General features: G+C 34.5%; 47 protein-coding genes and 1 other RNA gene (2 of these 48 only partly in view). 32 read left to right on the top strand and 16 right to left on the bottom strand.

The window, feature by feature from the left end:
• From IPM56_02825 to IPM56_02865, 9 genes are all read right to left on the bottom strand, one after another.
• Window positions 1-860, bottom strand: the 5' portion of a protein-coding gene (locus IPM56_02825) for a T9SS type A sorting domain-containing protein (protein ID QQS36905.1). 295 nt of this gene lie to the left of the window's left edge; only the first 860 of its 1,155 coding nucleotides appear in the window; its start codon is at window positions 858-860; the stop codon falls past the left edge of the window.
• A 224-nt stretch (window positions 861-1,084) separates the two neighbouring features.
• A complete protein-coding gene (locus IPM56_02830; protein QQS36906.1) occupies window positions 1,085-1,915 on the bottom strand; it encodes a Bro-N domain-containing protein in 831 nt (276 codons plus the stop codon).
• A gap of 478 nt (window positions 1,916-2,393) precedes the next feature.
• Window positions 2,394-3,833 carry a trypsin-like peptidase domain-containing protein gene (locus tag IPM56_02835; GenBank protein ID QQS36907.1) on the bottom strand — a complete coding sequence of 480 codons (1,440 nt, stop codon included), beginning with the start codon at window positions 3,831-3,833 and terminating at the stop codon, window positions 2,394-2,396.
• Between the two features lie 117 nt (window positions 3,834-3,950).
• Window positions 3,951-4,751 carry a hypothetical protein gene (locus tag IPM56_02840; protein QQS36908.1) on the bottom strand — a complete coding sequence of 267 codons (801 nt, stop codon included), beginning with the start codon at window positions 4,749-4,751 and terminating at the stop codon, window positions 3,951-3,953.
• A 75-nt stretch (window positions 4,752-4,826) separates the two neighbouring features.
• The gene (locus tag IPM56_02845) at window positions 4,827-6,017 is read right to left on the bottom strand and encodes a phosphoglycerate dehydrogenase (GenBank protein ID QQS36909.1); all 1,191 of its coding nucleotides are present in this window, start codon (window positions 6,015-6,017) and stop codon (window positions 4,827-4,829) included.
• Between the two features lie 140 nt (window positions 6,018-6,157).
• Window positions 6,158-6,487 (bottom strand): hypothetical protein, encoded by a 330-nt coding sequence (locus IPM56_02850; protein QQS36910.1) that lies wholly within the window; start codon window positions 6,485-6,487, stop codon window positions 6,158-6,160.
• Window position 6,488: 1 nt separating this feature from the next.
• The gene (gene hutU, locus IPM56_02855; protein ID QQS38212.1) at window positions 6,489-8,153 is read right to left on the bottom strand and encodes a urocanate hydratase; all 1,665 of its coding nucleotides are present in this window, start codon (window positions 8,151-8,153) and stop codon (window positions 6,489-6,491) included.
• 2 nt (window positions 8,154-8,155) lie between these two features.
• Window positions 8,156-8,491 carry a hypothetical protein gene (locus tag IPM56_02860; GenBank protein ID QQS36911.1) on the bottom strand — a complete coding sequence of 112 codons (336 nt, stop codon included), beginning with the start codon at window positions 8,489-8,491 and terminating at the stop codon, window positions 8,156-8,158.
• Window positions 8,466-9,590, bottom strand: coding sequence for an adenosine deaminase (locus IPM56_02865; GenBank protein ID QQS36912.1), 1,125 nt, complete (start codon window positions 9,588-9,590; stop codon window positions 8,466-8,468). The genes IPM56_02860 and IPM56_02865 overlap by 26 nt, the downstream gene beginning before the upstream one ends.
• Before the next feature lie 225 nt (window positions 9,591-9,815).
• Between IPM56_02865 and IPM56_02870 the strand changes: the two genes are divergently transcribed.
• The 4 genes from IPM56_02870 (at window position 9,816) to IPM56_02885 (ending at window position 14,519) form a co-directional block, all read left to right on the top strand.
• A complete protein-coding gene (locus tag IPM56_02870) occupies window positions 9,816-10,982 on the top strand; it encodes a tetratricopeptide repeat protein (protein ID QQS36913.1) in 1,167 nt (388 codons plus the stop codon).
• 9 nt (window positions 10,983-10,991) lie between these two features.
• Window positions 10,992-11,318, top strand: a complete 327-nt coding sequence (locus tag IPM56_02875) for a DUF3467 domain-containing protein (protein QQS36914.1) — start codon at window positions 10,992-10,994, stop codon at window positions 11,316-11,318.
• A 165-nt stretch (window positions 11,319-11,483) separates the two neighbouring features.
• On the top strand, window positions 11,484-13,061 hold the full coding sequence (locus tag IPM56_02880) for a hypothetical protein (protein QQS36915.1): 1,578 nt from the start codon (window positions 11,484-11,486) through the stop codon (window positions 13,059-13,061).
• Between the two features lie 24 nt (window positions 13,062-13,085).
• The gene (locus IPM56_02885) at window positions 13,086-14,519 is read left to right on the top strand and encodes a hypothetical protein (protein QQS36916.1); all 1,434 of its coding nucleotides are present in this window, start codon (window positions 13,086-13,088) and stop codon (window positions 14,517-14,519) included.
• A 2-nt stretch (window positions 14,520-14,521) separates the two neighbouring features.
• Here the strand turns inward: IPM56_02885 and IPM56_02890 are convergent, their stop codons facing one another.
• Window positions 14,522-15,604 (bottom strand): LptF/LptG family permease, encoded by a 1,083-nt coding sequence (locus tag IPM56_02890; GenBank protein ID QQS36917.1) that lies wholly within the window; start codon window positions 15,602-15,604, stop codon window positions 14,522-14,524.
• On the bottom strand, window positions 15,588-16,973 hold the full coding sequence (locus IPM56_02895; GenBank protein ID QQS36918.1) for an LptF/LptG family permease: 1,386 nt from the start codon (window positions 16,971-16,973) through the stop codon (window positions 15,588-15,590). Before IPM56_02895 ends, IPM56_02890 begins: the two co-directional genes overlap by 17 nt.
• A gap of 208 nt (window positions 16,974-17,181) precedes the next feature.
• On the opposite strand from IPM56_02895, the gene IPM56_02900 reads away from it, so the two are divergent.
• From IPM56_02900 to IPM56_02940, 9 genes are all read left to right on the top strand, one after another.
• Window positions 17,182-18,207 (top strand): hypothetical protein, encoded by a 1,026-nt coding sequence (locus IPM56_02900; GenBank protein QQS36919.1) that lies wholly within the window; start codon window positions 17,182-17,184, stop codon window positions 18,205-18,207.
• Window positions 18,208-18,218: 11 nt separating this feature from the next.
• On the top strand, window positions 18,219-19,583 hold the full coding sequence (locus tag IPM56_02905) for a dipeptidase (protein ID QQS36920.1): 1,365 nt from the start codon (window positions 18,219-18,221) through the stop codon (window positions 19,581-19,583).
• A 59-nt stretch (window positions 19,584-19,642) separates the two neighbouring features.
• Complete coding sequence (locus IPM56_02910) at window positions 19,643-20,497, top strand: hypothetical protein (GenBank protein ID QQS36921.1); 855 nt, start codon at window positions 19,643-19,645, stop codon at window positions 20,495-20,497.
• A 132-nt stretch (window positions 20,498-20,629) separates the two neighbouring features.
• Window positions 20,630-21,733 carry an aminomethyl transferase family protein gene (locus IPM56_02915; GenBank protein ID QQS36922.1) on the top strand — a complete coding sequence of 368 codons (1,104 nt, stop codon included), beginning with the start codon at window positions 20,630-20,632 and terminating at the stop codon, window positions 21,731-21,733.
• Complete coding sequence (locus IPM56_02920) at window positions 21,730-22,284, top strand: cob(I)yrinic acid a,c-diamide adenosyltransferase (GenBank protein QQS36923.1); 555 nt, start codon at window positions 21,730-21,732, stop codon at window positions 22,282-22,284. The genes IPM56_02915 and IPM56_02920 overlap by 4 nt, the downstream gene beginning before the upstream one ends.
• A 36-nt stretch (window positions 22,285-22,320) precedes the next feature.
• Window positions 22,321-22,681, top strand: a transfer-messenger RNA (tmRNA) gene (gene ssrA / locus IPM56_02925).
• A gap of 493 nt (window positions 22,682-23,174) precedes the next feature.
• On the top strand, window positions 23,175-24,158 hold the full coding sequence (locus IPM56_02930) for a phage integrase SAM-like domain-containing protein (protein QQS36924.1): 984 nt from the start codon (window positions 23,175-23,177) through the stop codon (window positions 24,156-24,158).
• A complete protein-coding gene (locus IPM56_02935; protein QQS36925.1) occupies window positions 24,158-24,364 on the top strand; it encodes a hypothetical protein in 207 nt (68 codons plus the stop codon). The genes IPM56_02930 and IPM56_02935 overlap by 1 nt, the downstream gene beginning before the upstream one ends.
• Before the next feature lie 178 nt (window positions 24,365-24,542).
• Window positions 24,543-26,828 (top strand): TonB-dependent receptor, encoded by a 2,286-nt coding sequence (locus tag IPM56_02940; GenBank protein QQS36926.1) that lies wholly within the window; start codon window positions 24,543-24,545, stop codon window positions 26,826-26,828.
• Here the strand turns inward: IPM56_02940 and IPM56_02945 are convergent.
• Window positions 26,825-27,967 (bottom strand): AraC family transcriptional regulator, encoded by a 1,143-nt coding sequence (locus IPM56_02945; GenBank protein ID QQS36927.1) that lies wholly within the window; start codon window positions 27,965-27,967, stop codon window positions 26,825-26,827. The genes IPM56_02940 and IPM56_02945 overlap by 4 nt on opposite strands.
• A 378-nt stretch (window positions 27,968-28,345) precedes the next feature.
• Between IPM56_02945 and IPM56_02950 the strand changes: the two genes are divergently transcribed.
• The 12 genes from IPM56_02950 to IPM56_03005 all read left to right on the top strand — a co-directional run bounded on the left by IPM56_02950 (window position 28,346) and on the right by IPM56_03005 (window position 46,616).
• Window positions 28,346-31,222 (top strand): DEAD/DEAH box helicase family protein, encoded by a 2,877-nt coding sequence (locus tag IPM56_02950; GenBank protein QQS36928.1) that lies wholly within the window; start codon window positions 28,346-28,348, stop codon window positions 31,220-31,222.
• Window positions 31,223-32,635: a toll/interleukin-1 receptor domain-containing protein gene (locus IPM56_02955; protein ID QQS36929.1), complete on the top strand. Its 1,413-nt coding sequence runs from the start codon at window positions 31,223-31,225 to the stop codon at window positions 32,633-32,635.
• On the top strand, window positions 32,632-34,176 hold the full coding sequence (locus IPM56_02960; protein ID QQS36930.1) for a hypothetical protein: 1,545 nt from the start codon (window positions 32,632-32,634) through the stop codon (window positions 34,174-34,176). Before IPM56_02955 ends, IPM56_02960 begins: the two co-directional genes overlap by 4 nt.
• Window positions 34,176-35,483 (top strand): restriction endonuclease subunit S, encoded by a 1,308-nt coding sequence (locus tag IPM56_02965; protein QQS36931.1) that lies wholly within the window; start codon window positions 34,176-34,178, stop codon window positions 35,481-35,483. The genes IPM56_02960 and IPM56_02965 overlap by 1 nt, the downstream gene beginning before the upstream one ends.
• 65 nt (window positions 35,484-35,548) lie before the next feature.
• Window positions 35,549-36,727 carry a hypothetical protein gene (locus IPM56_02970; GenBank protein ID QQS36932.1) on the top strand — a complete coding sequence of 393 codons (1,179 nt, stop codon included), beginning with the start codon at window positions 35,549-35,551 and terminating at the stop codon, window positions 36,725-36,727.
• A gap of 66 nt (window positions 36,728-36,793) precedes the next feature.
• Window positions 36,794-38,662: a hypothetical protein gene (locus tag IPM56_02975; GenBank protein ID QQS36933.1), complete on the top strand. Its 1,869-nt coding sequence runs from the start codon at window positions 36,794-36,796 to the stop codon at window positions 38,660-38,662.
• Window positions 38,659-40,131: an SAM-dependent DNA methyltransferase gene (locus IPM56_02980; GenBank protein ID QQS36934.1), complete on the top strand. Its 1,473-nt coding sequence runs from the start codon at window positions 38,659-38,661 to the stop codon at window positions 40,129-40,131. Before IPM56_02975 ends, IPM56_02980 begins: the two co-directional genes overlap by 4 nt.
• A gap of 1,298 nt (window positions 40,132-41,429) precedes the next feature.
• Entirely contained in the window at window positions 41,430-41,702 is a 273-nt protein-coding gene (locus IPM56_02985) for a helix-turn-helix domain-containing protein (GenBank protein QQS36935.1), read from the top strand.
• 13 nt (window positions 41,703-41,715) lie between these two features.
• Window positions 41,716-42,879 (top strand): toprim domain-containing protein, encoded by a 1,164-nt coding sequence (locus IPM56_02990; protein ID QQS36936.1) that lies wholly within the window; start codon window positions 41,716-41,718, stop codon window positions 42,877-42,879.
• Window positions 42,849-43,865, top strand: coding sequence for an AAA family ATPase (locus IPM56_02995; GenBank protein QQS36937.1), 1,017 nt, complete (start codon window positions 42,849-42,851; stop codon window positions 43,863-43,865). The genes IPM56_02990 and IPM56_02995 overlap by 31 nt, the downstream gene beginning before the upstream one ends.
• Before the next feature lie 113 nt (window positions 43,866-43,978).
• Window positions 43,979-44,707, top strand: coding sequence for a hypothetical protein (locus tag IPM56_03000; protein ID QQS36938.1), 729 nt, complete (start codon window positions 43,979-43,981; stop codon window positions 44,705-44,707).
• Window positions 44,589-46,616: a hypothetical protein gene (locus IPM56_03005; protein QQS36939.1), complete on the top strand. Its 2,028-nt coding sequence runs from the start codon at window positions 44,589-44,591 to the stop codon at window positions 46,614-46,616. Before IPM56_03000 ends, IPM56_03005 begins: the two co-directional genes overlap by 119 nt.
• A 565-nt stretch (window positions 46,617-47,181) precedes the next feature.
• Here IPM56_03005 and IPM56_03010 read toward each other — a convergent pair.
• Complete coding sequence (locus IPM56_03010) at window positions 47,182-47,403, bottom strand: hypothetical protein (protein ID QQS36940.1); 222 nt, start codon at window positions 47,401-47,403, stop codon at window positions 47,182-47,184.
• 223 nt (window positions 47,404-47,626) lie between these two features.
• A complete protein-coding gene (locus IPM56_03015; protein QQS36941.1) occupies window positions 47,627-47,830 on the bottom strand; it encodes a hypothetical protein in 204 nt (67 codons plus the stop codon).
• Between the two features lie 579 nt (window positions 47,831-48,409).
• Here IPM56_03015 and IPM56_03020 point away from each other — a divergent pair.
• The 5 genes from IPM56_03020 to IPM56_03040 all read left to right on the top strand — a co-directional run bounded on the left by IPM56_03020 (window position 48,410) and on the right by IPM56_03040 (window position 52,162).
• Window positions 48,410-48,556, top strand: a complete 147-nt coding sequence (locus tag IPM56_03020) for a hypothetical protein (protein QQS36942.1) — start codon at window positions 48,410-48,412, stop codon at window positions 48,554-48,556.
• A gap of 192 nt (window positions 48,557-48,748) precedes the next feature.
• Complete coding sequence (locus IPM56_03025) at window positions 48,749-48,955, top strand: hypothetical protein (protein ID QQS36943.1); 207 nt, start codon at window positions 48,749-48,751, stop codon at window positions 48,953-48,955.
• Between the two features lie 715 nt (window positions 48,956-49,670).
• Complete coding sequence (locus tag IPM56_03030) at window positions 49,671-50,720, top strand: T9SS type A sorting domain-containing protein (protein ID QQS36944.1); 1,050 nt, start codon at window positions 49,671-49,673, stop codon at window positions 50,718-50,720.
• 607 nt (window positions 50,721-51,327) lie between these two features.
• Entirely contained in the window at window positions 51,328-51,624 is a 297-nt protein-coding gene (locus IPM56_03035; protein ID QQS36945.1) for a hypothetical protein, read from the top strand.
• A gap of 241 nt (window positions 51,625-51,865) precedes the next feature.
• Complete coding sequence (locus IPM56_03040) at window positions 51,866-52,162, top strand: hypothetical protein (protein QQS36946.1); 297 nt, start codon at window positions 51,866-51,868, stop codon at window positions 52,160-52,162.
• A gap of 823 nt (window positions 52,163-52,985) precedes the next feature.
• Here the strand turns inward: IPM56_03040 and IPM56_03045 are convergent.
• Window positions 52,986-53,318 (bottom strand): hypothetical protein, encoded by a 333-nt coding sequence (locus IPM56_03045; GenBank protein ID QQS36947.1) that lies wholly within the window; start codon window positions 53,316-53,318, stop codon window positions 52,986-52,988.
• 96 nt (window positions 53,319-53,414) lie between these two features.
• Window positions 53,415-53,708, bottom strand: a complete 294-nt coding sequence (locus tag IPM56_03050) for a hypothetical protein (GenBank protein QQS36948.1) — start codon at window positions 53,706-53,708, stop codon at window positions 53,415-53,417.
• Window positions 53,709-54,150: 442 nt separating this feature from the next.
• Here IPM56_03050 and IPM56_03055 point away from each other — a divergent pair, with 442 nt between their 5' ends.
• Together IPM56_03055 and IPM56_03060 are read left to right on the top strand one after the other, a co-directional pair.
• Complete coding sequence (locus tag IPM56_03055; protein QQS36949.1) at window positions 54,151-56,523, top strand: Cache 3/Cache 2 fusion domain-containing protein; 2,373 nt, start codon at window positions 54,151-54,153, stop codon at window positions 56,521-56,523.
• A gap of 391 nt (window positions 56,524-56,914) precedes the next feature.
• Window positions 56,915-57,671 carry the 5' portion of a hypothetical protein gene (locus tag IPM56_03060; GenBank protein ID QQS36950.1) on the top strand. It continues 233 nt past the right edge of the window, so only the first 757 of its 990 coding nucleotides appear in the window; the start codon lies at window positions 56,915-56,917; the stop codon falls past the right edge of the window.

Consider the following 57,671-nt stretch of genomic DNA (forward strand, 5'->3'; position numbering starts at 1 on the left):
TCAACATTGCTGACAGGATTCCATCCGGCAAGTCTTGTCCACAACCACCACGCAGCATAGGCTTTTAAATTACCGTTAAGAGGCTGGCTGTGTGCTGCTGAACACTGATACCAGTCAACATTAAGAGTGTGAGTGTTCTGCCAATCAGTTGCCCAGTTCTTATCAAGACTTCCGTTGTTATCACTGTCGTAATCACAATTATCATTTGCATCTCTATCCAGAAAATAATTTCCGTCAGGGTCGTATGATTCAATATCATTGAAGTCATAAAGTATTTTATTATTGGTAATACAATAATTTCTTATCTGCTGGTTTCGCTGATGAAGGTTTCCTGTTAATCCTGAACCATCAAGGTGTCCGGTCATATAAACAAATTTTACATTTGGAAAATCATTCTCCAAGCCTGTCATAAGATTTAAATAAGTGTTTATGTCAGTCTCAGTTGCGCTGCTTACCTGTCCGCACCACGACCATATAACAACATTAACATCGCTGTTTGCGGAATTGTTAAGATAATTTCTTGTCGCTGTTGCCCAGGCAGTTCTGTCAGGATTACCCAGATCTGAAGCACCAGGAAAAGCATTGTCATCTATATCTAACGCGCCGTTTGTTCCGCCTTCATTGAATGCAAACTTGACACCTTTCCAGTTTTCCAATCCATCCATTCCCGTGATTATCTGGCTGCCGTGAGATGTATGCCCGTAAGCAATGTGCAGTTTTGCTTTTGCTGAATCTATCCATGCATCTTGTAGTAGCGAAAGTTTTGCAGTTGAATGATCCGCAATTATTGATTGTTGAGCTGAATTTTTAACGATGAATGTGAAGCAGATCAAAACAACTAAAAGTATTAATCGTTTCATTTTGTAATCCTGTTTGATGTTAATGAGATATAAAATCAAACAGGATGCCGTGTTAATAAATATCAGTTAATTGTATAGAAGGAGGAAGAGAATAGAAATTCAAAGTGATATTGCTGTTAAGATTTGATGTTTGGCAAGTGTGTTCAAATGTTATGTATTATTTACTAAAGTAAAAATAGGGAAATTGCATTTTTTAAGTGGATAATGATTTTACCAAAATATTATTATTTCAATCTTCTTTTTTTCTTTTCCGATAGCTGCTGATAATTTTCTTTTGAGACAACTTTTTTCCCTGTTTCTTTTTCGAGAGCTTCTCTTGCATCACCGGCAATTTTCCCGCCTTTGTTTGCCGCCGATTTATTTTCAGGAAATCCCTGTGCATTTATATTTCTTGCTATTTCAGTTGTTGACGCTTCACCGAGCATGGTAAAAATCAATTCAAGATCGTTCATATGATCACGTAGATTCTCACCTTTACCCGGCAGACTTTTAACAACTTTATATTCTGAAGGGGTTAATCCGAATGTTGCCTTGCTGATTTCCGCAGTAAGAATAGCGAATTCAATTTTTTCTTTTACTCCTCTTTTTTTCCATTCTTCGGTGAGCTCATCTCTTATTGCAATGCCACGAATTCGTTTTTCAATCCATTCATCACTGTAACCTTTCGCTTTGTAAATCTGCCGCATCCTTTTAGAAGCAAGTTCAGGGTTTTCTATCTCTTCAAGTCGTTCATATCCCACTCTTGCAAGCCATCTTTTGAATGGTTCAGCTTTGGGGGAGGGGATAGACTGAATAATTCTCAGTAATCCCTCAACATCTGAACAATTAACCTTTTGCCTTCCTCCCGTCGTTTCTAATTCAAGGGGGGTGACAATTTGTCCCCACCCTTTGGATAATTCTTCGTCCCGTTTTCTCATCTTTTTAATATAGTCTGTCGGATTTGATGTATCCGTTAATGCCTCAACAACATCTGCGACAGAGAAATACCATTTTTGATCTTCTTCATTCCAGACCGAACGAATTTTTTTTGATTCAAAAAGTTTTATGTTGCTCATGGTTTACCTGAATTAGTGTTAATCCTGCACATGCATATTTTAAGTGAAGTGCGAATTTGATTTCGGTTGCTTATTTAATGTGATTATAATTTAATAAAAGTAAGTAACTATTTCTTAAATAATAGCAGTATCATAAATAAAAGTACGTTGTGAGAATGGGGGTATTAACACACGAAAAGTATTAATCGTTTCATTTTGTAATCCTGTTTGATGTTAATGAGATATAAAATCAAACAGGATGCCGTGTTAATAAATATCAGTTAATTGTATAGAAGGAGGAAGAGATTAGAAATTCAAAGTAATATTGCTGTTAAGATTTGGTTTTTAGCAAGTATGTTGAATTATCATGTATTTATTACAATTGTAAAAAGTGAATCGATTTTACTTTTTAAGAATCTGTAATTGTCTAGATAACAAAAATGAAGTTTATTGAAAATCTCGATTTATACCTGCCGTGTTGAATAATGAAACTTTAATTCTAGTAGCAAAGTTGGTTTAACAATTCATCGGCAGTACTATTCCTTAGCTCTTTCGCTTTTGTTAAATCTAAACACCCCTTCATTTTATTTCCTAAACTATATTGAGCAAGTCCACGTTTCAAATATGCTTCAGAACAATTTGTGTCAATTTCAATTGCTTTTGTGAAATCCTCCAAGGCACCATTATAGTCAGCCATATTAAATTTGCATCCGCCTCTAGATAGATATATAGCTGGATTAGTTTTGTCTAGTTCCAGTGCCAAATTAAAATCTTCTAATGCTGCATGATATTTTTCAAGCCTCAATTTTGCTATTCCTCGATTTTGGTAAATTCTTGATTCTTTCGGATTAATAGATATTGCTTTACTATAATCATTAATCGCACCTATAAAATCATTTCTATCAGCTTTTGCCATTGCTCTTGTTTCATAAGCTAGAAAAACGTTTGGATTCAAATCTATTGCTTTGTTCAAATCTTGAATTGTGCCTAAATTATCGTTAAGAGCGAATTTACACGCAGCTCGTTTTAAAAATGTATCATAGTCATTTGGATTTAATCTTATAGAGACATTAAAATCTAGTATTGCTCCTTCATAATCTTTAACCATAGATTTTAAATAACCACTTTTCGTATAGATTTCCCAATCATTATGGTGATTGCTCAAGAACATAGTTACATACTCAATTGCTTCATAAAATTTTTCATTTAATATTAAATTTTCAACTTTAAGTAAAAAATCTAAACCTTTGTTTTTTCTCTTCACCCATTCCTTATACAGGTCTAGTACTATATTTATTGGAATTGCAAAATTTAGATTTTGACCACCACTTGCACTACTTGAACTAATACCTAAGAGTTCGCCCGATTGATTAACAATTGCACCCCCACTGCTTCCGTGCGAGATACTAGCAGTAATTTGTAAATGATTTATTCCCGTCCCTTCAAATTCTCGAAAGCCACTGACAATTCCTTCAGATATTGTATTTTCAAATCCTAACGGACTGCCAATAGCATATATTCGCTGACCAATCTGTATTCTTTTTGCGGAGCCTATTTTTATTTTAGGAGAGTTTTTTATACTTGTCTCAAGAACTGCTATGTCCTTTTTTACATCAATGCCCAAGATACCTTTCAGGGGATAGAAAATATCTTTATGTTTAAGCTCAATTCGATAACAGCCATTAACAAGATGATAATTTGTTATTATATGACATTTATCATTTAAAATAACTCCGCTACCTTGTTTAATAATAGTGTTATCATAATCATATCCATATAAAACTACTAATGAACCTACAACTCCATCAAAAACTTTTGATGCGTCAGAAGATTGACCGAACAGACGTTGTATAAACAAAAAAAATAATAAAATGACAATCAGGGGCCCTCTTACAAAAACGAAATCCAAAGAAAAAAAATTTAGTCGACTGTATACCATAGTTACCTCATTTAAGTGTATTATTCAACTGCTGCTTAGTTAGTGGGTTGACTATATATTTCAAATAAATTCTTTTTCTAAAAGACAATATTTACTTAATAATTGATTTGAAAAGCGTTAAAAAAAATCAGGTAAATTCTTTCGCCTCAATAATAATTCATCTTGTGTTATCAATTTCATCATATACAATACATCGTTACCAAGGCTTGTCCAATAGTATGAGTATTCCACTTGCTTACGACCATTATTATCTCGGGAAATAGTATTTAATCCTAATAACCCAGCATTACATAGATTTTTGATTCCCAAAACATCTTTTTCAAATGAACTATTCTGTTCTTCGTTCTCTGATTCTATTGTAAAATGACTAACACTATATTGTTTAATGACTACTTCAAAATCGTAAGGCCCAAGTGACATTCTTGCTTTTTTAATTACCTTTTCTAAATCAATATTATACATTTTAATTGCTTCAACTATCCATTTTGCCAACTCAATACTTGAAGCTTTAAGATTTTCTTTATTGTATTTAAAAAATATTAAGTCTTTTGTGTCAAATGTTGGGTTGTAATCTTTGTCAGCTATCAAAATTTGTCTTTGAATGGGTTGCGTCGCGTGTGCAATCCCCATTTCGTAAAATACATTTGGATTTTGATCGGTTAATACCCCCATATTAATTTGTGCTGTCATTAAATGTTGAAGTACGTTAATCCATCCACAGGTAGTTGCCCGATCTTCTTTTGTTCTAAAAGCAAAAAGTTTTTCATGATCTTCTGAAAATTTTAAGATTTCATTAGCATGTTCAACTGAAGTATTAATTAAGTCATTAAAAATAAAGTCATATTTAACTGCAAATGGCATAATCACAAAAATTTTTTTATGGTCAATACCGGGACTTTTAAAATTATACGGGTACATTTAGCACCAAATGTTTTGTTTATTTTTAAAAGTAATTATGGCGATCCATTAGAATCGCCATAATTATTTTAATATCTAAATCTCCACGTGACTAACACTAATCACATTCGGATTTTCACTCATCTTTTTCAGCATATCTGCAGTTGCAGCGTTTTGTAATTTCATTGTACAGCAGGCTGCAATGCCGCCTTCAAAGATTATGTTCTCAATCTCTTCAATATTAATATTTCCTTCACGGAGAACATCAAGAATTCCTGCAAGCACGCCGGGTTTATCAAAATGTTTAACTACAAGCTGGAAGTGTGCATCGGTTATCTTTGCCCTGTTAACCCAGTGATCAATAACACCGCTGTGTACATAGTGTTTAATGATGTTCACTGTTTCTTCTGCAACTGCATCCTGTGCCTGTTCTGTTGATGCGCCGATATGATGCGTTACATAAATGTTCGGGTTGTTCTGAAGTTTAGATGAGACTTCTCCTGATTTTCCTTCCGGTTCACCTTTAAATACATCCACAGCAACTCTAATATTTTTTTCTTTTATTGCTTCAAGCAGATCGTCTTCAACAATAATATCCTGTCGTGATGTGTTAATAAGGTAAGCACCGTTCTTCATATAACTGAACATCTGTTTGTTGAACAAACCTTTTGTCTGCGGAGTAGCAGGGAGGTGAATAGTAACAATATCACAGAGAGGTAAAAGCTGATCCATCTCGCTGAAATCTTTTATCTGAACTCCTTCAATGCGGGTAATGTCTTTTCCATAAACGTTCATCTCAAAAGCGAGTGCGCGTTTTGCAACTTCTTTACCGATGTTGCCGACACCTATTAGTCCGAGTGTTTTTCCTTTAAGTCCTTTACCTTTTGAAAATTTATCTTTGTTCCAAACACTTTTGTTAAAGTCACTAACGTTGTCAGGAATAAACCTGTCAAGTGAAAGCATAAGTCCGATAGCTAACTCAGCTACTGCGACTGCATTCATACCGGGACAATTAGTTACGTAAATTCCTTTTTTGTTTGCAGCAGAAATAGCAATGTTATTTACTCCTGAACCTGCCCTGATGATCAGGTTCAGTTTATTACTTGAGTTGATTGTTTCTTCATTTACGATTGTTGAGCGTACAATAAGTATATCAACTTCTTTCGCAGCGGCAGGAAGATCTTTTTCTCCGAGCTTTGGTTCGTAGGCAACTTCAAGATCAAGGTCTTTCATCTGCTGGATATATTTTTCGGGAAATTTATCTGCTACTAATACTTTTAGTTTCATAACATCCTCTGATTTTATTATTAGTAATATATTTCTTGTTTAAGAAATAACTTAAATACATCTGATCGCTGGTAGCCGCAGGCTTTAGCCTGCGAATACTCGGCTTGCGCAACCTGAAGGTTGCGGCTACCAATTTAATATTACGGTTTACCGGGAAACGATTCCACGAATTTTATTTTGATATCTGGAAACGAATCAACGAACTGGATTTTTACATCCGGAAACGAATCAACAAATTTCCATTTGCCGCATTCATCAGGGAATGATTCAACGATTTTAACTTTCAGGTCAGGAAAAGATTCCACTATCTGAACCTTAATATCTGGGAATGAATCAACAACTTTTATTTTCCCGTAAAGTGGAAACCCATTGAATGTGCAATCTTCAAAATTAATTTTCTTATCCTGTGCATTAATTGAAATGCATGTCAGTAAAAGAAAAATCAATTGAAGTAATAAAAACTTTTTCATTCTATTTCATCATTGGAATTTTAACACCGAACTGTTTTGCATTGTTAGTTGCTCGCTCATAACCTGCATCAGTATGGCGGACAATCCCCATTCCAGGATCGTAAGTAAGAACTCTTTCTAATCTTTCAGCGGCTTCTTTTGTTCCGTCAGCAACTACGACCATACCAGCGTGGATTGAATTTCCGATTCCAACACCACCGCCATGATGCACTGATACCCAGCTTGCACCACCGATTGAGTTAAGCATTGCGTTGAGTATTGGCCAGTCAGCAATTGCGTCGCTTCCATCCATCATTGCTTCTGTTTCGCGGTTTGGTGATGCAACTGATCCGCAATCAAGATGATCTCTTCCGATTACAATCGGAGCTTTTACTTTTTTATCAGCAACAAGTTGATTGAATATCAATCCCATCTTTGCGCGTTCACCATAACCAAGCCAGCATATACGCGCGGGCAATCCCTGGAAGTGAACTTTCTTTTGCGCCATATCAATCCAGTTGGCGAGTAATTTATTTTCAGGGAATGCTTCTTTAACAGCTTTATCGGTTACATAAATATCTTCAGGATCACCGGAAAGTGCTGCCCATCTGAATGGACCTTTACCATCGCAGAACAACGGACGGATAAATTCAGGAACGAATCCCGGAATATCAAAAGCATTTGAAACGCCGTTAGCCTGTGCTTCTCCGCGAATGTTATTTCCGTAATCAAAAACTATTGAGCCGAGTTTTTGAAATTCAAGCATTGCCTGTAAATGTTTAACAATAGTTTTCTTTGAAAGCTTTATGTACTCATCGGGATTTGATTTACGAAGATTCAATGCTTCATCAAATGACATTCCCATTGGTACATATCCATTTAAAGTATCGTGTGCAGATGTTTGATCAGTAACTACATCAGGAATTATTTTTCGGTCAATTATCTGTGGAAGTATTTCTCCCGCGTTACCAATTATCGCAACTGATAAAGCTTTTTTATTTTTCTTCGCATCAAGAACTAAAGATAAAGCTTCATCAAGGTTATCTGTGATAACATCAAGGTAACCGGTTTCAATTCTTTTTTGAGCGCGTGAACGATCAACTTCAACACCAAGAAAAGCAGCGCCGTTCATAGTAGCTGATAGTGGTTGAGCACCGCCCATTCCACCAAGTCCGGCAGTAAGAACAAATTTACCTGCTAATGTTCCGCCAAAATATTTTCGTGCGCATTCTGCAAAAGTTTCATAAGTGCCTTGAAGTATTCCCTGGGTACCGATGTAAATCCAGCTTCCTGCTGTCATCTGTCCGTACATAGTTAGACCGAGTGCTTCAAGTCTGCGAAACTCTTCCCACGTTCCCCATCTTGGAACGAGCATTGAATTAGAAATTATAACTCTCGGTGCGTTTGTATGTGTTTTAAATATTGCAACAGGTTTACCTGATTGTACAAGAAGTGTTTCATCGCCTTCAAGATTTTTTAATGATGAAATGATAGCTTCATACGCTTCCCAGTTGCGTGCTGCTTTTCCGCTTCCGCCGTAAACAATTAGATCAGATGGATTTTCCGCGACATCCGGATCGAGATTGTTCATCAGCATTCTCATTGCTGCTTCCTGTATCCATCCTTTGCAGGAAAGTGTATTACCTGTTGGTGCTTTAATTATTTTTGTATCTGTTGTTGTGAGCATCATTATCCTTCAAAATGATTTGCTAATAAATTTTCATATTGTTTTTGCAGTGATTTGTACAACCATCTTTTAAAGAACCAGCTCTTTTTAATTTCCTTATTCATAAAGTCAACATTTTGTTTAAGCTGAAACTTTAGCCGTGTTCTTTCATCTTTTGTAAGTTTTATAACATCATCTGAACCGCTTAGTTTGGAAATTATGGAGTTGAGAGATTTTGATTCTGCGAAGTACTTACCATCCCCATCAATTTGTTTTAATGACTGTCTGCAAAAACTAAGCAGAAGTTTTTTTTCATTTTTGTTTAGTTCAAGATTATAGTTTGTGAATAGTTTTTTCATGTTCTCCTGTGTGGGTATTAAATGATAACAATTGTTCCCTGATCTTCTGGTAACCCGGTTTAATAACATTGTAGATGTAATGAAGTCTTTCCTTGTAAGGAATAAAAGCAGACTTCATTGAGTTGATTGAAATTTTTTCCACATCTTCAAGATTCAATCCGAAGTATTCTATTGCTGTTAAAAATTCTTTTGTTAGAGTTGTATCGCTCATCAAACGGTCATCTGTATTAATTGTGACACGGAATTTTTCTTTAAAGAAAATTCCGAACGGATGATTTTCAATCCTATCAACTGCACCGGTGTGAACGTTACTTAATAGACATATTTCAAGTGGAATTCTTTTATCAAGAACGTACTGGGCAAGATCGCCGAAGCTTAAAACATTCTTCTTCCCATCGATAACAATATCCTCAATAAGATGAGTTGCGTGTCCGATACGATGTGCACCGCACCATTGTATAGCCTGCCAAATCGATTCTTTACCGAAAGCTTCACCGGCATGAATAGTAATGTTAAAATTTGCTCTTTGAATAAACTGGAAAGCTTCGATATGTTTTTTAGGCGGATAGCCGCCTTCTTCACCGGCGAGATCAAAACCAACAACACCCTCATTTTTAAGGTTTACCGCAAGCTCTGCAATTTCAAGAGTGTTTTTCATATTTCGCATTCCACAAAGTATGAGTCCATAACCAACACCGAAATCCTGTTTCCCTTTTTCTAATCCATTCAATACTGCAGTGACTGTGTCTTCCTGGTATAATCCTTTTGAAAGATGAAATACAGGTGCGAATCTAGTTTCTACATAACAAACATTATCGTTCTTCATGTCTTCCATCATTTCGTATGCAACGCGTTCAAGACTTTCTTTTGTCTGCATAACAGCACAGGTATGCTCAAATCCTTGTAAGTATTCAACAAGGTTTCCCTTGTTAGCCCCGCGATGGAACCATTGTGCTAATTCACCGGAATCATTCGTTGGTAGTTTGTTGTATTTAAGTTCTTTTGCGAGATCAATAATTGTTTGAGGTCTTAGTCCGCCATCGAGGTGATCGTGCAGAAGGACTTTGGGAACAGCTTTTATTACATCTTGAGTCGTCAAATCAACCTCATTTTTGCTTGTAAAAATATCCTTTTTGGGCTGGAAAATCAATTTAAATGGTAACGACAATTGCTATTAATAGCAGAATAGTTCATAAATAATTTTAATTAGATTGAAATAGTCGAGGACAAGAATATGAATTACTAGCAATGAGTTTATTCTTGACTCTGCATAGCCAATATGGTAATTTTGATCCCATAATTATTGACTAAAAGCGGAGTTGAAATGCAAATCTCAAAAAGAATAATCGTGTTAATATTGTTTACCGGGCTCGCCTTTATGGGCTTCCAATGTTCATCAACAGAGTTAACCAGTGCTAAATTGTATATACAGCAAAAGAATTATGATAAAGCATTGGAATCATTGAAATCTGAAGTATCAAAAAACCCCAAAAGTGACGAAGGTTATTACTGGCTTGGTGTAGTTTATAGTGAGAAAGAGAATTATGATGAAATGCTCAAAGCATTCGATGCCTCACTTGCTATAAGCAAAAAGTTTGAAACACATATAGAAGATTCAAAAAAATATGCCTGGGCAAATTTGTTTAACAAGGGTGTAAGTTCTTTCCAAAGGGGAAATAACACTGATAATGAAGACAGCATCAAAATTTATTATGAGCGTTCAATATATCAATTTGAAAATGCTGTATTAATGCAGCCGGACTCTTCTGATACCTATAAAAACCTTGCATTTGTTTATATCAATGCCGAGAGACCAGATGATGCAATTAAACCACTTCAAAAAATAATTGATCTGGAAAAAGAATTGGATGGGTACAGGTTGCTTGGAAAGATTTATTACGATAAAGGTTCAGATAAAATGAGTGAGTTTAAAAGTTCAAAAAATTTAGCTGATAGCTCAGAAGCAATAAATCAATTTAATAAAGCCATACAGGTTTTGGAAGATGGAAGAAAAACTTATCCGAATGATCAGCAAATCTTATTGTATCTTTCAAACTCTTATATAGGCGCGAATAAAATCGATGTAGCAATTGACGCTTTTAAAACCGGTGTTGAACAAGAGCCCGAAAATAAATATTACAGGTACAACTACGGCGTTTTATTACTTGGAGCTGATAGATTTGATGAAGCTGTTGTACAGTTTACGAAGGCAGTTGATATTGACCCCGAATATCAAAATGCAATCTACAATCTTGGTGTAACATATGTTAAGTGGGGTACCCATCTTAATAAATTAGCTGAAGACAAAGGCGAAACATCGTCAGAGTATAAAAGTAAATATGAAATGGCATTACCTCATCTTGAAAAAGTTGTTGATATGAAAAGTGATGATGCAGCAACCTGGGAACTGCTTGGCAGAGTGTATGGAGTTCTGGGTATGACGGAAAAAGCTGAAGATGCATTTGATAAAGCAGACAAATTGAACAAATAAAAGATTAAAATGAACCAGAATAATCAACCGCAAGGTCAACAGATAAATATTGAACTGGGTGAAAAAGAGGCGGAAGGAATCTATTCAAACCTCGCCATAATAACACATTCACCGGCAGAGTTCATTATTGATTTTACCAGGATTGTACCGGGAGTTCCAAAGGCAAAAGTACATGCTAGAATAATCACTACACCGCAGCATGCAAAGATGTTGATGAAAGCTCTTAAAGATAACATCGACAAATTTGAAGCAAGATTTGGTGAAATAAGAACGGACGCACCTCCAAATCAACACTTTGGATTTGTGGCTGCACCAAAAGATGAGAAAATAAATTAGTACAATTTTAATCTCCAATTGTATTTTGGATTCCCTTCGCTGAAAAGAGAAGGGAATTTTTTTATATGGTTCTCTGCTAGATTATTCTCAATTCTTCGCTAATATTTTCGATAATGTTAATAGTAATAAAAATTCTGACAGTAACATATTTTATTGGAATGTTAAATGCATAGAGTGGTTTTTTTAAAAGCAGCAATTATTGTGATGATTCTGTCTTCTGCATTCATTTCATGCTTTGATTTGCCTGATGAAGTGCTGTTACCCACATGGCAGGTAAATCTTAATGTTCCGTTGATTAATAAAAGTTTTACACTTAGTGAAATAATTAATGAGAATCCTTATATAAGTGTTGATTCTTCCTCCGGCGATTTAATATACTTATTTCAGTCAGATAATTATTTGCATTATTCCGATATATCTGAATTTATGAGTCTCGACTTTGAAACCTCAATTCAAAATATTCCAATGCCTGCATCTGATAATGACAGTGCAATTGTATATGTAGAATTTCCCGATAGTGTTGAACTTGAAAATGCATTATTCAGTAATGGGAATTTAGCTCTATCGTTTTATAACCCCAGTAGCCACAGGGCGAATATTAATATCAGGTTTCCCGCAATCTTAACACCCAACGGAGAGAATCTGTCATTTGATTTTCAGTTGGCTCCTGCAATGTTTGATTCAGTTTCATATAGCCTGGCAAATCATAGATATCAGTTACCCCCGGGAGGCGTAAATAGCAATAAATTGCAAATTGTCTCCAGGGTTAGCTCTGCCGTTCCTATGCAAACTTATGTTATCGGAAATTTATATATATCCAACTTTTCTTTCATCAGTGCAGCCGGTTTACTTCCGCCAAAGTCACTTGGGTATAGTGAGGATGTATTTGAACTTGATGTTGACAGTATTGAGAACTTCAGGGATAAACTGATATTGGCAGAAGCTTTATTAGAAATCACGGCTGGTTATATATCTCCATTACAGCACCCGGTTGATGTGGAAGTAAGGAATCTAAACATTATAGGAATCCGTAATGATGGGACAGAATTTTTTATGAGAGATTCTACCGGCAACATTTTCCATACATTGAGATTAAGTGGAGCATCCGTTAAAAAAAATTATACAGAACAAAATAGTAACATTAACGAGTTTGTAGCTTTTCTTCCTGACTCAATTATAGTTCGTGCCGAATATATTATGAATCCTGACCACAAAAGAGTTACAGCTTCAATTGAAGATTCAATTAAAATTGAAACTGAATTTTCAACAAGAAGTATTCTTTCTCTTCATAACGCAAAAATTCAGGATGTAACTTCATTGGAAATCGGGCAAAAAGACAGAGACCTGATTGAGGATGGAAGAAGCGCAGACTTTATTATCGAAGTGGAAACTGCTATTCCCGTTGGTATGTGGCTCCGATTAGATCTGAATGATAGTAACGGAAATTATTTATTTACAATAACAAAAGACATCACCGGCTCCGATTCGGTTTATTTTGAACCGGCAGAAGTGAGTCCCGGCGGAGAAGTAACCGCATCAATTCAGAGTCAGCCGATACGAATTGTGCTTGATTCAGCCCAGGTAGAAATGCTGTCACGCTCTTACTCCGCGGATTTTTATGTAACAGTGTCGACGAAACATTCGGGTAACACCCCGCCTGTTTATGTTGCCGTTAGACCATCAGCCTGGTTAAAAATAAAAGCGTACTGTACAACAAATTATAATATTGACATTAACGATTAATAATATAGTCGAGTAGGTTTAATAGTGACTATCGAAATTTTAAATACAAGGATTTTATCAGTACTGAGTATAGTACTGCTGGTTTCACAGTTTTCTATCTTTGCACAGTACGGATCAACAGGCACCATTGATACAAGGAGTATTGGTCTGGCAAGAACCTCAAATGCTATATCACAAGGAGTGTATTCAATCGGTATCAATCCTGCAAATCTTTCCATAGATCAAAAAAGTTTTATTGACTTTACTACCATATTGCCGTTACCTGCTGTTTCCTTAAACAGCGGAACAAACTTTTTAACACTTAATCAATTCAACTATTTTTTTGGCGGGGTAAACGGCGAACCGAGGATCCTCACTCAGGCAGATAAAGATAAATTCAATACCTTAATTGAAGATGGGGGATTAGTCTTTATGAATGCTTCAGTAAGCATCTTATCATTCAGTATTAATGTTAATGATGAAGTTGGCGCGTTTGCTTTTGCCATACAGGATATTGCCGGGGCTAAACTGTATTTACCATCTGGTGTTACTGACGTGGCGTTTAATGGAAATCCGGTCGGAAAAAGATTTAATCTAGATGATTCAAATGCAAAAGCATGGTGGATCAGAAACTATTCACTTTCTTATTCAAGGAATGTTGTTCATCCGATAACATCCACATTTGACAGGTTCACTGTCGGTACTTCAATAAAACTAATTCACGGCTATTCATATATCGGTACAGAAAGATTTGGTGCTAATTTTACTACCGGTTCCTCTCACGAAATATCGGGGTCTACTAATATTTTAGGCTATTCGGCTTTTTCTGATGATTTCGGAGTTAAGTATGATTTTGACTCAGTAAGCAGGAAAAGTTCATTTAGCCTGTTCCCATCACCTGCTGGTATTGGGTATGGATTCGATTTTGGTTTAGCCGCAACCAAGGATAATTGGCAATTCGCATTTGCGCTGACTGATCTCGGTCAAATTGTTTGGAATGAAAATACCGCTTCATTTACAACGTTTGGTGAAGTTTATTTCGATGATTTAAGTAATGATGCGCAGATGGATACTCTTGAAAATAGATTAACCGGAGAAAGTAATAAAATAAATGAATTTACAACGTCACTACCTTCGGCATTAAGACTAGGAGTTTCGTACAAATTTGAAAAAGATGCAGTGCCTGGTCAATTATTATTAGGCTTCGACTTTAACCAGGGATTTAATAATTTTCCCGGTAATACAAAATACCCACGGTTTGCGATAGGTGCTGAATGGAAGCCGATAGATTGGGTCCCATATATTCGTGCCGGTTTTTCCTACAGCTATGAATTTGGATTTAATATGGGAATGGGGATTGGAGTGGATATTAAAATTGTCGAGTTACATTTAGCAACATCGGAAGTGCAGACTTTAGTAACGCCTAACCATTCAAAACAGTTATCACTTTCTTTCGGATCACGCTGGAAAATTAATTAATTCTATCCTTTTGCTCTTACTATATTATAAATCGCTCCAGCTAAAAAAATAAAATTCGCAACCCATGCAGTTATGAACGGATCAAGTGCACCATTCTTTCCAAATGCCTGACTGATTTTCATAAATACAAGATATATAAACGTAACAAGAATATTTATTCCAACCTGTACAGCAATTCCGCCTTTCCGTTTGTTTGCAGAAATAGGTAATCCGAAAAGCACTACAACCAAACTGGCTGCCGGGAAAGCAAATCTTGAATGATATTCAATTAGCGTGCTGGTAGGATCATTACCTGCCCGCTTCTGATTGTTTACAAGTTCATTAAGCTCACTCAAATTCATCTCTTCAGGCTTTTGCTGTTTTTTAAGAAGATCATCTGGAGTGAAGTTTAAATCCTTAAGTGCAAGCGAATCAAAGTAAATATCTTTTTGTCCTGTTGAAATAAAATTTCGTTTAACACCTCTTACAGCAATCCATTCTACCTTTACTGAATCATAGATCATGCTCGTTGCGTCAATTCTGCTTTTCATTTTTGTAAGATCATCAGGTGAAAATTCCTGGATTGTTACCCGGGTTGCCTGGTTTGCATTATTGTCAAAGTACGAAATACCTATAATCCTTGTTCTGATATCCTGGAAAAAAATATTACTTCCGGCAAAAGTGAATCCGCGTTTCAGGTAATTACGTTCAATATTTATTTTTGTCTGATTTGCCATCGGAACAAGATAACCCGCAAAGTAAACTGAAATACAGCTAACGAGAATTGTTGCTGCAATAAACGGAGCCATAAATCGGTACAGACTTACTCCGCTTGCTTTTATTGCGGTCAGCTCACTCAGGTTTGCAGTTTTACCCGCTGTAAATAGTGCTGCAAACAGCACGCTTACAGGTGTTATAAGTTTTATTATTTCAGGAGTAAATACAAAATAATAATGTAGTATGACGGAACCGGGCACGCCCTGATCAATAAAGTCATCAAGATTTTCAATCGCATCGATGACGACAAATATTAGAGTGAATGCTAGTATTCCGAATAATATTGTCTGAACAAACTGACGGATGAGATACTTATCTAAAATTTTCATCTTGTTTTTCGGAATCAGGCATTCGCCAGGTTTTGGGAATCAATTTTTTAAAGAAGGTAAAGTTGATTGTAACTGTTTCTTTGTTTGTTTTATATGTTAGGATAATTCCGGCAATTCCGATAAGGATATTTGCGGACCACATACCCCAGAATGGTGAAAAGAAACCCCGCTCAGATAATTTTTCACCTCCGATTAAAAATGCCCAGTAAACAAGAAAGAAAAAAAGACTTATACTAGCGGCGACACCGAACCCGCCTTTTCGTACCATAATTCCAAGTGGTGCGCCAATCAAAACGAAAACAACACAAGCAACCGGTAATGCATATTTCTTATGAACTTCCACCATGTACTTATCCATCTCTGCCTGATTATACTCAACACGTTTTGCCTGTGATAGAATAAAATTCTTTGCCGTTCGTACTTTTTCAATCGCACGCAGATAAGTAAGATCAGTTTTATTTTTGTGCAGAACTGGAAAAGGATTGTTCATAATAGTACTGTCAGCAAAAAGATATTTTTGAACTTCTTTTGTCATGGAGCTGAGATACGATTGATGCAAAACGTCCAGACTGTCAACTATCGCAAGCATATGAGCTGAACTCAGTTCACGTTCACCTCTTGGACCACCGGGTGAGGATTGCTGAAATGAAAACTGGTCCGCATTCATAGTAATTCTATGTTTTTCAAATTCAAGTCTTCTGTACAGATGCGCCTGCTGTACATCACTTTCGTGTATTTCTCCGTTCTTCAGATCCATTATCAGTTTTGTCTGATCTTTGGAAAAAAATATTTTTCCCTGTTCCGCTGTAACAACTTTTAATTTCAGAGGCTCGGTGTAATCATAAATCGTAAGGTCACTAAGAATGTTTGTCTGCTCATCAATTTTTCTTGCAAGCATTGCATAATTGGAAACTTCCTGTGAAAAAAATCCCGGCTGAAGTGAGAGAGTCGGTTTTTTGTTTGAAATATCCTGCATAAGATATTTTAATCTGTGGTTCGCATCTGGAAGAACATCATTATTGAATAACAATAACAGGTAACCAAGTACTATACTTGCTGCAAAGGGAGGTATCATCATCCGGTAAAGTGATGTACCCGATGATTTCATTATTGTCACCTCGTTGTTTTGCGACATAGAACCAAACGCCATGAGCGATGCTACAAGCGCTGCCATTGGAATTACAAGTGCTACCATCCAGGCAAGACTGAATACTATCAATTGAATTACAACCCATGTGTCAAGTCCTTTCCCAACTAGCCTGTCTGCAAACTTCATTAAAAATTGCAAAAGGAAAATCAGGATGATTGTCACAGCGGAAAAAGTGAATGGAGCTATATGGGTTCTTAGAATGTACTTGTATAAAATCATGGATGAAATATAACCAAGGTATAAAAGTTTAACAAGGAACAGTTATTTCCGGTAATGTCCATAATTATTTTTGAAATTTATATACTACAATTCAGGATAGAGAATTAGAATTCAGACTTCTATACTCAAATAAAAATGAAAAAAGTAAATCTCTTATTTTCCGTATGTATTTATTATATTTGAACAAATGAAAAATAATAGTTGAATTATGATCCGATCCAAGGCGCTTCTGTTCTTCTTCACTTTTTTTATCTGCTTTGGCTGTAACTTTTTAAGCAGTTCAGACAAATTAAATTTCAAAAGAGATGCACACTTCCCCCGCTGGTTAAGTAACGACAGCTACAGAACAGATCAAACATCAGGAATTACATTTATCGGGTACAGTATGGATAAGTATCCTTCATTCCTGATTTGTGATGATATTGGTAAAATCAACAGGCTGGAAATAAAAGAAGACACGATATTCAACTTCTATCCTGTTCACTTCGACTCAAAACTCGATTCAATGTTTGCTATGTATCCCAAAATAGATTTTGAAGAAATTTTTATTGACAGGCATACAGGAAATATTTATTTATCGGTAGAAGGAAATGGTCCTGAGCCTGTTAAATACACATCAATATTTAAGCTGAATTTTAAAGACCAAAATGTATTTTCAGATTCCATTATTTCCATTGAAAAGCTTGATATTAAACCTTCAACAGATTTTTATCGATATGTAAAAAACAATCTTGGTTTTGAAGGTGCTGCTGCTGATGAAAAATATTTCTATTTTGGATTTGAAGGCTTTTATGAAAATGGAATATTTACTGACAGTACAGTTATTTATATTGTTGATAAAAATGATCTGAGCATTGTTAAGGAAATAAGTACACGTCCGTTAGGTATTCATACCATCTGCGGTCTGTATTCAGATGAAAATTATTCTTTGTATGGAGTTGACCGGAACAATAAAAATATTTTTCATATAAGTTTTGATGAGGAACTGGAAATCAGTAATTCGGTTTTAAGAACGGTAACCACAAATATTCCATCACATCCGGAATTTGATTATGTGGTTTCACTTGAATCAATCACCATCGATGATAAAGGCAATATTTTTCTTGTTGACGATCCGTGGAGAAATTTTTTCATACCGCCCGGCGAAGTACTTCAGAAAATTGATGAACGATCGGTTAAAAATTTTAAAGATTTCATTCCCGTTATTTATAAATTCAATCTCAATAATAATTAAGGAGAAAAAAATTGGAAGAAGTGATATCCTATATCAGGAACAATAAAGATTTATACATCGAGGAATTAAAAGATTTCCTAAGAATCCCCAGTATAAGTACACTTCCTGAAAATAAAACAGATATCAATAACGCAGCACAATTTGTTGCTGATAAACTTACATCGGCAGGAATGAACAGGGTAGAAGTTTTTCAAACGGAAGGACATCCGTTGGTTTACGGTGAATGGTTGGGTGCACCTGGTAAACCCACAGTATTAATTTACGGACATTATGATGTGCAGCCTGTTGACCCGATTGAGTTATGGGACAGCCCACCATTTGAACCCGTGATAAAAGATGGGAAAATTTTTGCTCGAGGCGCTACCGATGATAAGGGACAAATGTACATGCACATAAAAAGTGTCGAAGCATTTTTCAAAACTGCAGGTAGTCTTCCTCTCAACGTAAAATTTTTAATTGAAGGGGAAGAAGAAATCGGAAGCGGTAATCTTGAATCGTTCATTAATCTTAAAACTGATTTATTAAAATGTGATGCAGTACTCGTTTCAGATACATCGCTTTATGGACCAGGCATACCGACTTTAACTTATGGCTTACGCGGTTTAAGCTATATGGAAGTTGAAGTCACCGGACCAAATCGTGATCTTCACTCAGGTACATTTGGCGGGGCGGTAGCTAACCCGATTAATATTCTGGCTTCAATGATTACAAAACTTCAGGACAAAGATGGAAAAATTACCATCCCAGGTTTTTATAATGATGTTTTGAAACTGACGAAAAAAGAACGAGAGAATTTTAAAGCGCTGAAATTCTCTGAAAAGAAATTCGCAAAAGAACTTGGTGTCGCAGAACTAAAAGGTGAAAAAGGATTTACAACACTCGAGAGGATCTGGGCAAGACCAACGCTTGACTGTAATGGAATATTTGGAGGGTTCACCGGCAAAGGAGCTAAAACTGTACTGCCTGGAAAAGCCACAGCTAAAATCAGTATGCGTTTAGTCCCTAATCAAGAACCGAAAAAAATTGCAAAATTATTTACCAAGTATATACATCAGATCGCACCCAAATCCGTAAAGGTGAAGGTATCTGATTTACACGGTGGTTTACCCGCAATGACACCACTTGAAGACCCTGCAATTCTGGCTGCTTCAAAAGCTATATCAAAAGCATTCGGCAAGAAAACAGTTTTTATGCGTGAGGGAGGTTCTATCCCGATCATAACTGTATTCCAGAGGAAACTAAAAGCACCGGCAGTATTAATGGGACTTGGTTTGAATACCGAGAATCTTCACTCACCAAATGAGCACTTTGATCTTAATCATTACCAGCTTGGTATAATGAGCTCTGCTTATTTTCTGAAGGAATATTCTTTATAAACTAAAATTTATGGAGACAGCATTTTGTGCTGTCTCTACTATTTTAAATAACATTGAAAATGTTTAAAAGACTTAATTCTATTGTTAGGATAGGTTGCATAGCTTTACTGATTATTATTCAGTCATGCGGAAATGAAAATTCTGATAGTGGAAATCATGACGGGAATTTAAATGTCGCAAACCTACCTGATAAAGATGCTCAAATTCAAAGATATAATCTCAGCATAAAAAAAGAACAAGCACTTTCCAGGACTGTATGTGATACCATTGCACTCACCGAATATATCCTTGATACTTATCCACCAGGTACCTACCTGGTTGATTTGGACAAAACACTTACATACAACATTCCTTCATCTGCCGTTATTTACTCGGATAAATATATCTTTGCAGTTATTGCAAGTTCAAAACCGGGTGAACGCCTGATCGATACAAAAAATATTGTTGGATTTGATCAGAGTTATATTGATCTGGATAGTACAAAACTCGGTACTGCTTTTTTTTATTTGGTTTTATTTGAATGTGATAATGGAAAATTCAAAACAATCTGGGAAGCACCGGTACCATCTCACGGAGGGTTTAACACGCTCTCAATGGAAAAATGGAATTATCAAAATACACCATATATCCGGTTAAATTTTCATTATGCCCAGGGTGTCGGACACATTGATTACAATTATTTTCTTGTTAATGGTATTACATCAATGCCGCACCTGTTAATGACCTACAAAGGATTAAGATTTCAACGAACTATTACTAATGCGAATAATGATATCTATCCCGATTACTATGAATATGTGTTTTACGAATCAGACAAAAAAATCGCTGTGCATGACTCTGTTGTTTTTCTATGGAATATGAAAGATAGCCTTTACTTCAACCCGCGAAATCCGCATCAAACGCGGTCATATTAATTTTTTTTTGTATCTTTGCACATCAAAAATCTTCCGGTGAGTTTATTTCAGTTTAATTGTTGTATAGGTTCGTCGGGTAAAATTTATTTAATCAGAAGGAGTTATAATTGGTATTAAAAGTATGGAGATGGGATGACTGGTGTTGATGTAAATGTTAATCCACTTGTTGAGTATATAAATTCACTTGGATATAGTATTGAAAAACATAACGGTAACGGTACTGTAAAGACGTATACCTCTTTAGAATCTGAACTTGATTCGATTTATAACGGAGTCGGGCTGAGAAATATTTCCCATACAGGAATAATTGAACTCAAAGGCGCAGACACACTTGACTTTATACACAGGATAAGTACAAATGCTGTAAAAGATTTACCCAAAGAAGGTTTAACCAATACCGTTTTTGTAACTGAAAAGGGAAGGATAATTGATTTAGCCACAATTATGAATTTTGAAGGTCACCAGCTTCTGATATGTAGTGATACTTATAAGCTGAAGGTGTTAAGCTGGATTAATAAATACATCATAACAGATGATGTTAAAGCCAACGATGCGAATGGAAAATATACTTTGCTTGAATTGATAGGTCCACAGGCAGATTCAATTGTAACTCTCGTTTGCGGAAGTATAGTAAATAGTATTCCACCGGACTCATTCAAAATAATTAATACTGAAGGGATGTTGTTCTTTCTCCTTAAGATTAAAGAGAAAAATGGCTCTATAAAGTTCTGGATTATTGCCGATGCAAATAACGCACATAAGTTCACAAGGTATGTGTTTGAGAATAAAGGACCGTTTAATCTGAATCTTGTTGGTGAAGAATCTTATAATATTTATAGAATCGAACAAGGATTGCTTTCCGCTCCCGAAGAATTAAATGATAACTATAATCCATTGGAATCAGGGTTAAAGGAATATATCAGTTTTACAAAAGGATGTTTTATTGGTCAGGAAGTTATTGCACGTTTAGATACATACGATAAAGTTCAAAAGAATCTTTGTGGAATTGAGCTTGAAGAATTTCCCGGGATGACATCCGGAATCCTGCTTTATAATAATGAGGATAACGAAGCCGGAATAATTACGTCAGTCGTGGAATCAACCAGACTGAGAAAAATTATCGGACTGGCTTATATACATAAGTCTTTTTTAAGTGATGAGACAGAATTGTTCTGTAAAATGAATGCAGGCAAAAAAATAAAAATTAAATTAGCTTCTGTTCCATTTAAAAAATGAAAATTTATACCAAGACGGGAGATAATGGGGAAACAGGATTATTCGGCGGGGAAAGGGTTTCGAAAAATTCATCAAGAATAGAAGCGTATGGCACTGTTGATGAATTGAATTCGTTTATCGGTTTGGCAATAATTGAATGTAACTCTGCTGAAGTAAAAATTCTTTTACAAAAAATTCAGAATAAATTATTTGTATTGGGGTCGGATCTAGCTACACCTGATACAGAAAAAAATAAAAAACTTAACATAACAAGAGTAACACCTGAATTTGCCGCTGAAATTGAAAACGCAATTGATTATTATACAGCGCAACTTGACGAACTTAAAAATTTTATTCTACCTGGAGGCTCAAAAGGATCTTCATTACTTCAGGTTTGCAGGACAATTTGCAGAAGAGCTGAACGAAAAGTAGTTGCGATTAATGATGGTGTAAAAATCAGCTCTGAAGTAATAATTTATCTTAACAGGTTATCGGATTTATTTTTTGTTCTTTCACGTTTTGAAAACAAAGTCTCAAACATCCCTGATGTAATCTGGAATCCAAAGTTATAGATGAAATTTGGATTACGAGATTTTCAATTTCACCCTGGGGGTGAATTTTGGTTTCGACGGGGTTAAAGAGGCATTGAACTGCATACCGTGTTCTCCGTGTACACGTTAACAAAGCGGTACAAAACAATAACTGGCGAATATAACTACGCCTTAGCTGCTTAATTAAACATTAACAGCCGTTCTGTATAATTTCTCATACCGGGTTATATAAGAACGACGTTTAGGTATGATAGCAGATTCCATCGCTCTTATGGATGAAGCAAAATCTTTAATGAGCAGGCTTAAAGTGATCCTTGTCTGTCAGGTAGCTTTAAGTTAAAACAATAACAGACTAAGTATGTAGGCGTTCTTTGGATCTTAACTTCGGACCGGGGTTCGACTCCCCGCACCTCCACCCAGTATTTATCTTCCTTAACCGAGCTTTACTTTATTTTATAAAAACATTAGAAAATGCCTCGAAAGAGGCTTTTTTTGTTTATGTGATAGGCAAGTAAAGTAAAGCAAAATAAAGCAATTGTGTGTGAAATGTGTGTGAAATGTGTGTGAAATTTATTTTTGATTTATTATATTTCAGTAGTCGAACCCATGAAATAAATAAGGAGTAAGTTATGAACATACATTTTTACCTCGAACGGAAGAATCTTAAATCACAAGAGAAAACGATCTATGCTTATGTAAGATCACTCCATAAAACCAAAACTCTAATCCTTAACACAGGTCAGAAAATCAATCCTCTGAATTGGGATAAAGCATTTGAACGTGCGATAGAAAAAGGAAAAAACAAAAGCCCCGATTCAAGCGAACTGAATGATTTCTTAGATAGTTATAAAGAAGATGTTAAAAGATCAATTCGGGAGATTTTAAGAGAGAATCCATCGGCAGATTATGAGATGATAAAAGAATTTGTGTTAGAGAAATTTGGTAAAACTCAGCGTTCTCAACTTTCTTTTTTTGAATCATTAGATTTGTTTATTACCACAAGGAAAAAAGATTTGAGTTATGACTCAATAAGGAAATTCACGACCATAAAAAAACATTTGTTGGAATTTGAGTCGGTCGAAAGATTTAAAATTTCGTTTGATAAAATAGATTTGCTCTTTTATGATAAGTTGCTGAATTTTTTGCTCGGTGAAAAGAGAATGGTTAACAATTCTGCTTATAAAATTATTGGTCTTCTTAAAATATTTTTGAACTGGGCTTATGATAGAGGAATGAATAAAAAAAACGTTTTCAAAAAATTTAAAATTAAAGAAGATAAAGTAGATATAATCACTCTTTCGGCATTTGAGCTAACCAAACTATCAGACCTCAATCTAAAAAATAATCCAAGATTAAGTAGGGTGCGAGATCTGTTTTTATTTGGTTGTTTTACAGGAGGAAGATTTTCTGATCTAAATAGAATTGAATGGGAAGATATTAAAGATAATGTTTGGTATTTACGAGTTAAAAAAACAAGAGATGTAATTGAAATCCCGCTTCTTGATGAGGCATCCGAAATTATTGAGAAGTACAAATCAGAGTCCACTCCGTTGCCCAGAATTAGTAATCAAAAATTAAATCTATACCTTAAAGAGCTTTGTGAATTGGCGGAAATCAATGACCCGGTAAAAATAGTAAGATACCGGGGAAGTCAGGCTTTGAGAATTGAAGGTTATAAATATGAATTTGTCTCTGTACACACGGCAAGAAGGACATTCATAACGCAGTCTTTACTTAGGGGAATGAAAGCCGAAATTGTGATGAGTATTTCGGGGCATAAAAATTTTCGAACTTTTAAAAAATATCTTGATATAACCCGCAAGGATAAAACCGAAGAATTAAAGAAAGCTTGGGCAAGGCCTAATTTGAGTATTGTGAATTTTGGAGAACAATAATGGAAAATGAGATAAAGCTTAAAATATTAATGCAATGTGAACGAGGTCATATTTTGGATCCGGAAGAGGATTTTTTTGAATTAGGATTATTAAGAATGCATGGCTTAATTGATGATGATTTAAAGTTGACCTCCGCGGGAGAAAGAGTATTAGGGGATATGATCTGTACACAGATATCCGAGAATGGAACATCTATTCAGATTTAATAATTTTCAAAACTTTCAAAAGCAAATGAATAATCATCTCTACATCTGCTCCAAGTCCCTCATTTATCCTTAAAGTAATTCAAATTAATAAAAATCAGTCCATACCCATTGGCTTAAGCGACCGTACTCCTATTATAAATTATTTTTACGCCGCAATTTTGTAATAACGGAGTAAATAATGATCAAACTTCTTTTCTTTCTCTTGATTTGTAGTTCATTGCTTCTGCCACAAGAAATTATCAAAACCGGATTATTGATGGGTAGGGTAGTTGACGCTGAAAATAAACAACCATTACCCGGTGTAAATATCTATATAAGCGATCTTAACATAGGTACCTCAACTGATATTGATGGAAAATATTCGATTAAAGAGTTGCTGGTTGGCAGCCATTCTGTCAAGTATAGTTTTATAGGCTATGAATCATTCACTGCTGTTGATGTTATTATACGTTCGGACAGGATTACCTACCAGGATGCTGAATTATTTTCTACATCCATTGGGTTGGATTCGGTTATTGTAACTGATGGTTACTTTTCCAATCTGGATAATAAACCCGTAAGTACAATAGAATATTCTGCTGAAGAAATCCGCAGGGCTCCTGGAAGTGCAGGTGATATCAGTCGTATCCTATTCGGGCTTCCATCAATAGCCAAAACAAACGACGGAAAAAACAGTTTGATTGTCAGAGGAGGAAGTCCAGTAGAAAATTCTTTTTATGTGGACAATATCGAGATCAATAATATAAATCACTTTGCTACTCAGGGTTCGAGTGATGGTCTGTTCGGAATTCTTAATATTGATTTTGTGAAGAACGTAGTATTTAACGCCGGAGGTTTTTCTTCAATTTATGGTGACCGACTTTCTTCTGTTATGGAAATTACCTTACGCGAAGGGAACAGAAATGAATATGATGCACAGGCTAATCTGAATTTCGGTGGGATCAGCGGTCAGTATGAAGGTCCTATAAATGGGAACAAAGGTTCATTTATGATATCAGCCAATAAAAGTTTTCTGGATTTATTGATGAACACATTTGCCAAGGGATATCCTGCACCAGAATATGTGGATGTTCACACTAAGGTTGTTTATGATCTGTCAGATAAACATAAATTATCTTTCATAGATATTTATGCAAACGACATCTACAATGTATCGTATGATAAAGCATTCGAAAATGAATTTAATCGATTCGGCAGCACAAAATATCTGACCAACACAGCTGGTTTGAACTGGCTGTTCCTTTGGGATCATAGCGGTTATTCAAATACTTCAGTGTCCTCGACTATAAAAAAGCAGGAGGTCTATTTAAATCAGACCAAATCCAGCGATAGGTTTCTTTCAAACAACACAACTGAAAATTTAATTTCACTTAGAAATATCAATTACTTCAAACTAAATGAAAATCATAAATTTGATTTCGGATTGGAAGTAAAGGCTGATATTAACAATTTTAATTATACTTTTTTTCAGTACCGTGATGAATATGGTAACATTCAGAGCAGTTCGACAACAACCGGCAAACTAAATACTATCAGGGGAAGCGGATTTGCTACATATCATTTATCACCTATTTATAATTTTACTATTAGTCTCGGTGGAAGAATAGAATACTTTGACTATACAGATAAAGTTCTTTTTTCACCAAGGAATTCTATCACATATAAAATTGATCCACTTACATCTATCAGTGCTTCAGCAGGAATTTATTATCAAAATCTCCCGGCTCTTATACTCGCGCAAAGTAATGAGTTCAAAAAGCTATCAACTCCCAAAGCCTTTCATTATGTTCTTTCATTGAACAGGATGATCACCGAGGAAACACGCTTAACTCTTGAAGTTTATTTTAAGGAATACTCTGACCTCCCGGTTGATCCCTCTCAACCAAAAGATTTTCTTTTTGACCAGGTAGTGACTACAGGAATGTTTACCGGACATAGTAATCTGATCGATAACGGAAAAGCACTTTCAAAAGGAGTGGAGATAATTCTGCAGAAGAAACTTGCAAAGGACTACTACGGAATGATAAGTGCTTCATATTCATTGGCAAAATACAAAGATCTAAATGGAGTTTGGAGGAACAGGATATATGACAGCAGATTTAATTTTAATATTGAAGGAGGTTATAAGCCGGATAATGAATGGGAATTCAGTCTTAGATTTATTTATGCAGCCGGCGCACCATACACACCGTTTGATGAGATGCTTTCAAAACAATTTAATAAAGGTATCATTGATCTAAGCAGAATCAACAACAGCAGACTACCTGATTATCATTCACTAAACTTAAGAGTTGATAGGAGATTTTATTTTAACACTACCAACCTCGTTGTGTTTTTGAGTATCTGGAATGTTTACAACAGGGATAATGTATCTGCTTATGTATGGAACGAAGTAAAAAATGAAATTGAAAGGGAAATAGGCTGGAACACTATTCCTGTATTTGGAGTTGAGTATGAGTTCTAACTGTTCTTTGAACGTCGAAACACTGTTGGTGTTACCCCAGTAACTTTTTTGAATATATTGTTGAATGAAGACTTGGAATTAAATCCGGCTTCAAATGCTATTGAAAGGATAGACGAACCAGTAAGTTTTTTATCCATCAACATTTTTTTTACTTCTTCAACCCGGTAGAAATTTATGAAGTCATAAAATGATTTATTCAACTTTGTATTTATAACTTCAGAAAGATTGTGGGAGGAAATTCCGAGTTTGATTGAAAGGTCAGCCAATGAAAGATCACTATCTAAATATGGTTTATCCTTATCCATTAATTCGAGAAGACTTTCTGTGAACCTCTGTAAATCAGTATCCGTCAGCCCGGATTTTTTATATGAAGATATTTCTGATTCATTGGATGGTATCTCATCTTTTTCTTTTAGTTCCAATTCAGAAAAAACTTCCGGTTGTTTAAGGCTTCTGTAAGCAACGAAGTAAATTAAAACTGAGACAGCAGCGTAAATAAATTTGTATGCAATGTTCTCTGGTTTGTTTAAAACATCGATCAGAATAATCTGCACCAGTTCAAGAATCCAGATAAGAGCGATCCCGATAATAAGATATATGAGCCAGCCTAGTTTTAATTTCTCGATATCTGAAAAATTCTCCTTTAACCTATGATGATATTTTTTTATTTCCAGCAAACTGAAGAACAGGTATATAACGCCATAAACCGGAATGATAGTCCTCATAACTATTATAAAAAGACTTTTTTCTACATAAGGATCCATCACACTCAGTTTTGCTTCATCAGTAAAAATGAAATAGCCAATTATCCCGCTGAATAAAATCAACCCCGCAGGGATATAGTGGTATAAATATTTGATGGAAAAATTCTTTTTGTTTTCACTTATAAGGTGTGCATATAGATAAAGCGATGGACTGTAAATGAACGGAAGTGGTCCGCTAATACCAATGAAGAATGGATATTCCAGGTACAGATTTGTTACAGTATATAGTGCATAAAGAATATCAATTGAGTAAGCCAGAAGTGTTATGCCAAGCAGTCGGTTTACAACTACATTTTCATTTTTATTCAATAGAAAAAAAGCAAGCAGTAATCCCAGCGTACTTCCAGAGAAGAGAATATATTCTATGCTAATCATACTTGAAAAATAATTGGAATAAGTAAATCATCAAAGAGAGTTCTTAAATACCTTAATATCTCTTTGATTAAATTATATATCTTCGATTATTAGTCAGGCTTTCCTCACTCAATTTTTTTGTTGGTGTTATTACACATAGTTGGTTTAAAATAATTTCTGAACCTGTAGAAAATAAAAAATAGGGTCCACTAGGCAATAACCTCTAGTACAGCAGGTTGTTATAAAAATTTTATAGACTTATTCTTTTCTATTCAGTATTTTAAATCGTCACTATAATAAAGATGGGCATTGATGATTTTATTCCTGCAATTATACTCAGAAGTTTCCGGGAGACTTATATTTTAATCATATTTCTATAAAATCAATACAGGAATTTGATTGCTAACTCCAGAACAAAAGGCCAGAGAAAATATTGACAGCCAGCTTACTCAAGCAGGTTGGATTGTGCAGGATCTTAAAGACTTCAATCCTTCTGCCGGTTTGGGAATAGCTGTTCGTGAATATCCCACGGAATCTGGTTCTGCTGATTATATTCTATTCATAAATCGTAAACCAGTTGGTGTTATTGAAGCAAAAAAAGAAGGACATACACTAAGCCAGGTTCACGATCAGACATTAAGATATGCTTCTGATGAAATTAAATTTATTAGTAAAGTAAGCGAGCTTCCGTTTCAGTATGAATCCACCGGAGTGGAAACATTTTTTACTGATGCTCGCGATCCGCAGCCAAGACAAAGAGAAATATTTAACTTCCATAAACCTGAAACACTTAATGACTGGTTAAAGCAGGACGATACTCTTCGAACAAGATTAAGAAAATTTCCAACACTAGGTTCAAGCGGACTTAGAGTATGCCAGTTTAATGCAATTATAAACCTTGAAAATTCTTTTGCTCAAAATAAACCACGTGCACTTGTACAAATGGCTACGGGTGCCGGAAAAACTTTTTGTGCAATTACATCTGTTTATCGTTTGTTAAAATTTGCAAGAGCTAAGAAAATTCTATTCCTTGTTGATACAAGAAATCTTGGTAAGCAGGCTGAACAGGAATTCCAGGCATACAAACCGACAGATGATAAAAGACTTTTCACAGAACTCTATACAGTTCAAAGACTTCGTTCTAACTTTATTGATCCATCTGCACAGGTTTGTATAAGTACAATACAAAGAATGTACTCTATCCTAAAAGGTAAAGAACTTGATGAATCTCTTGAAGATGATTCGCCTTATGAATCCAAAACAATAGATAAACCTGTTGATGTTGCTTACACACTAAATATTCCGATTGAAACATTTGATTTTATAATTATTGATGAATGCCACCGTTCAATTTACAATTTGTGGAAACAGGTACTTGATTACTTTGATTGTTTTATGATCGGGCTTACTGCAACACCTGATAAACGTACATTTGCATTCTTTCACGAGAATATTGTAAGTGAATACACACTTAAGCAATCCATTACTGACAAAGTTAATGTTGGGTATGATGTTTACACAATTGAAACAGAAGTAACACAGCAGGGCGCAAAGATTAAAGCAAAGCAGTACGTAAATCTTAGAAATAAAACTACACGCAAAAAAGAATGGAAACAGCTTGACGATGAAGTTACCTACGCACCGACACAGCTTGACAGAGATATTGTAAATCCCAGCCAGATAAGAAATATTATCCGTGAATGTAAACGCGTAATGCAGGAAGAATTTTATCCAGAACGTGATGAAAACTACGAAGTACCTAAAACTCTTATATTTGCTAAGACAGACAGCCACGCAGAAGATATTGTTCATATTGTAAGAGAAGAGTTTGGTGAGGATAATGAATTCTGTAAAAAGATAACTTACAATGTTAAGAACGAAGATCCCGAATCAATTCTTCAGCAGTTCCGTACAAGCTACAACCCGCGTATTGCTGTTACTGTTGATATGATTGCAACAGGCACGGATGTAAAACCGATTGAGGTTCTTATCTTTATGCGTGATGTCCGTTCCCGTAATTACTTCCAGCAGATGATAGGCAGGGGAACAAGATCTTTCAGCAGGGATGAACTTGTTAAGGTTACACCAAGTGCAAAACTTAATAAAGAAAGATTTTACATTATTGATGCTGTTGGTGTTTTCAAATCTATTAAAGTTGATTATCCTGTTGTTGATAAGAAACCAACCGTTCCGCTAAAGGATTTGATGAAGATGGTTATTCTTCAGCCCGAAGAAGATGTGTTGTCTTCGCTTGCGGCACGACTTACAAAAATGGATAAGCAGATTTGTGAAGATGATAGAAAAAAGATTATAGAACTTACAGGCGGAAAAGATTTAACCCAAGTAGCTGTTAATCTTGCAAATGTCTATGATCCTGATGAAATAGATTTAAACGTAAGACAGATTTTCAATCTGGCCCCAGATGCTGAACCTACTGAATTACAAATCAACTCAACAATCGAACAATTGAGCAATACAGCAATTAAACCTTTTGATAACCCGAAGCTTAGAGAATTATTAGAAACAGTAAGGCAAAAAATTTACCAGGTAATTGATGAAACAAATCCCGATAGAATTATAAGAAGCGAGTTTGATACAACCGCAAAAGAAAATGCGGATGAGATAATTAACAACTTCCGCAAGTTTATTGATGATAACAAAGATGAGATAATCGCTCTTAAAATATTCTTTGCTCTTAAGACACTTCGTCATTCCGCTCTGACTAAAGGTCATCCTGAACTCACTATGGGTCATTCCGAACTTGTTTCGGAATCTCAGAAGCTGAAACGAGTTCCCCAAAGGGACGAGCAGCTTGACAACCGCAGTCTAACTTACACAATGATAAAAGAACTCCGCGATGCTTTGCTTTCTCCTCCTTACAACCTAACCATAGAGCAGGTATGGAATGCTTATGAAAGAGTTGAACCAAAAAAGGTAAAAAACAAAAGTACTGTTGGAATGTTAACCGATATTATTTCTCTTATAAGGTTTGAACTAGAAATTGATGAAACACTTGAACCATACAGTGAATTAGTGAATAGAAGATTTAAGGAATGGGTGTTTAAACGTAATGCCGGACCAAAACAATTTACCGAAGAACAAATGGACTGGCTAAGAATGATTAAGGACCACATTGTGTCTTCTGTAAGAATTGATAAAGATGATTTTGAACTTTCTCCATTTGTTGATGAGGGCGGACTTGGGAAGTTTTACCAATTGTTTGGTGGAGAGACGGAAAAAATCCTAATAGAAATAAATAAAGAGTTAGCTGCATAAATGAAGGATACAATTTTTATTAGTCATGCCAATCCAAAAGATAATGATTTTGCTCGGTGGATATCTTTGAAACTTATTAACCTTGGATTTAAAGTTTGGGCTGATGTTCTGAAACTTAAAGGAGGAAATTATACTTGGGGTGAAATAGAAAATGAAATTAGAAATAATACAATCAAATTTTTATTTATTACATCTCGTAATTCAAATCAAGCCGAAGGTTGCTTAAATGAATTGAGTGTCGCAGATGCAGTTAAAAGAAACACCAAAGACGATAAAAAATTTAAAGATTTTGTAATTCCGCTAAAGATTGATGAATTGCCACATTCAGAAATGAATATATTTATTAACAAGCTTTTTGCAATAGATTTTACTAAGAGTTGGGCAATCGGGCTACAGGACTTATTAGAAAAGTTAGAAGAAGATAAAGTACCTTTAAATAAGGAATATAGTCCTGATTTTGTTTCAAACTGGTGGAATACGGTTTACATTGGTGGAAGAAAAGTTAAACAACAGGAAGATGAATATTTATCTAATTGGTTTCGAATAATTGAATTCCCTGAGTTTATTAACTTCCATAAGTTTGGTCGATTTATTAATTCTAAAACAGACATTAAAAACTTCAAATATCCTGCAGTTGGCTTTTCAAACTATCTAGCAACGTTTGCTTATTGTTTTGATTTCATGGACGAATTACCTAAGAGTGCATTTTATAGTCCAAATGATACATTTATTATAAAAACTAAAGACGTTTTCAGCGATTCATTTCCATCAACTTTGATTCAAAAGAACGAGGCAAAAAATGTTTTAACTCAGTTGTTGAAATTAGCGTGGGAAAAGAAAATGAAGACACGGGGATTTTTAGAATACGTGTTGGCTAATAAAAAAAAATGTTACGCTTTAAAAAATAATTTCAATGAGACAAATCGCATTGGTAGGATAAAGTTAGTTGGAACATTTCGAGAAAGAACATGGCATTATGCATTAAGTTCCTTCCCAAAGTATTATCCAGAATTTGGTTTAGGAATTAAAGCTCATATTCTCTTTAGTAATGATGGCGAAATATTCATCAATAGTAAAAAAACACAACACTCATTACGGAGAAGAGTTGGTAAAAATTGGTGGAATTTTCATTGGCGTGAAAAATTATTAGCTATGATAGAATATTTATCTGAAGGAAATAGCACTATTTATTTCGAAGTTGGTTCTGAAGAAAAAATTTTAATATCTGCAGAGTCTTCAACTTTTTATAGTGCATATTCTTTTAATGAACCAGAAAAAGAAATAATCAATGTTGATGAAAATATAGATACAGATGAGATTTATGATGAATCAGATGAGGATGAAGAAGAAGACGACGACGATATCGAAAAAGGAATTGAAGATGAAAAAACGGATATGGAAAATGAAGAATGAGTAATTATAATCTTAAATACATTGATGAAACTAATCTCTTATTTGGTCATAACCAAAAACTGCCTGATCCGAGAGATGGCTTGACTTTGTTTGGACCCTTGGATACTAAAATTGCACCGTATGGAATTGCCACTGGAATTATCGGTACGAAAGAAGGAATAGAAAAATTCAAGAAATGGTTGATTTCAATTCAGAGACCTGTTTACAACAAAGATAATATATCACGCCCATTTTTTCCGGGCTTTGAAGCTGTTTTTAGTATTAAGTGGGAAGCAGACAAACTTTATGAGATTACAATAGATGAAAAAGAAATAAAGTCGAGACTTTATAATCAGGATAGACACTATGGAACTTATGATACAGTTAATTTATTTTCAGATAAAATTATTCGTGCTACAAAAGATGATGGCATTAGTGTTAATTTATGGGTGGTGGTCATTCCAGATGAAGTATATCAATTTTGCAGACCTGAATCTGTAATACCTATAGAATTAATAACTGAGGTAAAGAAATCATATTCGTCCTCATTAAAAAAATTTGCTCGGGAGGGATCCTTTTTTGAAGATATAAATCTGGAGGCACTTCCGTATAAATACGATATTAATTTTCATAATCAGCTTAAAGCTAGATTGCTTCCATATTCTATTCCAACTCAAGTTATTCGAGAAAGCACTCTCGCACCAGAATCATATCTAAACCATTTTGGGCAAATGAAAAGAAAGCTAGATAAAATTTATGGACACATAGCTTGGTCATTAACATCAGCTGCCTTTTATAAAAGCGGTGGAAGACCCTGGAAGTTAGGAGATATTCGTGATGGTGTTTGCTATATAGGACTTGCGTATAAGCAAGATGAGAAGTCTAAAGACAGTAGAAACGCTTGCTGTGCTGCTCAAATGTTCTTAGACTCTGGTGATGGAACTGTATTTAAAGGAGCAGTCGGTCCTTGGTATAATCCCAAAAGAGGAGTGTATCACTTAAAGAAAAAACAAGCAAGGGAAATTATTGAATTAGCTTTAAAAACTTATAGGTATGAGAATAATAGAATTGAACCAAACAGTAATAAAATACCAAATGAGATTTTCATACATGCCAAAAATAGTTTCAATCAAGAAGAATATGACGGTTTTTTAGAAGCAGTACCTACAGGGGTAGATGTTATTGGAATAACAATAAAAAAGACGGATACTCTCAAGCTTTATAGAAAACATAAATATCCAATATTACGTGGATTGACTTACATACAAAATGAACATTCAGCCTTCTTATGGACTCAAGGATTTGTACCAAGGTTGGAAACATCGCTTGCTTTAGAAGTTCCTAATTGTTTATCTATTAACATATCAAAAGGTAGAAAGGATATCGAAGTTGTTTGTAAAGATATCCTTGCATTAACAAAGCTTAACTATAATGCATGCATTTATGGAGATGGACTCCCTGTTACTTTAAGGTTTGCAGACAATGTAGGGGAAATATTAACTGCTGCGCCATTAGACGAATTGAAAGATTCTCCACCTTTAGCTTTTAGATATTACATCTGATGAAAACTATTTTACCCCCCAACTGGTCTTGGGTTAAACTTGGTGATGTTTCAAAAAGGATTCATTATGGGTACACAGCTTCAGCACAGGAAAAAACAGTTGGCCCAAAACTTTTAAGAATTACTGATATCCAAAATGGAAAGGTTGATTGGAGCGAAGTTCCCTTTTGCGAGATTACTAAGGAAGAAGTTGAAAAATATTTATTAAAAGAAAACGATATTGTTTTTGCAAGAACCGGTGCAACAGTAGGTAAAAGTTTTTTAATCAAGGGAAGAATTCCTAAATCCGTTTTTGCTTCATACTTAATCAGATTACAATTATTAGATAAGACTTTACCTGCATACATTTATCTATTTTTTCAATCAAACAATTACTGGTCACAAATAAAAAGTAATTCCGCTGGTATTGGACAACCCAATGTCAATGCTCAGAAACTCATTAATCTTTCTATCCCACTCCCACCACTCCCAGAGCAGAAAAAAATTGTTGAGAAGATAGAAGAACTCTTTAGCGGATTGGATAGCGGAGTTTCTTCTCTAAAAAAAGCAAAAGAACAAATTCGTTTGTATAGACAAAGTGTTTTAAGCGCTGCATTTTCTGGTAAGCTAACGCAAGAAGCAAGAGGTGAGCGCTTGAATGGCATTCAAGAGGCCGCCAAAGCAGCAGAACCAAGGGTTGGATATGGAAACAACTTGCCTGACGGTTGGAAATGGGTGAAGTTGGAAGAAGTAATTGATTCGATGCAGTATGGAACTTCTGATAAAGCGATTGGAAATGAAACAGGTATCCCGGTTTTACGTATGGGAAATATCCAGGATGGAAAACTTGATTTCACATCATTAAAATACTTTGATAAAAGTTTTACAGATTTAAATAAATATTTGTTAGATGATGGAGATGTTTTATTTAACAGGACCAACAGTGCTGAACTTGTGGGGAAATCCGCTATCTATAAAAAGCATCTCCCTAAATCTATTTTTGCTTCTTACTTGATTAGAGTTAAAGTAACCAAAAATATTTATTCACCAGACTTTCTAAATTATTATATAAACTCAACCTTTGGTCGAGATTTTATTAAGAGTGTAGTTTCTCAGAATGTCGGTCAAGCAAATGTCAATGGTACAAAGCTTAAGGGGATGTTAATCCCATTGTGCAGCTTAAATCAACAAACCCAAATCGTAGAAGAAATAGAAAAGCGTTTTTCAGAAGCAGATAATTTAGAAAAAGCGATTGATGAAAGTTTAGCAAAATCAGAAACGTTAAGACAATCAATACTTAAACAAGCGTTTGAAGGAAGATTGGTATAAATAAGTCCCGAACTTTAGTTCGGGGGTACATATAACGCATTTAATATTAATTCTATGGGGTAATTATGAACTGTTATTTATTTGCTCATTCTAAACCAGTACTAATACTATTGATTGTACTCTCACTTTTTATAAATGCTTGCGACTCTGATATAAACTCACCCAAAAACACATATGAAGTACTATTCGATTCAACATATTATGTTGGCGGTCAATGGTCGGAGGCTTCAGATATTCTTGAAGTATCATCGGGCGGTTTTATTATAGCCGGCAGAATCGGCGGTCAGGGTAATTCAGCAGCTCTCTTAAGAATTAATGATAATGGAAACCAGGTATGGAAAAATATTTATTCCGGTTCACGGCTTCAATCAGTAATTGAAACTAATGATAATGGTTTTGTAGCAGTGGGAAAATCAGAGACAGGGGCATATATTTTAAAGACTGATCAGCATGGAAATGTTGTGTGGGAACAAACAATAGATTTTTTCCCATACGTTGAGGATATAAGAAAAGTTATTCAAACTGCTGATGGTGATTTAATAGTTCCTATTAATTCTTACGAAGTTAATACAAACGCAAAACTTGTGAGACTTAGCAGCGGTGGTTCGATAAAGTGGACTAAGAATATTGAAGGGGTTAACCGTACATATATTTATGCGGTGTCTGAAGAACCGAGTGGTAATTTAAAACTTCTTGGGGGTTCAAACATTGATTCTGCTGCAACTGGCTGGTTATTGACTTTAGATCGGAATGGTACGGAACTAAACAGAAATTTAATTAATACAAATATCTCAGCTATTGGTTCAACCTGGCATGAATTGTCCACAATACGTAATAACACCGGCGGCTTTGCAGGTGTAGGATGGGAATTTTTTATTGTCACTGACAGTAGTGGAAACTTAAACTATAAAAATGCTATCCCGACTCCTTATGGTTATGATCAAATTAGATTATATTCTCTTTTTCAAAAAAATAATAATGAATATATCGCAGGAGGTTTCCTATCGGAATGGGTAAAAGACGATTCAACAAATGTTTGGAGTTCTCAAACATTTGGTGGGCTTTTCTTTCTCAATTCTGAAGGAGTACTTACCGGAAATATTGTACTTAATAAAAAATGTAATAACAACTCTGTTACATCTGTTATCGTATCCCGCGATAATTCTATTCTCGCTTCGGGATATTATAGCTCTTGCGATTCTACAAGAGTAGAGTTTTGGGTACAAAAAATAAGAATGCTTTAAGTTTTTATTGAACAATCAATTCTTAACAATTGTTTGAAGGGAAATTGGGATGAGTGAGGCGAACATATGCCAGAGATGAAAACTATAACAAAATATTTAGATGGTTATTTAGAAAGCTCAAAAATCAAAAATTTGACAGCTGTAATGGCAAATCAAATTTTAGAAAAAGCAGGAATATTGAATGATACCAGAGATAGACCAGGTAAACCTATCAGAGAATTGTTAAGACAATACGAACTGCCACATGGATTCCAGGATAATAAAAGACATTGGTACTTACCGCATTCAAGTAGTTTTGAAAAAGGAAGTCTAAAGAATAAAATAAGAGAAATTGCATTTGAAATTAATACGGAAATTCAGATCAGGCAAAGTAGATTATCCTTGTTACAGGAATTAAGAGCTAAGAAGTATAATCTTAAAAAAACGAGTAAGAGCTTTTTTAATCTGAAAGGTATAAAACCTAAATATTCTTTTCATAATGGCGGAATCAACGAAATTCAGTTTAACTTTGGTTTCGAAAGGATAGGTAATGAAAAGTACTTTAGATATGGGATTGCATTTAACTTGCGAAGGGGACAAAGCCTGCATAATCCGATGGAAATATTTGCTAATAAAATAAAAAATTTCAATCAGTTCCTTAACAGGCATAAAAACCATTTAGGTGATTTATCAATGTGGTATTATGATGTTGATGAAATTAGGCAAACGATTGGTCATCCAATAAATATAGATAGAAGGTTGGGTACAGAGGGGAACTTTATTTTTATAGGCAAATTATTAAAAAAAGATCCCTTAAAAGTAAATGGTGAGGATGTAAATGAAATAGTTAATTTATTCGATAGACTGATGCCGTTATATGAGTTTGTAGAATTCGGTACACAGGTTGAGATTGAATCTAGGATCGCAAGAATTTGTTGGAATAAAAACGGATGGGTAAAACCTTCTGGTAGAGAGGGCAAATCAAAGACTGAAAGTCACGAAAGAGATTATGGCTTTGGATATGAAGAGTGGTTATTAGATAGAAGCAAATATTACAAGGGGTACTGTTATGGATTTCTCCAGCCTATCTTTAGATACAGAAAAAAATATATTGGGAAAAGACTCAATATCTTACTTTACAGTATAGATGGATTTGATAATAAGAGATATTGGATTGGTGAGTTAAAAAATGTCGAAGTAATTGATGATGTTATGCAAAAAGAGGTTTATGAATATTATCTCAAAGAGAACAAAATTGACGATATGGTGGAACAATTAAATAGTGTTGGAATTAAAACAGCAAGAATTAAAAAAAGTTGGGAGAAGTATGGAATTAATCCAACTATTCGATTTAAACCTGAAGAAATAAAAGGCATATTCGAAAAACCTATCCCAATTAAAAAGAATAATAAATTTATTAAGACATCTCGATATGTTTTACTCAAAGTTGATAATGTATCCGATATAAACCACACAATTAGTGAATCGGGATTCGACCCAAATTCTGGGAGTACCATTCCTCCCCAAAAATCTAAAAAAAATCCAACTAGAAGTAGTCCTCAAGAAATTGAAATACCCCAGACACATAATCAGATACTCCGAGGATTTATGTTGTGGTTACAACAAAAATATCCTCGCCAGAGAATTGCTCAGGCTGTGGATGCTCATGGAGGAACAAAAATTGACTTGGTAAGAAACGAATCAGATGGAAGTATTTTCTATGAAATTAAATCGTATAAAAAACTTATAACTTCTTTGCGTGTAGCGTTAGGCCAACTTCTTGAATATTGTTGTTATCCAAATAATAAATATGCAAAGTCAATTGTTTTAGTCTCTGATTTGGAAGCTGATGAAGATATGATTTCCTACATTAAACATCTAAATACAATATTGGAAATTCCATTAGGTTATATCCAATTTGATTTAAATAAGAATATCGTGGTTCAACAAATATGACAACAGCAACAATAGTTCAAAGAGTTTGGAATTACTGTAACACTTTAAGAGATGATGGAGTAAGTTACGGCGATTACGTAGAACAGCTTACATATTTGTTATTTCTTAAAATGGCAGATGAGTATTCCAAGCCGCCATACAACCGGGAAATAAAAATTCCTAAGAAGTTAAACTGGGAAAGTCTTAAACGCATCAGCGGTGCAGAGCTTGAAGCACAGTACATTAAAATCCTTAATGAGCTTGGCAAAGAAAAAGGAATGATCGGTGAGATTTTCTTTAAGGCACAGAATAAAATTCAGGATCCAGCAAAGCTTTATAAACTTATTCAATTGATAGATGATGAGAATTGGGTAATACTCGGCGCAGATGTTAAAGGTGATATTTACGAAGGCTTGCTTGAGAAAAATGCTGAGGATACTAAGTCCGGCGCAGGACAATATTTTACACCGCGTGTTTTAATTAAAGCAATGGTAGAATGTATAAGACCTGATCCAAAGAAAACAATCGCAGATCCCGCTTGCGGTACTGGTGGATTCTTTCTTGCAGCTTATGATTTTATTTCCGATGAAAAGAAATTCAAGCTGGATAAATCAGAAAAAGAATTTCTAAAGTTTAAGACATTCAGTGGATGGGAAATTGTACCTAATACAGCAAGACTTTGTTTAATGAATTTATATCTTCACAACATTGGCGACTTAAACAGTGAACCTCCAATCGAAAGAGCTGATAGTTTATTGGTATCACCAGCAACCAAGTTTGATTATGTGTTAACAAATCCTCCGTTTGGTAAAAAGAGCAGTATGACCATCACAAATGAGGATGGGACACAAAGCAAAGACACGCTAACTTATGAGAGACAGGATTTCTGGACAACAACATCGAACAAACAGTTAAATTTTGTACAGCACGTTCGTTCAATGTTAAAAGCAGATGGTAAAGCTGCGGTTGTTGTTCCTGATAACGTTTTGTTTGAAGGTGGAGCGGGGGAAACAGTAAGAAAACGTTTACTTGAATCAACTGATGTTCACACGATATTAAGATTACCAACAGGAATATTTTATGCTCAAGGTGTTAAAGCAAATGTAATTTTCTTTGATAACAAACCTGCAGCAAAAACAGCCTGGACAAAAGAAGTCTGGATATATGACTTCAGAACAAACATTCACTTCACACTAAAAACCCAGCAGATGAAGTTTGATGATCTTGAAGATTTTATAAAATGTTACAATCCTCAAAACAGATTTAAGAGAAAAGAAACAGAACGCTTCAAGAAATTTAAGTATGATGAAATAATAGCAAGAGATAAAACCAACCTTGATATTTTCTGGTTGAAGGATGATAGTCTCGGTGATATGGATAACCTCCCTGATCCTGACGTTCTAGCGCTTGAGATAATAGAAAATATAGAATCCGGTTTGGCAAGCTTTAAGGAAATTGTAGAGGGGTTGAATGGGAATGAGAAGGGATGATTTGTTGAGAGAAAAACAGATCTAAGCATTTCCCCCCAGAAAATTCGGTTAATAATTCTTCTATTCTCAGCAGAAAAATCTAAAACAAAAAACCCGGGCTCACCAAACCCGGGTTTCTATACTGGATGCTCAGCTATGCGACTAACTGACTTCACTCATTTTAATATATCCTACTAACAGGTGAAGGTTTTCGGTATTCGGTTCTGTTGTTAAAATAGTTCTGTATTTTTAGAATACTTCACCGGATGGAAAACGAAGTATACGGGCGGTTGTAAATAATAAAAACTTTATTACCCCGTACAGGCAGCGCCCAATTAAAGCAAACAATAATAAGCTAATAAGGCTGCAGTTTTTATTTTATACTTTGTTACTTAGGTTAAAACAAAAAGATGACGACTTTTCAGAAAAATGTAATCATAAGTTTAAGAAGCATACATTTATCTAAACCTATAAATGACAATTAATAACCATACCGGTAGGTATAATCAATTCCAAACCTGATGAACTATCAATTAATGCTCTATTCCCTTATTCGTGCAAAGTCAGAATATTTTGACAAACATTAAGCTGTTCAGGTCAACAGTTACTCTTTAATAGTTGGATTGATAGGCTGAAACACATTTGGGACAACAATAATTGATAAAAAATTATTTTACAACCAAACCATTTCTACAGCTTTTAGTGATTAACTATATTTTCAAAGAAATTGAACGATTTCAACTTCCTATTACTTCTTCCTTCAACCGGTATCCTCGACAGATCAAATGAATGGACCGATGGCTTGCACATACTTTTTTAAAATGTATAAACCATCTCAAGCCAGATGGATATAATTTAGCAGCAATGATGCACTCTAACTGAAAATATAGTTTCTAAGAATTAACTTTTTGGTTATTTGTTACCCGCTGTATTTTAGTCACATCTTTTCTTTCATACATTATATAGGTTGTTAAATGCTAAAACAATTTCGGAAGTGTTTTAGGAAATGAATCGATGTTAATGAAGAGTGTTAAGTCAAGTTGTTAGCAATTCTAAAACTTAAGCATTATTTATTTGTAAGAATAGAATGATTAACAAACGAGTAAGCATTTACTAAAGAACCGAATTTCACTTTCACTACTCTCCAAAGCTCCCAAAAGATTTTGCAATTTTCACAACCTTAGAATACAAATGATTTTTTAGTTTAAACGCAATAAAAATTTGCACAGCAAAAAATTTTGCAAAATACAAGCAATAAATGTTTTTGAAAAAAATTATTATTTGCTATGAGAACTGTTAAAAAAAATAGAGTATAAAAAATGTTTGATGAAATTTTAATTGCATTCAAAAGAGAATTATTAAACGATGTTCAAATGACTATTCGGGATGAATTTTCAAAGTTCAAAAAAGACGATGAGAATGAAAAAATTAATTCTGAAAATGGATTTTTGAATACGAAAGAAGCATTGTTAATTTTAAAAATTTCCAGGCCGACGCTTTACAAATTGATGAAAAAAGGAACTGTCTCTTATAAGAGAATCGGAAGAAAACTTCTTTTCAACAAAAAACAAATTTTAGAAAATCTAAAGTAAACTTTAACAAATTATGCAGAATAAGATAGATATAATTAAGCAATCAATAAATCTGGTCGACTTAATAACAAGATTCATTAGATTAAAAAAAATAGGAAGAAACTATGTAGCACACTGCCCTTTTCATAATGAAAATAAACCTTCATTTATTGTTAATGAAGCTATGCAAGTTGCAACTTGCTTCGGAGGTTGTAATAAAAGTTTTGATGTTATTAGTTTTTATGAACATTATTTTAATGTTAGCACGACTGAAGCGATCAACTGTTTAATGGCTGAATTATCTACTAACAAAATTAGTAAATCGAAACCACCAAATTCACGAAGAGAATTAAAACCAAAATTTTTTGGGGCTGAAGGGGAATATATTTACTGGGAGAGATTTAGTATTGCCTTGGAGAGCAAAGACCTTCCAGAAAATCTATGTCGGCAAATGGCTAAGGATAGCTTATATACTTTCTATCGACAATCTCAATTAAACATTTTTGCCAGATTAATAGATTTTTGTAAAGTAGAGAATGATATCGATGCAATGATTTATCTCACAAGTGAAAGTCGTGGATTAACCAATAAAATCATAGAAAAGTTTTCAATCTGTTCCATTCACAAAGTAAAGAGTGTTGTAGAATTTCTCAAAGATAGTTTCAGTACTGAAGAACTTGCTATTTCAGGACTCTTTACAGATAGTGGTTATTTTATTTTCTCAAATCATAAAATACTAATCCCGTACATCGAAAATAATTTACCAGTTTATATTCGTGGAAGATTTTTCTATGTGAGTAATGCAGAACCGATTGGAAAATATGGGAAATATATTAGTCTGGTTAACCGTTCCGGCACACTTTCACCCAAGCGATTTTTTAATATAGATTTGCTTAAAAATTTAGAATGGGGAAGCGAGCTTCTAATTTGTGAAGGCGAATTCGATTGCATTGTCATGAGTCAATATAATTATCCTGTAATTGCTGTTCCAGGAATTTCAAATGTACCTGAAGATCTCAGCTGTTTGCAAAGTTTCAAAATATTTATTGGCTTTGACAATGACTCTGCTGGTAATAAAGCCGCTGAAAGTATAGTTAAGAATTTAACTACAAACAACAATCAAGTTAGTATTATAAAATTTAAAACCGAGATAAAGGATTTTTCTGAATGGTCGATTTTAAAACAATCCAAAGTTTGATACGAGATAATAGTGAGGATTTTAATATAGAAGTTCTCAGGAAATTTCCCACAGCAGTATCTGCTTTCGAACTTCAAAATATGATTTTTCCACCAATTGAGTGGTTCATACATGACTTTTTAACCGTTGGACTTTATATTTTAGCAGGCAAGCCTAAAAGTGGAAAATCGTGGCTCGCTTTGAATTTAAGCTTAGCTGTCGCAGAAGGTGGTAGAGCTCTATCTTATTTTTCCTGCAACAAAAATGATGTCCTTTATATAGCATACGAGGATAGTCCTCGAAGACTTCAAAGCAGAGTCAACAGATTAATTCAGTTAGAACATATAAATTCAGCTCCATCCAATTTGCTTTTTTATACAATGGCAGAATTCCCGAAATTAAACGATGGTGGCCTCAATCAATTAGATTCATTATTGAAAAGTAATAGAAAAATAAAGATTGTTATCATTGATACTCTCGGAAGGAGTTCAAAAAAAATAACCGGATTTTCGAAAAATCAATATCTAGAAGAATATGATCATATGGCTCAATTTCAGGAATTCGCAACTGCTCATAATATTTGTTTATTGTTTTTACATCATACTCGCAAATTAAAAAGTGAAGACCCATTTGAAGATATTTCTGGGACAAATGGATTACTTGGAGCGGCTGATGGTTTAATGGTTTTAGAAAGGAATTCAAGGGGGACAAAACTCCATATAAATGGTAAAGATATTTTGGAGACTAGCTTTGATATTGTTTTTAATGATGGTCTCTGGTTTGTGACTGGAAACGCAACTAATAACGTGAAGACTAAGGAAAGAGAAGAAATACTTAATTGTTTCGAACAAAATCCTGAAAAAACTTTACGCACTTCGGAAATCGCAATTATGCTCAATAAAAAAACAAGCAATATATCGCATCTCCTTAAAAAACTTGTTACTGATCAATTTTTAATTGTCGTAAAAACTGGAATGTATAGACTTTCTCAAAAGTTTAATGGATAAAAGTATTCAAAACGTTCAATCCACTCAATGTTGAAGAATTTAAACTTTGAATGGTTTGAATGGTAAAAACTTCGTTATTAAAATAAATGATATAGTAAAAAGTGGATGCGCATTTGAAAAAAATTGACAAAAGTACTCTTGACGAAATTGTGATGTTAATTGAAAATAATATTCCTTACCGTGAAATTCTTCGGAAGAATCCAGTGCTAAAAAGCACATCAATGGTAAGCCGAATAAAAAAGATTCATATTGATGGCAAAACCACATCACAAAAAAAACTAAGTGACAAAACTAAAAGGAAAATTCAACTTGCTGCTGTAGAAAGAAGAGCACTAGAAGAGAGTGATCTAATAGTCAATGGCTATATCGATATTCTTAAGGCATTCACTTATAGTATTCAGAACCTGGATGAGATACAGCTGTTGCATAAAAAAGGAACTGATGATCTTTATGTCATACTTCAGGAAATTGTTAAAAGACTTGATAGATACTTTGATAAAACTGAAATAGACGAAACTGAACAGTTAGATATCAGAACAAAAGTAAATGTAGCAACCCAAAAGATATCGAACTTACATAAAAATTCCTTACTAAGAATAAAAGCTATAGATGCTATACGTAATCAGTTGGATTCAATCCTAAAATTCAAAATTGAAATTCAAGGTATTGAACAGATAAATTATTTAATATCCTCTTTTTTAAGAGGAACTGAGGTTTTATCAGATGAAGAATACTTCAAGTACAAATCAGCAGTCATCAATTTTAATGAGTTTGCAAGAGTCTTTTTCGATCGATGGGATGCGGGAGTTTACAAGTCCGATTTATCAGCGACAACAGAATAAAAAAAAAGAGGCATGGGAAAATTCTGCAAACATAATTACAGATAAGAATAGTGATTTCAGAAGAGAAGTCGGTGAGATCGCTGATGTGATCTCATTCGCTACAGATTTTTTAGATCGTCATCCTGGAGAAAAGCAAAAAGAGGTTTTATGTGCCATCAATGGGGATAGTCCAGGTCAATGGAGTTCAGAATTTCACGAAGTAGTATTGGAAATAGGAATGAAGGGTGGAAAGAACTGGTTACTTGAGATTGACGCTGCTTATACAATGTATTTCATCGAATGTTTAAGAAATCCTCACGAATACTTTTCAAGGATAACAAAAAGACTATTACCGTATACAGTTGATAAGTCATTTGATCTGATAAATATATCAGTTGTGGGAGAAGACCAAGCCAGAAGGGCTTTTTTTGATAGCGTTAAACGAGCACTGAAATTGACAATTGATCCAAGAACAAAAGAGAATTGGTTTGAACGTTATGCAAACTTGAAACTGGATTTTGATTTAAAGAAAAAAGAAATTGAATTTCCTACACGGACAAATGGAGCAGGTGGCATAAGGGCAATGAGTTTTAACAGTACGGCAAGTGCTCCTGAGGGTTTGCATATGTTAAAATTTTATGCTGATGAATTATCCCGAGCAGATACTAAAATCTCTTATAATGAAGCTGCAAAACTTTATGAGTTGGGTTTATCAAATACTAGTGTATCATTCCCCAATCGGGTTGGAAAAGTCATTGGATGGGCTTATCCCAATGATACTGATTATGACTTGACTCATGAACGATTTGAAAAAAGTCAAAGTACAGAATTCATATTTGGAAGGCGATACACTACGTTTGAATTTAATCCTTCAATCACTAAAGACATGTTGAGAGACAGATATAAAGCTGATCCGGTACAAGCTGAATTACGTTATGAGTGTAAAAAACCAATTTCCAAATTCAACTTTTATCAACCACACTCAGACTCGATTAAAGATGCAATTTCATCATCCATCACTAATACTGTAGTCTATAAGCCAGTTTATATTCAGAAAATTGTTCAGGAAAAAAAATATAATTTTAGCAGTATTGAGTTTTTAAGTATTGCTGGTGATAGAAAAGAGCGGTGTTTTGCTATCGATTCAAGTATTACTCATGATAGATTTGTAATTATGGGTGGATATAATGAAACAATTGATGTTAGAAAGATGGAGTTGTTTATTGGTGATACAATGGAAGTAATTGTAACAAATAAAAAACCAATTATCGATACCATAATTGTAATCGAACCTCAGGATTGTTTTCCAATTGGGTATTTAGAAATTGGGCAAATACTTAGTCAACTATTAAAAGCATTCCCAAATATTAAGAGCATTAATAGTGATCATTTCCAGAATGAAAAGTTACGCGCCGAGATATTAGCAAAGGGGATTGCTTCTAATACTTATTTTTTTAGTAGGGCAGTACAAATGAGATTATTCATGAAACTTAGATGGAATGTATGGAATAGAAATATAGAAATTTGTAATGACGTCGCTCCTGGACATAAAGTAAAAATTGGAAGTAACCAAATATCCTTAGCGGATTTGTGGGTACTTGAAGGTGAGAAATTGATTAAAGATGGAGATCGAATAGATCATCCGAAAGATTTTAGCAAAGATCTTCAGGATGTAACCGCCATACTTAATCAGGATTTATTAAATCTTGAAGTATCGAATTCATGTGTATACTATGGAAATATTGATTTATTAGAAGAGCGGAAATTATTAGAATTAGCTGAGAGATATCTTGATTTAAGGTATCCATATGATAGTGAAGGTGAACTGTCGAAGAAAGAAATCCGGGAAATAATGATAAAAAAATTAGGGATGAGTGAAACCCAAATCATTAAACTCGAAGATTTCTGTAAAGAAGAATATGGAATATAAATTGTTAGAACAAGTTTAGAACAGGGACAAGTTAAACTGGAACATATCTTATATATGGAATAGAACATTGCTTCGTAAGCGAATGGTTTAAGGCAGATAATTGAACAATGCTTCCCCTGATTCTGATTAAAGTATCAAATATTATAATTGGCACTATTTACATCTGAACCTTTTTGATTGGATCTTATCAAAATTTTTTTCATTCGAATCGGTTATACCTTAATAGGGCTATTGAAGTTAAACTAACTTGTGAACAAGATTCTGGATGTGATCAATATAGTGTCTGAGTTAAAGATCAATACAATTGATCTGTATTTAAAAAAGTTAAGCTGGAAACGAAGGATCCGGGGAAGGGAAGTGAGAATTCGGGAGGGAAGAATTTTGCTAAGGAGTGGTGAACATTAATTATGAATTATGAGTTTTGAGTTATGAATGAAATAATAGTGTGTCTCACTGAGTTTGTCGAGGTGTGACAATTGCAATGACCTAAGCTGAAGTGAAGAATGCCAGCTGAACAATGAGAGCAGTTAAACAATTTATGGCGCTGCAGATTTCTTCCCGGAAGTTATGAAAAGAAATTTGTGGATGACAGCACCAGTGGTTTGCAAACGTTACAAGACTCATATTTTTTTACAGCTTCCTTTAGATCAATGGCACTGCTGTTATTCCCTCTATTCACACATGTTTCAGTATGATATTTTTTACCTGAAGGTGTAATATAAACTGTTTTAGAAAAAAGCTGTATGGTGAGAAGTCCCCAGACTAAGAAGAACAGTGCCTGCCTCATATTCTATCTCCAAAATATTTCTGTAAAGTTAGGAAAGTAAATGTTAACATTTTTTTGCGGATATTTCTTTTTTTTCAAAATCTGTTTACCTTGCTAATAAGAAAGAGAGTAGTATCTGGCGAACAAATGTTCCATTCGAATTTTATCCGGGAAATGAAACCGGATTTCTGGAATCCAGATCTACTCTCCTTTGGCTACTATTCAGGAAATGATCCGAATAGTTTTACTTCTTTCTGTTATAGGGCGATTGATTTACAGGTTTTAATGAAATATTATTTTCACTTGCCTTTGTTCTCACAGCATCTTCTGTTCTGCCAAGCTTTAAACCAATTATTCTCGTTGGAGTATTTTGATTAGCTAAAGTTTGGATTTGTTGAATTTGACCTGGAGTCCAAGGTTTACCTGAATTACGATTATATTTTGTCATTTTAATTCCATTTGATAATTAATAGAAATATAACTTTGTTTTCAAAGAAATTATCAAAATCAAGTTTTCTCATCTCCATTTTCTAAAATTTTTTGATTGACTTCTAAGCTGGAAGGATTTATCTTGCCCACAACAAAAAGAGTCCTTGAACAAGATTGATCCGACCGGTCAATTATAATTTGGACTTAAACCCATATAGAGTACCAGTCTATGTGGGTTTTTCTTTTTCAAGTCCTAACTTATTTAAAAGAACTTTTTCAAGATCAAAAACTTTGACTTAATTTGTAATAATTTTTCTAAAATGCAAAGTTAATTTTCGCATGAAGAAAAAAATATTTTTTTGTTCATTCACTTGTATTAATCCGAAATTAATTTTATAAAAATTTTCACCAGAGCTATTAAAAAATTTTAGTTGTCAGATTTAACTTTATTAACGGGATAATCATAAATTTCTACAACTGAATTCTACAGTTTATGTAATAGTTTTCAATTATATAATCACAGTGAACTAAAATTCTGATGTAAATAATGGATGGATCAACAAATTAGATTTGCTTAACAAGCACCACCGGCATTTCATTGACAAGTGAAAAAGTTATTGAAGTATCGGGGTTAAGTAAAAAATTTAAAGCGGATTCAGTTTTGGGACAGGTTAGTAAGACAATGGATGCCCGTAACGCCGGGCAGGAACGTTACGGGCTGGGGGTTTTTCCAGGTAATTTTTAACGATTGTCTGCAGTACAATCAATTACTACACGAAAACTAAATCAAAGTTGTCGAATTGTCAATAAATTTCAAGTGCTGGTAAGTGTACTTACAGTATCTCACATAAAAATAATCTTATAAATGTCAACGGAGTTTTACTCCGTACCATCTTTCATAACTGCTATTCATTTTTGCTCACACTAAGAGAGCAATATGAATATCACATCACAAAAATTATTCGCAGGCGCAAGCTGGAACTGGATTGAGGATCTTTCCGAATATCTCGCACCTGAATTTACTCTCAAAATTTTTCTCAAACTTCGCAATAACCAAACCATTGAACTGACTGGAACCGCTGAAGGATCAACTCACAAGTTTACAGTCAACTCTGCAACCACAAACATTCCCAACGGAAAATAATCATACCAGGCACAGGCATTCAAGAATAATGAAATGAGTCTTGTTGATTTGAAAATTTATGTTAAAAAATGATATAAGTATTTAAGTTTTGACTTAGAAATTTCTTTCTGCTGTGTGAAAAACGTGTGAATAATGTTTGATAACAAGGCTAAGTTCTTTTCATATAAATATTATCCTCCAGTGGGACCGAGTCCTGTCTCCTCTAAAATTTTATTTTCTTTCAGCTTTTATATCAAATATTTATTTATTTGATGAATGGGTATATCCACCAAATTTCAGGAGATATGAACATAATTGTGAACGAGTTTATTCTTAGTGCCAATTTCGGTCATCTAACTATCAAAAAGCTAATAACCAAAACGATTAGAGAGTTTAAACATAACTACATTGTACCCAACCAATTCACTTCCCAGATTCGTAAATTTGATCAGTTCAATTATACACTGAGTCACTGATTTAATCTTCCTATCCAGCAACAAATATTACTCAACCATCCTTGCTCATTCATCTGATTAAAAAACAGACGCTAAATTGGATTCGATCTTTCTATTAAGACTTTCAAAATCGAGTTCAATAATATCAAGTATTAAATATTTTTTTCGATAATAATTTTTTTTAATCAAAGTTATAGGATAGAACTGATATTTTGTTTGTTAATAAAATTATCTAAGTTATTACAGCGGTACTTTTACTTAATTAAACAGGGAGAACAAAAATGTCACCATTCCAAAAGTACTTCCGTACAATTTCATTTATTATTGTTCTTTTCAGCTTTTACATAAATCTTTATTCACAGGTTACACTGGCATCGGAATCATTCACAAGTTTATTTACTCCCGGTAGTTTCCATTATTATACCGGAGTTGAAGGAAATATTAATATCGGGCAAAGAGGCGGACCAAATATCTATGATTTCAGTTCAGTTAGTTTGTCGAATCTGAATGTTTCATACAATTACTTAGTCAGTACATTACCGTTGTTAGCGCAGCATTATCCTTCTGATGCTGTTGCATTTGGCGAAAGTGAAACAACAATAGAAAAAAATCCTGTGTTCTATATTGTTAATGACACAGTGTATGTCGCGGGTGAAGCCTCACTGATTCCGGATGTAAAATTTGTACACTACGTTCCCTTTGAGATAGCCGCCATATTTCCCGCCACTTACGGTTCTTCGTTCAGTCAGCAGATCGAAAAGTATGACACGACTTTTAACGGTTCAGGCGGAGTCATATCAACAAATTATTCAACGAGTTTTGAAGAGACTGTAATAGATGGTTACGGAACGTTAGTTTTGCAATCAGGCTCGTATCAGTGTCTTAGGATTAAAAAAATTCACAACGGTTATGGCGACAAAGAATATATATATCTTTGTAACGAAGGTGCTTTTGTTGGTGTTGGCGGAGTTGATATTTCAGCACCCGACACTGGCTATGTAAATGGCGGCTGCCAGGTTTTATTAAAACCGGGTCTGGTAGATGTGAATGATAATGTGCTTGAGTTAAATGATTTCAAACTGGAACAGAATTATCCAAATCCTTTCAACCCTACAACAAAGATTGCATTTACAATCCCTGAAGAAAGCAGAGTAAGGATAACTATATATGATTTACTTGGTAATGAAGTATTAAGATTACTTGATGAACAAAAGCCGCGAGGCAGTCATACAATAGATGTAAACGCCTCTGAACTTTCATCAGGTGTTTACCTTTACAGGTTGAAAGCCGGAAAATTTATACAGACAATGAAGATGATACTACTGAAATAAAAGATTGACAGTAGTTAAACTTTGAATTATTTTATTCACGGTGATTGTTATTGAGAGTACGCTTTCAACATCGTCTGCAGAATTACTAACCCCCAGCCTGATGTGTCCTGCCCGCGCATCAGGCTATTTTTTTTCTTGGAATCTGTTTTCCCTGGATTTAATTTCCCTTTGTAATTCTACAATCCCACAACAAACTGACTAAATCAAGTAGAATTACGAAAACTTCTGACCCGAAGTGTTAAAGCCCGCTTCGGGTCACTTTTTTGTTGGAACAAATTTTTATTTGATTTAATTTTGATATGTAATTCTACGCGCCCACCACTTTGTGACTAAAATTCAAGTAGAATTGCAAGATACCCCTTAGCCCGAGGTGTACTTCCCGCACCTCGGGCCACACTCTTCCATACTATCGATGTGGTTATACTTTTTTGATTTATTCCTTTATCTTTCTGTAAACTTTAATCAGGATGAAGAAGAACAATCTTGAAATAATTTTAATCATTGTTGTTATCGGGCTAATTCTATTGGGCTTAGGAAAATTATTTTCACTTTTCTAATGGATTATTCCTAAACTTTTCAGATGTTTAATTCGACTATCAGAAACGGTATGGTATATCTATCTATGAACTGGTACTCGATAAAACTTACACATAAACAGATTGAACGTGGTTGTGATAAAAAAATAATTGATGAATTCAGAAATCTGTATATCCGTCTGAATATCAAAGAAGGAATGGCTTTATACAGAGACAATCATAAATTGCATCATTACCAGTATTACTACTTCAGAGTACCTGACAGCTTTCCATTTGATCCATTAAAAATATTTTCACACAATGCTGAAGTTAACAGAACTTTTCCTCCGGCTATTATGATGCTTGAGCCAATTGAAGGGGACTATTAACTAAACAATAATATTTTCGATAATGAATTGCTGACTTTTCGTTTATCGTCAGTGCTATTTACATAACCCGGATGTTTCCCGTGTCCGGGTTTTTTGTTGTGGTAAAAATCCTACATCAGAATCATAATTCTTCTTATATACAATTCAAAAAGTTCTTGCGATTATTAAACAGTCAATTTCGATAAACTGGATATTAATCTGGGGATTAGTCAACAGTTTTATTAATAAGGTCAGGAAAAGAATGATTTGGTACAAAATAATATTAACCAACAATGAATTGATGCAGGGCGTTGGCAGACAACTCGAAACAGATTTCAAATATTTATATGACAGTATGAATCAGCCGGAAGAAATGAAATTATTTCGTTCCTGGTTAGTTGGTGATCAGCATATGTTTTATTATATGCAGATGCCTGATGGTTTTGTCTATAACCTTGGTCAGGTATTTGCCAAATACAGAACAATTATAACAATTGAACCTGAAACAGAAGAACTTGTGTTAGTGATCGGGTTAGAAGAAGTAAGAGCGGTCAGTTAGTATCCTAACTGAGTGACCAGTGATAGAACCCGGGTAATGGATAACACCCGGGTTTTTTAATAAACTTTTTGAAAGGATTCTCGATAATAATATACCTCTCAAATAAAGCTTTGTGGCTTAAATAAAGAAAACCCGGAATGATTCCCACTGTTCCGGGTTTTTTATTCTAAACAAATATCCCAATCCCTCGATAATGGATTAAGATTATAGATTCACTAACCAATCACACTCATTTAGTCGAAGATATTGGGAGGCAGGGAAAAATTAAGAACCCGGATTCACAGGAGAACCGGGTTCTTTAATTTTAATAAATCCTTAATTAAAAAATTTCATGACATAATTTCTTAGATTACTCAGGTCCAAAAAGATATACTGAAGTTCAGTATACCTCAGAGAAGGAAATCCCGCATTACTCATCTGGCCTGAATATACTTTCCAATTATAATAAACGCTGTACAATAGTTCTATGACGAATATATCTTCAGTACAGCTCTGGATCTTTTTAATTTCGGACTTGATGGTTTCTTCGCGCTTAAGTATGTCGTTTTTTTGAAAACGCCTGATTGTGGTTTCAATGTTATCGATTGAACTTAAGATCTTCCCTGTATTCATAATTCCCTTCATCTATGGAGGCGGTATAGATGAAATTTAACGCCTCTGCTTTTTACTAGTTTAAAGAATACCCGATGAGAGGAGTCACCGGGTGCTAGTCGATTCATTAAATAATAGAGGATTTTGTTAACGAATCTTTGTTAAACAAAAATAATGGATAATTGAAATATCAAACAAGAAAAATAAATTTTAGTAAGTAGAATTTCATTGCTTATAAAAAGCATTGCTGGCAATGAAGCCGGAGTTTTTCACAATCCTCGAGTATCCATTGTTTTACAATTTCCGTATGAGGTTTAAATCCCTTAACTGCCTTGTTTCCTGAAAATAAATTCCAGTTAAATGAAATGCTGCAAATCAACTCAAAGGCAAGAGGATCCTTCGTAGATAACTGAATTTTTTTCAGTTCATCTGATATACTGTTATCAAATTCCAATTCAATAAGCACTGGATTTTTTATTACAGTTGTTTCAATTTTAATTAAAGTTCTTAATATTAACTCCGGATCCATAAAGTTGGATTCCTTACCTAAATGAAACTTCTGCATATATTATGCTGACTAAAGTAATCGAGATAAATATTCGAGTTAAAAAAAAGTGAAGTCCATTTTTCTAATAAAATTCAATCATTGATTTCATAGCATTTACCTGTATCGTTGAATGTATGTTTTAAGTTCTTCACAATCCTCGAGTATCCATTGTTTTACCAGAATATTTCCGGCTCTGAACCCCTTTGAAGCTTTCTTACCAGAATAAATATCCCAGTTATGATTGATTGAAAAGTGGAGATCAAGTATGGCAGTATCCGTCGTAGCTGACTGAATTTTCTTCAGCTGGTCAGAAATAATTTTATCGACAGCCGTTCCGACTGGAAATGATGAATGCAGTATTGCGGTTTCGATATTCTTAATTGCGGTTAGTAAAGATTCATACTCCAAAGAGAAAAAGCGTTTTAGTTAATGACACTTTTGCTTAGGACGAATGATGATGCAATCGAATTTATGCAACTTATTGCTTTAAGGCAAGGATATTGTAAAATCACTTTTTTTGCAATTACTTCATTAACTATGACTCCCTTCAAATCAAGAAGAGGTGAAGAACCTTTAGAAGAAAAAGCATTTCAGATGTAAACTTAATCATTATTGTGTCGATAATGATAGTAATGAATTCTCTTCATAGCTACTTTTGAATTCATTGCGATAGTAAAAAGAAAGTTAAATTCGCAGTAAGTTTAAATGATGCAGCCAATTAGGATGATGTAATCTGTATACAAAGGCTAGTTGATTGGAGCGTTGTAAGTATTTAATCTGAGAGTAAATTACTTGGTTTGTGTTTCCAAAGTACATTTTAAGATTTTAAAAATTATTCGTTGGGGAATAAATGAAAAATAAACTTGTAAATAAATTTTTGGTCCCGATCATTTCATTCATTACAGTGATAATACTTGCTGCCGGAATATTAATCTCAGATTATATCAGTACAAGTATTGAGGGAAATGCAAAACTGCTTTCAGATGCAGAAATCAACATGGTTATACAGCAACTCACTAACACGGATGTGCTGATGAATGAAAGAGTTGCTTCGTCAATGAATATTTTAAAAGATCTGACTAATCAGCAGGGAACTCCAACAATAGGAAATAATTTTTATGCTGGTACTGTTCAGGTTTCGGGATTGAGCTTCGGCAATCATCTTGTGAACAACAATTTTCTACTTGTTGACAAAGTAAAATCACTGGCTGGTGGAACAGCTACATTGTTCGTTAAGAAAGATGATAGTTTTATCCGGATCTCAACTAATGTATTAAAACCTGATAACAGCCGCGCCATAGGTACTGAACTGGATAAAAAAGGAAAAGCCTATGCTGCGATTATTAACAACAGAAGTTTTTATGGAGTTGTTGATATTCTTGGATCGCCGTATTACACAGGCTACGAACCAATAAAAGATTTGAATGGGAAGACAATCGGCATCTGGTATGTGGGTTATAAAATATCAACTTTGACAACCATTGGTAAACTTATTAATAATATGAAAATTCTTGACAATGGTTTTGTCGCACTAGTTGATAACAAAAACAATATAGTTTTCAATTCGGATAACGTTAAACCTGAATTCATTACGCAAATTCAAACTGAAACAAATGATGAATGGATATTAAATAAAGTTGAATTCAATCAATGGGGCTACTCTGTCGTTTCAGCATATCCGAAATCTGATATTGACGGTAAAGTTAATTCGACCATTCTTACAATTGTTTTTATAGGGATTATATTAACCGTTTTGTTAAGCGGATTGTGTTATTACATTTTCAAAAAAATAGTTCTGACAAGAGTTCAGAGTCTAAAAGAATACTCTGGTAAGTTATCAATGGGAGATGTGTCGTTTTCAGTGGCTTCAAACTCTAACGATGAACTAGGCGAACTTGAAAAAGCATTTTCGGATGTTGTAGAGAGCATTAATAATCAATCATTAACTGCACAGAAAATCGCCGAAGGTGATCTAAATTTAAGTATAACTGAAAAGTCAGATAAAGACTTATTAAGTAAAAGTATGCAAAAAGTATTATTCACGTTAACAAGTCTGATCAGTGAATTAAAAAGATTATCTGAAGCAGCAGTAAACGGGGAATTGAACACGCGCGGAAATGCTAATAATTTTTCAGGGGCTTATAAAGAAATAGTTAATGGTATGAACAATACTATTGATTCACTTCTACAGCCGGTAAACGAAGGTAACGCAGTTTTAAAATTAATGGCAGAAAATGACTTCACATCCCGGATCACTGGAAATTATAAAGGTGATCATCAGCAGCTTAAAGATAGTATTAACAAAGTCTGTGACTCTCTTAACTCCACACTAAGTGAAGTTAATAACGCAGTACAAGCCACAGCAAGTGCATCAACACAGATTTCTTCTTCAACTGAAGAGATGGCTGCAGGTGCTCAGGAACAGTCAGCACAGGCTGGTGAAGTTGCTTCTGCTGTTGAGCAAATGACTAAGACTATTCTTGAAACTACTAAGAATGCTTCTTCTGCTTCTGAAGCCAGCAAGAATGCAGGTCTAATTGCTAAAGAAGGCGGCAGTGTTGTTAATCAAACTATTCAGGGTATTAACCGTATCGCTGAAGTAGTAAAACAATCCGCCGATACTGTTCAGCAGCTTGGTAAGAGCAGTGATCAGATAGGTGAGATCATTCAGGTTATTGATGACATTGCTGATCAGACTAACCTTCTTGCACTTAACGCTGCTATTGAAGCCGCTCGTGCGGGTGAACAAGGAAGAGGTTTTGCTGTTGTGGCTGATGAAGTAAGGAAACTTGCTGAACGTACTACTAAGGCAACTAAAGAAATAGCATTGATGATCAAACAGATACAGAAGGATACATCAGGTGCAGTTGAATCTATGAATCAAGGTACTCTTGAAGTTGAGAAAGGTAAAGAACTCGCTAACAAAGCTGGTGATTCATTAAAACAGATAATCACAGGTGCTGAAAGTGTTGTTGATATTGTATCACAGGTTGCTGCAGCAAGTGAAGAACAGTCAAGTGCTGCCGAACAGATAAGTAAAAACATTGAATCGATCAGTGCTGTTACACAGGAAAGCGCACAGGGTGTTCAGCAGATTGCAAGAGCGGCTGAAGATTTGAACAGACTCACTAACAATCTTGAAGAGTTGGTTGCTAGGTTTAAGACAATAAATATCGCTGATAGCCAAAAGAGAAATATTAGCAAAAAACATATTAGAGTTTAAGCATTGATTTACACTTGATTAACAATAAGAAAATCTAAATGTGTAGTGATTGTTTAGGTGAATTAAGCAATATGAATAAATCTAATTTTACACGACTCAACTAAAGCTAAAGAAATCAAATTGAATGTCGATAATAAATTAAAATCAAAGGAGTAAAGATGATTCCAGATATAAAAGACCACCGATGGGACAACTTAATTCTGGGCAAAGGTCATTATCAATTTCATCTTCTAAGTGTAAAAATATTAATGAATCGGACATTTTTGAGTATCCAACAAGATCCATCCCCCACAAATGCTCACAAATGTAAACAAGAACTATATGACTTTTTCGTCAAAAACGAACGAATCGCGCAAAAGGACATAGCTCAAATTTTTAGCAGGGAGTTATTATGAATAAGCTATTTGAGATTAGTGAAGTATCAAAAAAAATATTAAATGGTGACGTTTTAATTCTTGCGGCAGATGAGAATTTATTAAGACAACTGCCTGAAGGGAATTGGATAGGTGGAACAATTCCATATTTTATGGATGCTGAAGGAGGAATCCACACTAAGGATAAAATATTTGTAAATGAAGTACCGTCATATATAACTAGATTCAGAATTAAAGTTTATGATGAAACAAAATTACCCACTATAGGTGAAAACGGGTATGAGCATGGTTATTCTATGATAATTATTCCATCAAACAGTTCAGTTCATGTATCTTTTGCTGAGAATTCACATAAGTATAACAAGATATTTCATTCACCCTTAGTTGGCTGGATTGCCGGTATTGATCTCAATGATATTGGGAAAATTAAACCAAAAGTTTTTAATGGTTTAACGAAAGAGGTTATAGAAAACAAGTGTATAGTTTTACATTTGGAATTACCGGCAAACAAAATTCCTAATTTGGATATCATAAATTTATTTGAACAAGGAAATGGTGATACGATCACTTTTGATACAACAGGGTTTGATATCAGAGAATGTTTTATCAACGGACAGAAGAAATACCTTTCCGATTACTTAACTGAAACTCATGCCAACATACAGCTCCCGCTGGTGGCTGATTATTGCGGGGCATCTATAAATACGAGTTTTCAAACGATAGATAATGAGAACAATTCAGTGAGTTTTTACGCGCCGGTATTTAAAGGCGTTG

Source organism: Ignavibacteriales bacterium, assembly GCA_016700155.1.
In the GTDB taxonomy this organism is placed as follows: domain Bacteria; phylum Bacteroidota; class Ignavibacteria; order Ignavibacteriales; family Ignavibacteriaceae.

Coding starts and splice junctions, on each gene's coding strand:
- IPM56_02830 (QQS36906.1), bottom strand. CDS start 1,915: ATGAGCAACATAAAACTTTTTGAATCAAAAAAAATTCGTTCGGTCTGG.
- IPM56_02835 (QQS36907.1), bottom strand. CDS start 3,833: ATGGTATACAGTCGACTAAATTTTTTTTCTTTGGATTTCGTTTTTGTA.
- IPM56_02840 (QQS36908.1), bottom strand. CDS start 4,751: ATGTACCCGTATAATTTTAAAAGTCCCGGTATTGACCATAAAAAAATT.
- IPM56_02845 (QQS36909.1), bottom strand. CDS start 6,017: ATGAAACTAAAAGTATTAGTAGCAGATAAATTTCCCGAAAAATATATC.
- IPM56_02850 (QQS36910.1), bottom strand. CDS start 6,487: ATGAAAAAGTTTTTATTACTTCAATTGATTTTTCTTTTACTGACATGC.
- hutU (QQS38212.1), bottom strand. CDS start 8,153: ATGCTCACAACAACAGATACAAAAATAATTAAAGCACCAACAGGTAAT.
- IPM56_02860 (QQS36911.1), bottom strand. CDS start 8,491: ATGAAAAAACTATTCACAAACTATAATCTTGAACTAAACAAAAATGAA.
- IPM56_02870 (QQS36913.1), top strand. CDS start 9,816: ATGCAAATCTCAAAAAGAATAATCGTGTTAATATTGTTTACCGGGCTC.
- IPM56_02875 (QQS36914.1), top strand. CDS start 10,992: ATGAACCAGAATAATCAACCGCAAGGTCAACAGATAAATATTGAACTG.
- IPM56_02880 (QQS36915.1), top strand. CDS start 11,484: ATGCATAGAGTGGTTTTTTTAAAAGCAGCAATTATTGTGATGATTCTG.
- IPM56_02890 (QQS36917.1), bottom strand. CDS start 15,604: ATGAAAATTTTAGATAAGTATCTCATCCGTCAGTTTGTTCAGACAATA.
- IPM56_02895 (QQS36918.1), bottom strand. CDS start 16,973: ATGATTTTATACAAGTACATTCTAAGAACCCATATAGCTCCATTCACT.
- IPM56_02900 (QQS36919.1), top strand. CDS start 17,182: ATGATCCGATCCAAGGCGCTTCTGTTCTTCTTCACTTTTTTTATCTGC.
- IPM56_02910 (QQS36921.1), top strand. CDS start 19,643: ATGTTTAAAAGACTTAATTCTATTGTTAGGATAGGTTGCATAGCTTTA.
- IPM56_02915 (QQS36922.1), top strand. CDS start 20,630: ATGACTGGTGTTGATGTAAATGTTAATCCACTTGTTGAGTATATAAAT.
- IPM56_02920 (QQS36923.1), top strand. CDS start 21,730: ATGAAAATTTATACCAAGACGGGAGATAATGGGGAAACAGGATTATTC.
- IPM56_02930 (QQS36924.1), top strand. CDS start 23,175: ATGATAAAAGAATTTGTGTTAGAGAAATTTGGTAAAACTCAGCGTTCT.
- IPM56_02935 (QQS36925.1), top strand. CDS start 24,158: ATGGAAAATGAGATAAAGCTTAAAATATTAATGCAATGTGAACGAGGT.
- IPM56_02940 (QQS36926.1), top strand. CDS start 24,543: ATGATCAAACTTCTTTTCTTTCTCTTGATTTGTAGTTCATTGCTTCTG.
- IPM56_02945 (QQS36927.1), bottom strand. CDS start 27,967: ATGATTAGCATAGAATATATTCTCTTCTCTGGAAGTACGCTGGGATTA.
- IPM56_02955 (QQS36929.1), top strand. CDS start 31,223: ATGAAGGATACAATTTTTATTAGTCATGCCAATCCAAAAGATAATGAT.
- IPM56_02960 (QQS36930.1), top strand. CDS start 32,632: ATGAGTAATTATAATCTTAAATACATTGATGAAACTAATCTCTTATTT.
- IPM56_02965 (QQS36931.1), top strand. CDS start 34,176: ATGAAAACTATTTTACCCCCCAACTGGTCTTGGGTTAAACTTGGTGAT.
- IPM56_02970 (QQS36932.1), top strand. CDS start 35,549: ATGAACTGTTATTTATTTGCTCATTCTAAACCAGTACTAATACTATTG.
- IPM56_02975 (QQS36933.1), top strand. CDS start 36,794: ATGCCAGAGATGAAAACTATAACAAAATATTTAGATGGTTATTTAGAA.
- IPM56_02980 (QQS36934.1), top strand. CDS start 38,659: ATGACAACAGCAACAATAGTTCAAAGAGTTTGGAATTACTGTAACACT.
- IPM56_02985 (QQS36935.1), top strand. CDS start 41,430: ATGTTTGATGAAATTTTAATTGCATTCAAAAGAGAATTATTAAACGAT.
- IPM56_02990 (QQS36936.1), top strand. CDS start 41,716: ATGCAGAATAAGATAGATATAATTAAGCAATCAATAAATCTGGTCGAC.
- IPM56_02995 (QQS36937.1), top strand. CDS start 42,849: ATGGTCGATTTTAAAACAATCCAAAGTTTGATACGAGATAATAGTGAG.
- IPM56_03005 (QQS36939.1), top strand. CDS start 44,589: ATGAAGAATACTTCAAGTACAAATCAGCAGTCATCAATTTTAATGAGT.
- IPM56_03010 (QQS36940.1), bottom strand. CDS start 47,403: ATGAGGCAGGCACTGTTCTTCTTAGTCTGGGGACTTCTCACCATACAG.
- IPM56_03015 (QQS36941.1), bottom strand. CDS start 47,830: ATGACAAAATATAATCGTAATTCAGGTAAACCTTGGACTCCAGGTCAA.
- IPM56_03025 (QQS36943.1), top strand. CDS start 48,749: ATGAATATCACATCACAAAAATTATTCGCAGGCGCAAGCTGGAACTGG.
- IPM56_03030 (QQS36944.1), top strand. CDS start 49,671: ATGTCACCATTCCAAAAGTACTTCCGTACAATTTCATTTATTATTGTT.
- IPM56_03035 (QQS36945.1), top strand. CDS start 51,328: ATGGTATATCTATCTATGAACTGGTACTCGATAAAACTTACACATAAA.
- IPM56_03040 (QQS36946.1), top strand. CDS start 51,866: ATGATTTGGTACAAAATAATATTAACCAACAATGAATTGATGCAGGGC.
- IPM56_03045 (QQS36947.1), bottom strand. CDS start 53,318: ATGCAGAAGTTTCATTTAGGTAAGGAATCCAACTTTATGGATCCGGAG.
- IPM56_03055 (QQS36949.1), top strand. CDS start 54,151: ATGAAAAATAAACTTGTAAATAAATTTTTGGTCCCGATCATTTCATTC.